The sequence below is a fragment of the Mycobacterium cajalii genome (assembly GCF_045809005.2).
In the GTDB taxonomy this organism is placed as follows: Bacteria; Actinomycetota; Actinomycetes; order Mycobacteriales; family Mycobacteriaceae; genus Mycobacterium.
Genome location: NZ_CM141436.1, coordinates 3,193,150 through 3,249,591 on the forward strand (window position 1 = coordinate 3,193,150; position 56,442 = coordinate 3,249,591).

Annotated in this window: 53 protein-coding genes and 4 pseudogenes (2 of these 57 cut by a window edge); 24 read left to right on the top strand and 33 right to left on the bottom strand. The window is 68.6% G+C overall.

Annotation, left to right across the window (positions count from 1 at the left end; genetic code table 11):
* Positions 1 to 173, top strand: a pseudogene (locus ACJ512_RS15200) (hypothetical protein) (it extends 139 nt beyond the left edge of the window).
* A gap of 37 nt (positions 174 to 210) precedes the next feature.
* Positions 211 to 432, top strand: coding sequence for an Rv1893 family protein (locus ACJ512_RS15205; RefSeq protein ID WP_407687136.1), 222 nt, complete (start codon positions 211 to 213; stop codon positions 430 to 432).
* 82 nt (positions 433 to 514) lie between these two features.
* On the opposite strand, the gene ACJ512_RS15210 is transcribed toward ACJ512_RS15205, so the two are convergent.
* Complete coding sequence (locus ACJ512_RS15210; protein ID WP_407687135.1) at positions 515 to 1,645, bottom strand: nitronate monooxygenase; 1,131 nt, start codon at positions 1,643 to 1,645, stop codon at positions 515 to 517.
* Between the two features lie 241 nt (positions 1,646 to 1,886).
* On the opposite strand from ACJ512_RS15210, the gene ACJ512_RS15215 reads away from it, so the two are divergent.
* From ACJ512_RS15215 to ACJ512_RS15225, 3 genes are all read left to right on the top strand, one after another.
* Positions 1,887 to 3,548, top strand: coding sequence for a PE family protein (locus ACJ512_RS15215; protein ID WP_407687134.1), 1,662 nt, complete (start codon positions 1,887 to 1,889; stop codon positions 3,546 to 3,548).
* 135 nt (positions 3,549 to 3,683) lie between these two features.
* Positions 3,684 to 5,639: a flavin-containing monooxygenase gene (locus tag ACJ512_RS15220; RefSeq protein ID WP_407687133.1), complete on the top strand. Its 1,956-nt coding sequence runs from the start codon at positions 3,684 to 3,686 to the stop codon at positions 5,637 to 5,639.
* Positions 5,627 to 6,652, top strand: a complete 1,026-nt coding sequence (locus ACJ512_RS15225; protein ID WP_407687132.1) for a zinc-binding dehydrogenase — start codon at positions 5,627 to 5,629, stop codon at positions 6,650 to 6,652. Before ACJ512_RS15220 ends, ACJ512_RS15225 begins: the two co-directional genes overlap by 13 nt.
* Before the next feature lie 6 nt (positions 6,653 to 6,658).
* Here ACJ512_RS15225 and ACJ512_RS15230 read toward each other — a convergent pair whose 3' ends face one another.
* Both ACJ512_RS15230 and dtd read right to left on the bottom strand, forming a co-directional pair.
* The gene (locus ACJ512_RS15230; protein ID WP_407687131.1) at positions 6,659 to 7,570 is read right to left on the bottom strand and encodes a class I SAM-dependent methyltransferase; all 912 of its coding nucleotides are present in this window, start codon (positions 7,568 to 7,570) and stop codon (positions 6,659 to 6,661) included.
* Between the two features lie 55 nt (positions 7,571 to 7,625).
* Entirely contained in the window at positions 7,626 to 8,057 is a 432-nt protein-coding gene (gene dtd / locus ACJ512_RS15235) for a D-aminoacyl-tRNA deacylase (RefSeq protein ID WP_407687130.1), read from the bottom strand.
* Positions 8,058 to 8,097: 40 nt separating this feature from the next.
* Between dtd and ACJ512_RS15240 the strand changes: the two genes are divergently transcribed.
* Positions 8,098 to 8,403, top strand: coding sequence for an MTH1187 family thiamine-binding protein (locus tag ACJ512_RS15240; RefSeq protein WP_407687129.1), 306 nt, complete (start codon positions 8,098 to 8,100; stop codon positions 8,401 to 8,403).
* On the opposite strand, the gene ACJ512_RS15245 is transcribed toward ACJ512_RS15240, so the two are convergent.
* Entirely contained in the window at positions 8,400 to 8,687 is a 288-nt protein-coding gene (locus tag ACJ512_RS15245; protein ID WP_407687128.1) for a macro domain-containing protein, read from the bottom strand. The genes ACJ512_RS15240 and ACJ512_RS15245 overlap by 4 nt on opposite strands.
* Before the next feature lie 813 nt (positions 8,688 to 9,500).
* Here ACJ512_RS15245 and ACJ512_RS15250 point away from each other — a divergent pair.
* On the top strand, positions 9,501 to 10,769 hold the full coding sequence (locus ACJ512_RS15250; protein WP_461479749.1) for a competence/damage-inducible protein A: 1,269 nt from the start codon (positions 9,501 to 9,503) through the stop codon (positions 10,767 to 10,769).
* On the opposite strand, the gene ACJ512_RS15255 is transcribed toward ACJ512_RS15250, so the two are convergent.
* Positions 10,770 to 11,963: an MFS transporter gene (locus tag ACJ512_RS15255; protein WP_407687156.1), complete on the bottom strand. Its 1,194-nt coding sequence runs from the start codon at positions 11,961 to 11,963 to the stop codon at positions 10,770 to 10,772.
* A 130-nt stretch (positions 11,964 to 12,093) separates the two neighbouring features.
* Here ACJ512_RS15255 and ACJ512_RS15260 point away from each other — a divergent pair, with 130 nt between their 5' ends.
* The gene (locus ACJ512_RS15260) at positions 12,094 to 13,158 is read left to right on the top strand and encodes an amidohydrolase family protein (protein WP_407687126.1); all 1,065 of its coding nucleotides are present in this window, start codon (positions 12,094 to 12,096) and stop codon (positions 13,156 to 13,158) included.
* Positions 13,159 to 13,186: 28 nt separating this feature from the next.
* On the top strand, positions 13,187 to 13,588 hold the full coding sequence (locus ACJ512_RS15265; protein WP_407687155.1) for a phage holin family protein: 402 nt from the start codon (positions 13,187 to 13,189) through the stop codon (positions 13,586 to 13,588).
* A gap of 137 nt (positions 13,589 to 13,725) precedes the next feature.
* Here the strand turns inward: ACJ512_RS15265 and ACJ512_RS15270 are convergent, their stop codons facing one another.
* From ACJ512_RS15270 to ACJ512_RS15315, 10 genes and pseudogenes are all read right to left on the bottom strand, one after another.
* Positions 13,726 to 14,388: an enoyl-CoA hydratase/isomerase family protein gene (locus tag ACJ512_RS15270; RefSeq protein WP_407687125.1), complete on the bottom strand. Its 663-nt coding sequence runs from the start codon at positions 14,386 to 14,388 to the stop codon at positions 13,726 to 13,728.
* Complete coding sequence (locus ACJ512_RS15275) at positions 14,385 to 15,368, bottom strand: FAD-dependent oxidoreductase (protein ID WP_407687124.1); 984 nt, start codon at positions 15,366 to 15,368, stop codon at positions 14,385 to 14,387. Before ACJ512_RS15275 ends, ACJ512_RS15270 begins: the two co-directional genes overlap by 4 nt.
* Positions 15,369 to 15,380: 12 nt before the next feature.
* Positions 15,381 to 15,830 (bottom strand): hypothetical protein, encoded by a 450-nt coding sequence (locus ACJ512_RS15280; protein ID WP_407687123.1) that lies wholly within the window; start codon positions 15,828 to 15,830, stop codon positions 15,381 to 15,383.
* Positions 15,831 to 15,876: 46 nt separating this feature from the next.
* Positions 15,877 to 16,329, bottom strand: coding sequence for a DUF4262 domain-containing protein (locus tag ACJ512_RS15285; RefSeq protein WP_407687122.1), 453 nt, complete (start codon positions 16,327 to 16,329; stop codon positions 15,877 to 15,879).
* Positions 16,330 to 16,468: 139 nt separating this feature from the next.
* Positions 16,469 to 18,694, bottom strand: a complete 2,226-nt coding sequence (gene katG / locus ACJ512_RS15290) for a catalase/peroxidase HPI (protein ID WP_407687121.1) — start codon at positions 18,692 to 18,694, stop codon at positions 16,469 to 16,471.
* Between the two features lie 101 nt (positions 18,695 to 18,795).
* Positions 18,796 to 19,221, bottom strand: a pseudogene (locus ACJ512_RS15295) (Fur family transcriptional regulator); the annotation flags it as partial.
* A 377-nt stretch (positions 19,222 to 19,598) separates the two neighbouring features.
* Positions 19,599 to 20,843 (bottom strand): IS701 family transposase, encoded by a 1,245-nt coding sequence (locus ACJ512_RS15300; protein WP_407689811.1) that lies wholly within the window; start codon positions 20,841 to 20,843, stop codon positions 19,599 to 19,601.
* Positions 20,844 to 21,142: 299 nt separating this feature from the next.
* The gene (locus ACJ512_RS15305; RefSeq protein ID WP_407689384.1) at positions 21,143 to 21,772 is read right to left on the bottom strand and encodes a nitroreductase family protein; all 630 of its coding nucleotides are present in this window, start codon (positions 21,770 to 21,772) and stop codon (positions 21,143 to 21,145) included.
* Positions 21,773 to 21,827: 55 nt separating this feature from the next.
* Positions 21,828 to 22,808, bottom strand: coding sequence for an NAD(P)H-dependent flavin oxidoreductase (locus tag ACJ512_RS15310; protein WP_407689385.1), 981 nt, complete (start codon positions 22,806 to 22,808; stop codon positions 21,828 to 21,830).
* A gap of 77 nt (positions 22,809 to 22,885) precedes the next feature.
* On the bottom strand, positions 22,886 to 23,485 hold the full coding sequence (locus ACJ512_RS15315) for a TetR/AcrR family transcriptional regulator (protein WP_407689390.1): 600 nt from the start codon (positions 23,483 to 23,485) through the stop codon (positions 22,886 to 22,888).
* A gap of 56 nt (positions 23,486 to 23,541) precedes the next feature.
* On the opposite strand from ACJ512_RS15315, the pseudogene ACJ512_RS15320 reads away from it, so the two are divergent.
* Positions 23,542 to 24,787 (top strand): annotated as a pseudogene (locus ACJ512_RS15320) (phytoene desaturase family protein); the annotation flags it as partial.
* A gap of 15 nt (positions 24,788 to 24,802) precedes the next feature.
* On the opposite strand, the gene ACJ512_RS15325 reads toward ACJ512_RS15320, so the two are convergent.
* Complete coding sequence (locus ACJ512_RS15325) at positions 24,803 to 25,411, bottom strand: YbhB/YbcL family Raf kinase inhibitor-like protein (RefSeq protein WP_407689386.1); 609 nt, start codon at positions 25,409 to 25,411, stop codon at positions 24,803 to 24,805.
* A 65-nt stretch (positions 25,412 to 25,476) separates the two neighbouring features.
* The gene (locus ACJ512_RS15330) at positions 25,477 to 25,923 is read right to left on the bottom strand and encodes an SRPBCC family protein (RefSeq protein ID WP_407689387.1); all 447 of its coding nucleotides are present in this window, start codon (positions 25,921 to 25,923) and stop codon (positions 25,477 to 25,479) included.
* Between the two features lie 61 nt (positions 25,924 to 25,984).
* Here ACJ512_RS15330 and ACJ512_RS15335 point away from each other — a divergent pair, with 61 nt between their 5' ends.
* From ACJ512_RS15335 to ACJ512_RS15350, 4 genes are all read left to right on the top strand, one after another.
* Positions 25,985 to 26,704, top strand: coding sequence for an MBL fold metallo-hydrolase (locus ACJ512_RS15335; RefSeq protein ID WP_407689388.1), 720 nt, complete (start codon positions 25,985 to 25,987; stop codon positions 26,702 to 26,704).
* Between the two features lie 220 nt (positions 26,705 to 26,924).
* Positions 26,925 to 29,213: an isocitrate lyase ICL2 gene (gene aceA, locus ACJ512_RS15340; protein ID WP_407689389.1), complete on the top strand. Its 2,289-nt coding sequence runs from the start codon at positions 26,925 to 26,927 to the stop codon at positions 29,211 to 29,213.
* Positions 29,214 to 29,343: 130 nt separating this feature from the next.
* Positions 29,344 to 29,685, top strand: a complete 342-nt coding sequence (locus ACJ512_RS15345) for a hypothetical protein (protein ID WP_461479750.1) — start codon at positions 29,344 to 29,346, stop codon at positions 29,683 to 29,685.
* 188 nt (positions 29,686 to 29,873) lie between these two features.
* A complete protein-coding gene (locus tag ACJ512_RS15350; RefSeq protein ID WP_407688798.1) occupies positions 29,874 to 31,037 on the top strand; it encodes an LLM class flavin-dependent oxidoreductase in 1,164 nt (387 codons plus the stop codon).
* Here the strand turns inward: ACJ512_RS15350 and ACJ512_RS15355 are convergent.
* Both ACJ512_RS15355 and ACJ512_RS15360 read right to left on the bottom strand, forming a co-directional pair.
* Complete coding sequence (locus tag ACJ512_RS15355; RefSeq protein ID WP_407688799.1) at positions 31,024 to 32,613, bottom strand: FAD-dependent monooxygenase; 1,590 nt, start codon at positions 32,611 to 32,613, stop codon at positions 31,024 to 31,026. The two genes, ACJ512_RS15350 and ACJ512_RS15355, sit on opposite strands and share 14 nt — an antisense overlap.
* 86 nt (positions 32,614 to 32,699) lie before the next feature.
* Positions 32,700 to 33,155 carry an SRPBCC family protein gene (locus ACJ512_RS15360; RefSeq protein WP_407688800.1) on the bottom strand — a complete coding sequence of 152 codons (456 nt, stop codon included), beginning with the start codon at positions 33,153 to 33,155 and terminating at the stop codon, positions 32,700 to 32,702.
* A 140-nt stretch (positions 33,156 to 33,295) separates the two neighbouring features.
* On the opposite strand from ACJ512_RS15360, the gene ACJ512_RS15365 reads away from it, so the two are divergent.
* Complete coding sequence (locus ACJ512_RS15365; protein WP_407688801.1) at positions 33,296 to 35,137, top strand: fatty acyl-AMP ligase; 1,842 nt, start codon at positions 33,296 to 33,298, stop codon at positions 35,135 to 35,137.
* Positions 35,138 to 35,250: 113 nt separating this feature from the next.
* Here ACJ512_RS15365 and ACJ512_RS15370 read toward each other — a convergent pair whose 3' ends face one another.
* Together ACJ512_RS15370 and ACJ512_RS15375 are read right to left on the bottom strand one after the other, a co-directional pair.
* A complete protein-coding gene (locus tag ACJ512_RS15370) occupies positions 35,251 to 38,118 on the bottom strand; it encodes an MMPL/RND family transporter (RefSeq protein WP_407688802.1) in 2,868 nt (955 codons plus the stop codon).
* On the bottom strand, positions 38,115 to 38,540 hold the full coding sequence (locus ACJ512_RS15375) for an MmpS family transport accessory protein (RefSeq protein WP_407688803.1): 426 nt from the start codon (positions 38,538 to 38,540) through the stop codon (positions 38,115 to 38,117). The genes ACJ512_RS15370 and ACJ512_RS15375 overlap by 4 nt, the downstream gene beginning before the upstream one ends.
* A gap of 299 nt (positions 38,541 to 38,839) precedes the next feature.
* On the opposite strand from ACJ512_RS15375, the gene ACJ512_RS15380 reads away from it, so the two are divergent.
* Complete coding sequence (locus ACJ512_RS15380) at positions 38,840 to 39,640, top strand: helix-turn-helix transcriptional regulator (RefSeq protein ID WP_407688804.1); 801 nt, start codon at positions 38,840 to 38,842, stop codon at positions 39,638 to 39,640.
* A 214-nt stretch (positions 39,641 to 39,854) separates the two neighbouring features.
* Here ACJ512_RS15380 and ACJ512_RS15385 read toward each other — a convergent pair whose 3' ends face one another.
* Positions 39,855 to 40,706 (bottom strand): bile acid:sodium symporter family protein, encoded by an 852-nt coding sequence (locus ACJ512_RS15385; RefSeq protein ID WP_407688813.1) that lies wholly within the window; start codon positions 40,704 to 40,706, stop codon positions 39,855 to 39,857.
* 114 nt (positions 40,707 to 40,820) lie between these two features.
* On the opposite strand from ACJ512_RS15385, the gene ACJ512_RS15390 reads away from it, so the two are divergent.
* Positions 40,821 to 41,486 carry a hypothetical protein gene (locus tag ACJ512_RS15390; RefSeq protein WP_407688805.1) on the top strand — a complete coding sequence of 222 codons (666 nt, stop codon included), beginning with the start codon at positions 40,821 to 40,823 and terminating at the stop codon, positions 41,484 to 41,486.
* A gap of 106 nt (positions 41,487 to 41,592) precedes the next feature.
* Positions 41,593 to 41,961 carry a SpoIIAA family protein gene (locus tag ACJ512_RS15395; protein ID WP_407688806.1) on the top strand — a complete coding sequence of 123 codons (369 nt, stop codon included), beginning with the start codon at positions 41,593 to 41,595 and terminating at the stop codon, positions 41,959 to 41,961.
* A 7-nt stretch (positions 41,962 to 41,968) separates the two neighbouring features.
* On the opposite strand, the gene ACJ512_RS15400 is transcribed toward ACJ512_RS15395, so the two are convergent.
* Complete coding sequence (locus ACJ512_RS15400) at positions 41,969 to 42,733, bottom strand: SDR family oxidoreductase (RefSeq protein WP_407688807.1); 765 nt, start codon at positions 42,731 to 42,733, stop codon at positions 41,969 to 41,971.
* A 58-nt stretch (positions 42,734 to 42,791) separates the two neighbouring features.
* On the opposite strand from ACJ512_RS15400, the gene ACJ512_RS15405 reads away from it, so the two are divergent.
* Together ACJ512_RS15405 and tpx are read left to right on the top strand one after the other, a co-directional pair.
* Positions 42,792 to 43,268, top strand: coding sequence for a nuclear transport factor 2 family protein (locus tag ACJ512_RS15405; protein ID WP_407688808.1), 477 nt, complete (start codon positions 42,792 to 42,794; stop codon positions 43,266 to 43,268).
* A 62-nt stretch (positions 43,269 to 43,330) separates the two neighbouring features.
* Positions 43,331 to 43,825, top strand: coding sequence for a thiol peroxidase (tpx, locus tag ACJ512_RS15410; protein ID WP_407688809.1), 495 nt, complete (start codon positions 43,331 to 43,333; stop codon positions 43,823 to 43,825).
* 24 nt (positions 43,826 to 43,849) lie between these two features.
* On the opposite strand, the gene ACJ512_RS15415 is transcribed toward tpx, so the two are convergent.
* On the bottom strand, positions 43,850 to 44,782 hold the full coding sequence (locus ACJ512_RS15415) for an NAD(P)H-dependent flavin oxidoreductase (RefSeq protein WP_407688814.1): 933 nt from the start codon (positions 44,780 to 44,782) through the stop codon (positions 43,850 to 43,852).
* Positions 44,783 to 44,787: 5 nt separating this feature from the next.
* Positions 44,788 to 45,177 (bottom strand): NYN domain-containing protein, encoded by a 390-nt coding sequence (locus ACJ512_RS15420; protein WP_407688810.1) that lies wholly within the window; start codon positions 45,175 to 45,177, stop codon positions 44,788 to 44,790.
* A 142-nt stretch (positions 45,178 to 45,319) separates the two neighbouring features.
* On the opposite strand from ACJ512_RS15420, the gene ACJ512_RS15425 reads away from it, so the two are divergent.
* Positions 45,320 to 46,501 (top strand): acyl-CoA dehydrogenase family protein, encoded by a 1,182-nt coding sequence (locus ACJ512_RS15425; RefSeq protein WP_407688811.1) that lies wholly within the window; start codon positions 45,320 to 45,322, stop codon positions 46,499 to 46,501.
* Positions 46,502 to 46,516: 15 nt separating this feature from the next.
* On the opposite strand, the gene ACJ512_RS15430 is transcribed toward ACJ512_RS15425, so the two are convergent.
* On the bottom strand, positions 46,517 to 47,134 hold the full coding sequence (locus ACJ512_RS15430; protein WP_407688812.1) for a PE family protein: 618 nt from the start codon (positions 47,132 to 47,134) through the stop codon (positions 46,517 to 46,519).
* Between the two features lie 265 nt (positions 47,135 to 47,399).
* On the bottom strand, positions 47,400 to 49,121 hold the full coding sequence (locus tag ACJ512_RS15435) for a transposase (protein ID WP_461479751.1): 1,722 nt from the start codon (positions 49,119 to 49,121) through the stop codon (positions 47,400 to 47,402).
* A gap of 357 nt (positions 49,122 to 49,478) precedes the next feature.
* Here ACJ512_RS15435 and kasB point away from each other — a divergent pair, with 357 nt between their 5' ends.
* Both kasB and ACJ512_RS15445 read left to right on the top strand, forming a co-directional pair.
* The gene (kasB, locus tag ACJ512_RS15440) at positions 49,479 to 50,726 is read left to right on the top strand and encodes a 3-oxoacyl-ACP synthase KasB (protein WP_407689128.1); all 1,248 of its coding nucleotides are present in this window, start codon (positions 49,479 to 49,481) and stop codon (positions 50,724 to 50,726) included.
* A gap of 172 nt (positions 50,727 to 50,898) precedes the next feature.
* A complete protein-coding gene (locus tag ACJ512_RS15445) occupies positions 50,899 to 51,816 on the top strand; it encodes a universal stress protein (protein WP_407689127.1) in 918 nt (305 codons plus the stop codon).
* An 84-nt stretch (positions 51,817 to 51,900) separates the two neighbouring features.
* On the opposite strand, the gene ACJ512_RS15450 is transcribed toward ACJ512_RS15445, so the two are convergent.
* From ACJ512_RS15450 to ACJ512_RS15470, 5 genes and pseudogenes are all read right to left on the bottom strand, one after another.
* The gene (locus ACJ512_RS15450) at positions 51,901 to 52,047 is read right to left on the bottom strand and encodes a hypothetical protein (RefSeq protein ID WP_369738642.1); all 147 of its coding nucleotides are present in this window, start codon (positions 52,045 to 52,047) and stop codon (positions 51,901 to 51,903) included.
* Positions 52,048 to 52,275: 228 nt separating this feature from the next.
* Complete coding sequence (locus ACJ512_RS15455; protein WP_407689129.1) at positions 52,276 to 52,548, bottom strand: hypothetical protein; 273 nt, start codon at positions 52,546 to 52,548, stop codon at positions 52,276 to 52,278.
* A 215-nt stretch (positions 52,549 to 52,763) separates the two neighbouring features.
* Positions 52,764 to 52,922: pseudogene (locus tag ACJ512_RS15460) on the bottom strand (class I SAM-dependent methyltransferase); the annotation flags it as partial.
* A gap of 183 nt (positions 52,923 to 53,105) precedes the next feature.
* The gene (locus tag ACJ512_RS15465) at positions 53,106 to 53,822 is read right to left on the bottom strand and encodes a hypothetical protein (RefSeq protein ID WP_407689126.1); all 717 of its coding nucleotides are present in this window, start codon (positions 53,820 to 53,822) and stop codon (positions 53,106 to 53,108) included.
* 41 nt (positions 53,823 to 53,863) lie between these two features.
* Positions 53,864 to 54,172 (bottom strand): hypothetical protein, encoded by a 309-nt coding sequence (locus ACJ512_RS15470; protein WP_407689125.1) that lies wholly within the window; start codon positions 54,170 to 54,172, stop codon positions 53,864 to 53,866.
* Between the two features lie 185 nt (positions 54,173 to 54,357).
* Here ACJ512_RS15470 and ACJ512_RS15475 point away from each other — a divergent pair, with 185 nt between their 5' ends.
* A complete protein-coding gene (locus ACJ512_RS15475; protein WP_407689124.1) occupies positions 54,358 to 55,260 on the top strand; it encodes an NAD-dependent epimerase/dehydratase family protein in 903 nt (300 codons plus the stop codon).
* A 37-nt stretch (positions 55,261 to 55,297) separates the two neighbouring features.
* Here ACJ512_RS15475 and ACJ512_RS15480 read toward each other — a convergent pair whose 3' ends face one another.
* Positions 55,298 to 56,442: the 3' portion of a hydroxyacid-oxoacid transhydrogenase gene (locus ACJ512_RS15480; RefSeq protein WP_407689123.1), read on the bottom strand. Its footprint extends 163 nt past the window's final position; 1,145 of the gene's 1,308 nt are visible here — the last part of the coding sequence; its start codon lies beyond the right edge, outside the window; the stop codon is at positions 55,298 to 55,300.

A 56,442-nucleotide genomic window follows, 5' to 3' on the forward strand; every position in this document is an offset into this window, starting at 1 on the left:
CCACGGTCACCGCCGCGCTGTGGGCCCTCATCGGACTGGCCGGACTGTTGCTGGGCCTGCTCGGGATCGCAATGGCCGCCGGGTTGGCGCGAATCCTGCGATCCGGCGCCGAGATCCCCGAAAAGCACTGGCGCAGTTTGGTGAACTACTTCAGACCTGCCGGCCGCGTCTAGAGTCTTAACAAAGTCCGGCAACCATGAGGAGACTCCGATGGGCTTCAACCCCAAAGACGCCGTCGACGCGGCCAGGGACATCGCGACCAACGCGGTCGAGAAAGCGTCCGACATCGTCGAACACGCCAGCGACATCCTCCGGGGCGACATCTCCGGCGGCGCCAGCGGCATCGTCCAGAACTCCATCGGCATCGGCACGTACGCGGTCGACCGGACCAGGGAAATGTTCACCGGCAGCGACGACGACGAGGACGACTAGCCCGTCATCGAACGCTTGCCGCGTCGACCAACGTGGTCGGTATGCACCACGATTCGCGCATACCCACCATGTTCGGCGCGTCTCAGACGGTGGCAGCCTCGTTGAGCTCGTCGAGCCGGTTGGTCGCCTCCAGGTACTCCTGGACCCAGCGCTCGATGACGGTCGCGGTCTTCTCGACCTTGGTGAACTGACCGACGACCTGGCCGACCGGGTTGAACGCGACGTCCACGCTCTCGTTCGGGTACCTGTTGGTGGCCCGCACCGCCATGCCGGAGACCATGTACTGCAGCGGCATGCCGAGCGGCTTGGGGTTGTCCGGCGCCTCCCACGCCTCGGTCCAGTCGTTGCGCAGCATGCGGGCCGGCTTGCCGGTGAACGACCGGCTGCGCACGGTGTCGCGGCTGCCCGCCTTGACGTATGCCGCCTGCTGGACGGGCGTGTTCGAGGATTCCTCGACCATCAGCCACTGCGAGCCGGTCCACGCGCCCTGCGCGCCGAGCGCCAGAGCCGCCGCGATCTGCTGGCCGCTGCCGATGCCGCCGGCCGCCAGCACCGGCACCGGCGCCACTTCCTTGACCACCTGCGGCCACAACACGATCGAGCCCACCTCACCGCAGTGCCCGCCGGCCTCGCCGCCCTGGGCGATCACGATGTCGACGCCCGCGTCGGCGTGCTTGCGGGCCTGCGAGGGCGAGCCGCACAACGCCGCCACCTTGAGTCCCGCGTCGTGGATGTGCTTGATCATGTCGGCCGGGGGAGTGCCGAGCGCGTTGGCGATCATCTTCACCTTCGAGTGCTTGAGCGCCACCTCGACCTGGGGCGTGGCCGTCGCCTCGGTCCAACCGAGCAACTGCAGGCTGTCGCCGTCGCTGTCCTCGATCGGCACGCCGTGGTCGGCAAGGATCTTCTTGCCGAAGTCCAGGTGCTCCTGCGGCACCATCTTGCGCAGCGTCTCGGCCAGTTCCTCGGCGGACTGGTGTGAGTCCATGCCCTCGTACTTGTTCGGGATCACGATGTCGACCCCGTAGGGGTGGTCGCCGATGTTCTCGTCGATCCAGTTGAGCTCGATCTCCAGCTGCTCGGGCGTGAAGCCCACGGCGCCCAGCACGCCGAAACCGCCGGCTTTGCTGACCGCGACCACGACATCGCGGCAGTGGGTGAACGCGAAGATCGGAAACTCGATACCGAGTTCGTCGCAGATGGCGGTGTGCATGCCTACTCCTCGGACGCCGGGCGAAAATTGGAACGTGTTCTACTTTAGTACGGCCGTCGCCGACGGGGCCAGCCAGGTCTGGCGCGTCGCAACTACGACCGATCATCGCCGGGACCTCGCCGCGGCGACGCCCGCGCCGCACTGCGAGGCATCGGGCGCGCGTTGTTGACTTGGTGTCAGCAACGCGCAGTTATGCGCCTACCATTTACCGGGGACGGTAGACCTACCGCCGGAGGTGTAGATGTCTTTCGTAGTCGCAGCGCCGGACGTGTTGGCGTCGGCGGTAGCGGACGTGGCACAGATCGGTTCGGTGCTGACCGCAGCCAACGCGGCCGCCGCGGCCCCCACCGCCGTGATGGCGGCTCCCGCCGCCGACCAGGTGTCGGCGGCAATCGCCTCTTTGTTCAACGGCCACGCTCAGGAATATCAGATGCTCGGCGCTCAGGCGGCCGAGGTCCACGCGCAGTTCGTGCAGGCGCTGAGCGGCGCCGGCAACGCCTATGCGGCCGCCGAGGCGGCCAATGCCACGCAGCTGCAGAACCTTGGGCAGGACATGCTGGGAGCGATCAACGCACCCACCCAGGCGCTGTTGCAGCGCCCGCTGATCGGCAACGGAGCCAACGGGGTGGCAGGCGAAACGTTGACGCAAGCCAATGGCGGTCCCGGCGGGCTGCTGTGGGGTAACGGAGGCAACGCCGCGACCGACTTCGGCGGTCAGGGCGGCACCGGCGGGTCCGCAGGGCTGTTCGGCAGCGGTGGCTCCGGCGGTACGGGGACCCTTTTGGCCGGCGGCGCCGGTGGCAACGGCGGCTGGCTGTGGGGCAACGGCGGCGCCGGCGGGTCCGCCACCACCGCCGGGGCGGTCGGCGGGGCCGGTGGCAACGCGCTGTTGCTCGGTGCGGGTGGACCCGGCGGAAACGGCGGCGCCGCGGGAATCTCCGGGATCGGCGGGAACGGCGGCGCCGGCGGGCACGGCGGCTTCCTGGCGGGCATCGGCGGCACCGGCGGGGCCGGCGGCGACACGACGACCGGAACAGGCGGGACCGGTGGTGCCGGCGGCAACGGAATCGGCCTGTTCACCGGCAATGGCGGTGCCGGAGGCACGGGCGGCAACGCGACCGGCGACCTGGGCCATGGCGGCGCCGGGGGCGTGGGCGGTGAGGCCGCGGCGCGCCTGCCCTTCGGGATCGACTTCGCCAGCGGCGGCGCGGGCGGCGCCGGCGGAACCGCCACCACGGGGACGGGTGGCACGGGCGGCGCCGGCGGCGCCAGTGCCGCCGCCGGTTTCATCGGATTCGACCTCGTCCAGGGCGGCGCCGGCGGCGCGGGCGGCGCCGCGACCGGCGCCGGCGGAACCGGCGGCGTCGGTGGCGCCGGTGGCATGACCGGCGCCCCGGTCGTCGTCGGGGCGGGCTTCGCCCAGGGTGGCAACGGCGGGGTTGGCGGCGCAGCCGTCCTCGGCACCGGCGGGCAGGGCGGCGACGGCGGCATCGGCGCCACGCTCGCCGGCATCGCCGGCGGCGGCAACGGCGGCCTGGGCGGCGAAGGTCTCACCGGCGGCAACGGCGGCAACGGCGGCCTGGGCGCCGCGTTCGTCAGCGCTGTCGGCGGCACGGGCGGACACGGCGGCGAGAGTCTCGGGACCGCCCCCGGCCAGGGCGGTAACGGCGGCGACGGCCTCGGGTTCTTCGGCGGGGGCGGGCACGGCGGTGACGCGGGCATCGGCGTTGGTTCGGCTGACGGCGGCAACGGCGGCAACGCCGGAGTGTTCCAGAACGGAACCTACACCCCGTCGTTCTTCGGTATCGGCGGCGACGGCGGCAACGGCGTCAACGGGGGCGCGGGCGGCACCGGTGGGCTCTCCGGCTACATCGGCGCCAACGGAAACAACGGGACGTCGTAGCCGGATTCTCGGCCGGCGCCGCCGCGGCGCCGGCGCTCTTGATCCACGGGTTGCCCGCGGGTAGCCTTGGTGCCAATTACGACACTGGTAGTAGCGTAATTTTGTCTTTCCCCGTTCACCGAGAGGATCGGCTCGATGCGCAGCCCCTATGCCGGCCGGCCCTTCACCACCTCGACGCCCGAGATCGCCGCTGCGCTCGAAGATGTCAGCATTCCGACGCTGCTGCTGTCCCTCGTCCACATCACCGGCGACCCCCGGTTCATTCGCGACTTCAAGCCAATGGGCATCTTCCTCAACGAGATCCAGGGCTTCATGTCGGAGGAGGACAAGGCCCGGGCCCGCGCTGCGGCCCTGCCAGCGCTCACCGAATACCGGGACCGCGGGTGTCCCGAGCCGCAACCGCTGAGTTCGGACCTGATCCGGGAGATGCTGGACTGGGCCGCCTGCGAGCATGTCACCGACGACTACCTGCCCCTGATCGCCGAGGAGATTGACCTCGACGGCGTCGACCCCCGCCGCCCGGCGGCCCTGCCGAGCGAACGCGCGGCAGGACTCCCCGTCCTCGTCGTCGGATGTGGCGAATCCGGCATCCTGGCCGGCATCCGGCTCAAACAGGCCGGCATCCCGTTCACGATCGTGGAGAAGAACGCCGGCCCCGGCGGAACATGGTGGGAGAACCGCTATCCCGGCGCCCGCGTCGACGTCGCCAACCACTTCTACTGCTACAGCTTCGAACCCAACAACGACTGGACGCATTTCTTCGCCGAGCAGGACGAGTTGCAGGACTATTTCGCCCGGGTGCTGGACAAGCACGAACTGGGCGAGCGGGTGCGCTGGCAGACCGAGATGGTTGCCGCCGAATGGGACGACCACGACGGCGTGTGGGTCGTGACGCTGCGCCCGGCCGACGGGCGGACCGAGACAATGCGCGCGCGGGCCCTCATCACCGCGGTCGGCCAGCTGAACCGGCCTTTGATCCCCGACTTCGACGGCGCCGAGACCTTTGCGGGCCCGGCGTTTCACTCCTCGGCCTGGGATCATTCCGTCGATCTGACCGGCAAGCGGGTGGCGCTGATCGGGGCCGGCGCCAGCGGTTTTCAGATCGCGCCCGCGATCGCGGGCGATGTCGAGCACCTGACGGTCTTCCAGCGGACAGCACAGTGGATGTTCCCCAACCCGATGTATCACGACGCGGTCGGCGACGGGATGCGCTGGGCGATGCGCCACCTCCCGTACTACGGACGGTGGTATCGGTTCCTGGTGCTGTGGCCCGGCGCCGACAAGGGGCTCGACGCGGCGCGCGGCGACGCCGACTACGCCGATCAGGGCGAGGCGGTCAGCGACATCAACGCCGCCGCCCGAATGATGTTCTCGCAGTGGATCACCGACCAGGTGGGCGGCGACGAGGAGTTGTTGGACAAGGTGTTGCCCGACTACCCGGCGTGCGGCAAGCGGACGCTGCAGGACAACGGCAGCTGGCTGCAAACGCTGCAACGGGACAACGTCGAACTGGTGCGCACCCCGATCCGGCAGATCACCCCGCGCTGCGTCGTCACCGAAGACGGCGTGACGCATGACGTCGACGTCATCGTCTATGCCACCGGGTTCCGGCACACCGACGTGCTGTGGCCGCTGAAGATCACCGGGCGCGACGGCACCGACCTGCACGAGATGTGGGGGAGCCGCCCGTACGCCTACCTGGGTATCACCGTTCCGAACTTCCCCAACCTGTTCATCGTCTACGGGCCCGGCACGCACCTCGCCCACGGCGGCAGCCTCATCTTCCAGTCCGAGCTGCAGATGCGTTACGTCAACCGGTGTCTCGAGCATCTGGTGGGGGCCGACCTGCATTCCCTGGAGCCGACGGCCGAGGCGGCCACGGCCTGGCATCAGCGGACGCAGACCGAGATCAGGCAGATGGTGTGGTCGCACCCCGCCGTCAAACACACCTACTTCAAAAACCCCGACGGCGAGATCCACACCGTCAGCCCATGGCGCCTCCCCGAGTACTGGGCGGCGGTCCGCGAGCCCGACTGGTCCCAATTCATCCTGCGGACAAAGGAAGCGAGTACGCCGACATGCGGACGGTAGTCATCGACGGACCCACCAGCATCCGGGTCGACACCCGCCCCGACCCTGCGCTTCCCGGCTCCGACGGGGCGATCGTCGAAGTCAGTGCGGCCGGCATCTGCGGTTCCGACCTGCACTTCTACGAGGCGGATTTTCCGCTGGCCGAACCGTTCCCGCTCGGCCACGAAGCGGTGGGCACAGTCGTCGAGGTCGGGCCGGAGGTGCGCACGGTCAAGGTCGGCGACCAGGTGATGGTGTCGTCGGTGGCCGGCTGCGGCAACTGTCCCGGCTGCGCTACCCGTGATCCGGTGATGTGCCACGCGGGGTTTCAGATCTTCGGCGGCGGCGTACTCGCCGGTGCGCAAGCCGACCTGCTCGCCGTGCCCGCCGCCGACTTCCAGCTGCTGAAGGTCCCCGAGGCGATCAGCACCGAGCAGGCGCTGCTGCTGACCGACAACCTCGCCACCGGCTGGGCGGCTGCGCAGCGGGCCGATATTCCGCTCGGCGGCGCCGTGGCGGTGATGGGCCTCGGCGCGGTCGGTCTGTGTGCACTGCGAAGCGCGCTATTCCAAGGTGCCGCAAAGGTTTTCGCCGTGGATCGAGTCGACGGCCGCCTGGACCGTGCTGCGTCCTGGGGAGCGACACCGCTCAAGGCGCCGGCGGTGGAGGCGATCCTGGCCGCCACGGGCGGGCGCGGAGCCGACGCGGTCATCGACGCCGTCGCCACCGACGCCTCGATGACCGACGCCCTCAATGCGGTCCGGCCGGGCGGCACCGTCTCGGTCGTCGGAGTACACGACCTGCAACCGTTCCCACTGAACGCGCTGGGGTGTCTGATCCGCAGCATCACGCTGCGAATGACGACGGCGCCGGTGCAGCGGACCTGGCCGGAATTGATTCCGCTGCTCGCCTCCGGCCGGCTGGACGTGGACGGCATTTTCACGACGACCATGCCGCTGGACGAGGCGGCCAAGGGTTATGCGACCGCGGCCGCCCGCAACGGCGACGACGTCAAGATCCTGCTGACACCCTAGGAATTCCTACCGCGTCGCCGTGATGTACTGCGACCGCATGAAGCTGTCGATCTTGACGTCGACCTCCGGCGGGACCATCCCGTACGCCGCTTCCAGCTGGAGGGTGTTGCGGATCGGCTCGACAGCCCAGCCGTGCGAGGACAGCCAGTCGGCCGGGTCGCTCATCGGCTCATAGGTCAGCGCCGAGAAATCGACGCTCCCCGACATGTTGACTCCAGGATGGGCCGCCTCCAAGCCTTCCAGCTGGTCGTGATCCAGCCGCGTGCCCAACGCACCCACGGCGACTCGGCTGCCCGGCGCGCTGAGCCCGCTGATCAGGGTGAAGAGCGTGTTCTGGGCCTCGTCGGTCAGGTAGGGCAGAATTCCCTCCACCGACCAGGCGCTGGGACGTTCCACGTCGAAGCCGGCCGCCTCCAGCGGCTTGGACCATTCACTGCGCAGGTCCGCGGGGACCTCGACCCGGCGCGCCTTCGGGGCGGCGCCGCGCTCAGCCAGCACCCGGGACTTGAATTCCAGCACCTTCGGCAGATCGATTTCGAAAACCGTTGTGCCCGCGAGCCAATCGAGCCGGTACGCCCGCGAATCCAGGCCGGCTGCGACGATCACCGCCTGCTGCACGCCCGCTTGTCCGGCCGCGAGGAAGAAGTCGTCGAAGAATCGGGTCTGGACACCGTAGAGGCGGGGAAAGGCCGTCTGGTCCTCGGAGGTCCCCGGGTTGGCGAGCACGTCGGCCAGATACGGGTCCCGCGACGCGGCGATGAATGCCTGCGCGTACTCGTCGCGAACCAACGGCTGCGGGCTCGTGGCGTGCACCGCCCGCCAACCGGCCACCAGCAACGCGGTGTAGCCCACGCTGCTGACGATGTCCCAGTGGTCGTCGTCGGAACGCAACGACCCGAACTCAGGTGTCGTGCTCAATTCGGTCCTCCCCGTCGCAGTCCCCGACGTCACCAAGGTACCCGCAGCGGCACGGTCAAACCTCGAGAAGCACCGTGACCGGCCCGTCGTTGACCAAATCGACCTGCATGTCCGCGCCGAAGACCCCCGTTTCCACGTGGGCACCCAACTGCCCCAACGCCTCCGCGAACGTCGCCACCAGCGGTTCGGCGACGGAGCCGGGGGCCGCGGCGTTCCACGACGGGCGGCGGCCTTTCGCGGTGTCGGCGTACAGGGTGAACTGACTGACCACCAGGATCGGCGCATCGACGTCAGCGGCCGACCGCTCGCCAGCGAGAATGCGCAGGTTCCAAAGCTTTTCCGCCAGGCGCCGCGCTTTGCCGGCGTCGTCGCCGTGGGTGACGCCGACGAAGGCGAGCAGTCCCTGGCCGGACGGGGAGATGGCGCTTACCACCCGCCCGTCGACCGACACCGCCGCCGAGGAGACCCGCTGCACCAGAATCCGCACGATCCTCGATGCTGCCAGGCCGGCTGGGTAGGCTCGTCGGGTGTCTGTGCTCGTGGCGTTTTCCGTGACCCCGCTGGGCGTGGGTGAGAGCGTCGGCGAAATCGTCGCCGAAGCGGTACGGGTGGTTCGCGATTCCGGCCTGCCGAACCAGACGGATTCGATGTTCACCGTGGTCGAAGGTGATACCTGGGAAGAGGTGATGGGCGTCGTGCAGCGGGCGGTCGAGGCCGTGGCCGCTCGCGCCCCCCGGGTCAGCACGGTGATCAAGGTGGACTGGCGTGCCGGGGCCGGCGACGCGATGGCGGCAAAAGTCGCCTCCGTCGAGCGACACCTGGCCGGCGGTTAGGCCTGCACGGCGGTGCTGAACGCCCGCTCGGCCGCCTCACCGTGAACGGCGAAGACCACTTTCTCGAGTGAGCGGGCGCGGTGTCGGCGCGCGGCCCCATCCGCGCCTCCTCGGTCGACTCGCGCTGCACCTCGGGTCCACCCGGGCCGAACGGTCGCCGCGGCGACGCCGCCACCGTGTGGTAGCCCGATGTGGGCCGCATTGGCGATCGCGTCGATGTCGAGCTTGGTCACCTCAGCCTGCAGCACCTGCACATCGATCATCGGCTCATCGCCGCGCGGCACCGGGTGGCTCCGAAAGCGCTGCCGGGCGCGCCGCAATTCACGAAGCGGCATTGTCTTCCGACCGAGGGCTTTGATCTCCGGCCGCCACGGACGACGCTCTCCCTATGAAGTCCACTCCGGCGAGCACGCCCCAGCGACTCGCGTTCGCCGGCGCGGCGATGGCATTGGCGCTGACGCAGGCGGGCTCGGTGGCGATGGTGGAGATCGGATGACGGCGCCATTCACACAGAAAGCCGTGATGGTTGCCCACATGAGAGTGGAAACGCGTGCCAGTGCGCCGTCGGCAATAAGCAGCTCCGCTTTCGCCGGCGGTGTGCCGATCCCATCGCAATACAGGGGCAATACAGGGTCGGGGACGCAAATGTCCCGCCACCGGACGCTGTTCGAGGCACCTGCCTCCACTCGATGGCGCTGGCAGTCCCGCCCGGCTCCAGCGAAAGCGGGGGTGGCCAGACCGGTCCGCCGCGTAGGCCGGCCAGACGCATTGCCGACGAACCTACGGAACGGCAGGTGCGTACGACATGACCAGCGAAACACCGAACAGCGGGGGCACCGTCGAGCCCGGTGAGCCGGGCGGAGCTGCGGGGGCCGGGGGAGCTGGAGGCGCGGGCGGTGCCGGAGGTGCCGGGTCAACCCGGGCAGCCGGGCCAACCCGGGCAGCCGGGCCAACCCGGGCAGCCTGGCCAACCCGGGCAGCCGGGCCGGCCGGGCTGAAACCAGCCGTAGCGGATCAACCGCTGCACAGCGCCGGTCTGTGGCGTGGGCCGAAGATCGGTCAGCGATCCGAAAAATCCCGCCACTAGGCTCATGACGGTGAGCGCACGCGCAGGCATCGTCGTCACCGGGACCGAGGTCCTCACCGGACGAGTCCAAGATGCAAACGGTCCCTGGATCGCCGAGCGACTTTTGGAGCTCGGCGTCGAATTGGCCCACATCACCATTTGCGGTGACCGCCCCGCCGATATCGAGGCCCAGCTGCGCTTCCTTGCGGGCGAGGGCATGGACCTGATCGTCACCAGCGGCGGGCTGGGGCCCACCGCCGACGACATGACCGTCGAGGTGGTCGCCCGGTTCTGCGGACGCGAGCTGCAGCTTGACGTCGAGGTCGAGAACAAGATCGCCGGGATCCTCAGAAAGCTCATGGCGCACTTCGATTCGGACGACTTCGACGCGGTGCGCACCGCAAACCGCAAGCAGGCCATGGTTCCGGAAGGCGCCGAAGTGCTCGACCCGGTGGGCACCGCGCCGGGTGTGGTCGTCCCGGGCAAGCCCACGGTTGTCGTGCTTCCGGGGCCGCCGCGTGAGCTGCAGCCGATGTGGCGCAGGGCGATCGAGACTGCTGCGGCGCAGCAGGCGATCGCCGGGCGCACCACGTACCGACAAGAGACCATCCGGATGTTCGGGCTGCCCGAATCGGGGCTGGCCGAGAGCCTGCGCGCGGCCGAACAAACTGTGCCCGGCTTCGCCGGACTCGAGATCACCACCTGCTTGCGGCGGGGGGAGATCGAGATGGTCACCCGCTACGAGCCGGAAGCCGAGGACGCCTACGCGAAACTGACCCGGATGCTGCGCGACAAGCACGGGGACCAGCTCTACTCCGAGGACGGGTCCACCGTCGACGATCAGGTTGCGCGACTGCTGACCGGTCGCAGGATCGCGACGGCCGAATCCTGCACCGCGGGATTGCTGGCGGCGCGGCTGACCGATCGGCCCGGCTCCTCCGACTACGTGATGGGCGGCGTGGTGAGCTACTCCAATGAGGCGAAGGCGAATCTGCTCGGCGTCGACCCCGCCCTGATCGAAGAACACGGGGCGGTGTCCGAACCGGTCGCCGAGGCGATGGCACGCGGTGCCCTGGAGCGCTTCGGCGCCGACACCGCCGTAGCGATCACCGGGATCGCCGGTCCGGGCGGGGCCACCGAGCAAAAGCCGGTCGGGACCGTGTGTTTCACCCTGATGCTCGGCGACGGCCGGGCGGACACCCGGAGGCTGCGGCTGCCCGGGAACCGATCCGACATCCGGGAGCGCTCGACGACGGTGGCCATGCACCTGTTGCGGCGCATGCTGAGCGGCCCGAGCTAGTCAGGCTTCCGTTGGCAGAAAAGCGCTTTCGGCGGTGCCGAACCGAATTCCGGTGGCGTCCTTGCCGATCAGCGTCAGCACCATGACCGCGAGGAATACCGGCACGATCGTCGCCGCCAAAGCGAACGGATAGCCGTGCGACTCGGCAAGCCGTTCCTGGATCGGCAAGTTGAACGCCGCCAGCAGGTTTCCGAGCTGATAGGTCACGCCGGGGTAGAGCCCGCGGATGGCGTCCGGCGACAGTTCGGTCAGGTGCGCCGGGATCACCCCCCAGGCACCCTGCACGCACACCTGCATCAGGAACGCACCCAGACACAGCATCGCCGCGGTGCGCGAGTAGGCGAACAGCGGCACGATCGGCAGGCCCAGCACCGCGCAGAACACCACGGTGTAGCGGCGGCTGAACCGCTGCGACAGCGTCCCGAACACCAGCCCGCCGATGATGGCGCCGAGGTTGTAGACCACCGCGATCCACTTGACGGTCACGCCGGACAGGCCCGCGCCGTGGTTGGCGGTGGCGCCCAGGAACGTGGGGTAGACGTCTTGGGTGCCGTGGCTCATCCAGTTGAACGCGGTCATCAACAACACCAGGTAGAAGAACCGGCGGATGATCGCCTTCCCACGCAACACGTCGCGGAGCTTGGTGCTGGTGAGCCGCAACCGGTCCTGCGCGGCCTCCCACACCTCCGACTCCTCCACCCGGTAGCGCACGATCAGGCTGATCAGGGCCGGGACGATGCTCAGGGCGAACAGCCAGCGCCACGACAGGCCCAGCAGGTTCATCACCACCAGGGAGGCCAGACTGGCCAGCAGGTAGCCGAACGCGTAGCCCTCCTGCAGCAGGCCCGAGAAAAAACCGCGCCGTTCGGTGGGCACCTTCTCCATGGCCAGCGCGGCGCCCAGGCCCCACTCGCCGCCCATCCCGATGCCGTAGAGCAGCCGGAGAATCACCAGCACGGCGAAGTTGAGCGCGAACGCGCACAAGAACCCGACCACCGAGTAGAACACCACGTCCACCATCAGCGGCAGCCGCCGGCCGACGCGGTCGGCCCAGAGCCCGAACAGCAGCGCGCCCACGGGACGCATGACCAGGGTGGCCGTCGTGACGAACGCGACCTCGGCTTTGCTGCGGTGGAACGTTGTCGCGATGTCGGCGTAGACGAACACGACGATGAAATAGTCGAAGGCGTCCATGGTCCAGCCCAGCCACGCCGCGACGAACGAGTTCCGCTGGTCGCGGGTGATCTTCTCGCGAGGACGTTGTGTTGTCACGTCAGCATCGTGCAGTACCGGGCGCGGTGGCGCGAGAGTATGTTGCGGATGCATGCGGATCATCGACGCCGACGGACATGTCGCCGAGAACTCCTCACTGGCGACCGAAGCGATGCAGCGCTGGCCGCAGTACGTCAAGCCCGCCGCCGACGGCAGCCGGTTGACGTTCGAGGGACGCAGCTACCCGGTCGACGAGGGCCCGGGCGCGGGTTGCCCGCCGCAGCACGGGATCAGCAAGGCCCCCGGGATTCACTGCCGCTCCACTGAAGGAGTCCTGCAAGACGCCGACCGCGATCACATCGACACCATGGTGCTGTACCCGAGCCTCGGATTGTGCGCGCCCAGCCTCGAGGACCCCGAGTTCGCCGCCGGATTCGCGCGGCTCTACAACCAATGGATCGCGGACTACTGTGCGCCGTCCGGCGGCCGGCTGAAAGGCGTCGCCGTCACCCCGATCGAGCATGGCCACGTGGCCATCGACGTCATGACCGAGGCCAAGGACCTCGGGCTGGTGGCCACGCTCGTCCCGCCGGCGCTCAAGACTCGTAACCTCGACCACCCCGACCTCGACCCGTTCTACGCCGCCGCGGTCGAGCTCGGGATGCCGCTCGGCATCCACGGCGCCCCCGGCATCCACCTGCCCAAGATCGGCGTGGACCGCTTCACCAACTACATCCAGGTGCACTGCATCAGCTTCCCGTTCGACCAGATGACGGCGATGACGGCGCTGGTGTCCGGCGGCGTCTTCGAGCGGCACCCCGATCTGCGGGTCGCCTTCCTCGAGGCGGGCGCCGGCTGGGTTCCGTTTTTCATCGACCGCCTGCACGAGCACTACGAGAAGCGCGGCGACTGGGTCGAGCGCGGCTGGCGCCGTGACCCGCACGAATACCTATGGGCGGGCAACATCTGGGTGACCTGCGAGCCGGAGGAGCCGATCCTGCCCGGCGTGATCGACGTGCTCGGCGCCGACTTCATCATGTTCGCCAGCGACTACCCACACTGGGACGGCGAATGGCCGGAGAGCACCAAGCATCTGCGCACCCGCGCCGACATCAGCGAAGATGCCCGCGAAAAGATCGGCGGCCTCAACGCGCAGCGCTTCTACAGGCTGAACTAACGCGCCCGGGGTGGCAGGATCGTTCGACATGGGTGCTTTCCTGCTCCGGGCCACATTGACCGGCTTTGCGTTGTGGTTGGTCACCAAGTTCGTCCATGGGATCGAATTCGTCGGCGGCCACAGCACATTGCAGACGGTCGGCATCATCTTCGTCGTCGCGGTGGTCTTCGGCCTGGTCAACGCGTTCGTCAAGCCGGTCGTCCAGATCCTGTCGATCCCCCTGTACATCCTGACGCTCGGCCTGATCCATATCGTGATCAACGCCTTGATGCTGTGGATCACCGCATGGATCACCGAACACACCACCCACTGGGGACTGCGCTTCGACCATTTCTGGTGGACGGCGATCTGGGCGGCGATCGTGCTGTCGATCGTGAGTTGGGTGCTGTCGCTGGTGATTCGCGACGTCAACCGTCGCACCCGCGCCTAGAGGCCCTCAGCGGCCCCGCCACCGCGGCGGTCGCTTCTCGGCGAAGGCGCGCGGCCCCACTGAACTTTGCCGGAGGCATTCTCAGTGGTGAAATCCGGTCGCTGTGCCGAGTTTCATTGTCGTATGCGGACTCGAGGTCAAGCGCCAAGCCCTCGACGGCCGACTGCTTGGTCGCCGAAACCGCGAGCGGTGCGTTGGCCGCGATGCGCCCGGCGTAGTCGTACGCGATATCCATCAGCTCTTCGGCGGGGACGAGCCGGTTGATCAGTCCCATCGCCAACGCGCGCTCCGCATCCACCATGTCGGCTTGTCAGCAGCGGCTCCATCGCCATGGGGTAGGGCAGTTGCCGCGGCAGCCGCACGGTGCTCCCGCCGCCGGCGAAAAGACCCCGCTTCGGTTCCATGACCGCAAAGCGCGCATCCGGCACGGCCACGCGGATGTCGGTGGAGGTCAGCATCTCGAAGCCGCCCGCGACGCAGGTGCCGTTCACGGCCGCGACGATCGGCTTGTACACGGGAAAGCGGTGCAAGACGGCATGGATTGCGTCGACCTTGTCCCACCCTTCCGGTTGGGCCAGCTCACCGGTCACCTCCGGGATGAACGTCTTGAGGTCGGCTCCGGTGCAGAAGTCCCGGCCGACGCCGGTGATCACCGCGACCCGGGCGCCGGTGTCGTCGCGGAACGCAGCCCAGGCGTGGGCCAGATCGCGGAAATGCGCCATGTCCAGCGAATTACGTGTCTCGGGCCGGTTGATCGTGATGGTGGCGATGTGGGCGTGCAGCGTGTAGTCGATGCTCACCGCGTCTCCCCGTGACCGTCGGTCACGAGGCGGAGCACGTCACGGGCACAACCCCACGAGAGGGTCACGCCGTTGCTGCTGTGCCCGTAGTTGTGGATGCACAGTGCTCGTCCGGGGGGCGAGCCCAGCGGCTCGGCCTCGAGACGGACCGACGGGCGGTCCGGGCGCAACCCGGTGATCGTCTCGATCACCTCGGCGTCGCGCAGCCGCGGCTCGATCCGGCGGCACCGCTGCAGGATCCGCTCGCTCACCTCGGGGTCGGCGGTGGTGTCCCAGCGGTCGGGGATGCTGATGCCGCCGCACACCACCCGCCGCGGGTGAGGGAAGTAGCAGGTCCATTCCGACCCGCCGCTGATCTCCAGGAACAGTTGGCGCAGACCGGGATTCGTCAGAACGACATGCTGGCCGAACAGGGGCCGCACCGTGTCGTCACCCGCCAGCGTCCGGGCGCCGAGGCCGGCGCAGTTCACGACGATCGGGGCGGTGTCGGCGACCTCGGCCAGCGACACGACCGCATGCGCCTCGATTTCACAGCCGGCCGCCGCCAGTCGCCGGGTCAGGTACTCCAGGTATTGCGGCATGTCGATCATCGGCACGGTGGCGCAAACCGCGGCATCGAAGCCGTCGGGAATCTCGGCAGGCTCGGCCGCCCGCAGGTCGGGGATCGGTTCGACCGCCGCCCAGATCGCTGCGTTGAAGTCCCCGGCCGCCATCGCCGGTGCCAGCTGGACTCCGGTGGCGGGGTCGTCGGCGAGTTCGCGGAACACCCGCAGCGAGTGTTCACACCAGGCCCGCGTCGCGGTGGCACACCCGGCCGGCCGCGGGGGTGTCCACACCGCACCGGCCACCGCCGACGTGGTCTGGTGTGGCATTGCGGTCGCCCACACCCGCACCGGCCACCCCGCCTCGGCCAGGCAGATCGCCGACGTCAGCCCGCTGACACCCGCGCCGACCACGACGATCTGTTGGGTGGTGGCCACGGCGGCAAGAACTCAGCGCGGCGCGTTCCCGCCCAGCAGCCCGTTGAGGATGCCGAGCTGGGCGCCCGCGATCTGTGGCGGCGTTTCGGCGGGCAGGTTGGCGTCCGGGGTCAGCTGCCAGGGCTGGCAGCCGTTGGTCTTGAACGACTTGTCCGTCGCATCGATGCGGACCACCTGCGGCTTTTTGGTCAAAGCGTTGTCGACGACGTTGCCGTCGGGGTTGCCCGTCCGCTTCCAGTAGCAGGTGCCGTCGCCGACGGGCCCGCCCGAACTGTAGATGCCCGGCGCGATGTCGGTGCCCACCGCGTACGTGCCGTCCTTGTCGATGGTCGTCTTCGGGGCGGGCGGCGGCGCCGGATCCGGGTCCGCGCCGGCAACGGCGGCACCGGCAACGCAGCCCGCAAATAGCAGCCCCGCGGCACCGAACCGTGCCGCGATCGGTGCTTTCGACTTCGAGCCCATAGCAGAGCAGTTTACCGGCGCGAACGCCGCGGGTGGTGGCCTCGGGTCAATTGCACACGGCCCGCACCCCCAGGACCGGCTGGGAGCCGCGGCCGTCGTCGAAGTCCGGCGCCCACGGCCAGCGGCCGCGCTCGTCGGCCCACACCACCTGAAGTGCGCTTACCGCGCCGAGGATCGCGACTGCGCACTTCAGATGGGCCTCGGGATGGTTCACCTCGACCATCTCGACGGCGGGCCCATCGGGCGGGGTGATCCGCATGCCGTGCGTCGGCGGATCGCCCGTCATGGCCATCCGGGCCACCGAGTTCAGCAACCGGAGCGCGCGCACTGGCTCGGCGCCGGTCAACAACAGTTCGGGCAACCCGCAGCGGCTCAACCCCACGGTGTAGGCGAAGGGCCTTCGGTCGGTGACGTACTGCACCGCCCAACCGTTCGCGAGCATCTTCGCCTGCACCTCGGCGAGGTAGTCCTCTACGGGCCTGCCCGGGTGGTCACACATCCAACACATGGCGGAGTCCTCTTTCGTCCTCGCTCGTCGTTGCTTGCGACCACCATGCCCGCGGGGTCCGACATTCCCGCCCCAAACGCACGGCACCCCGCGGGCCGGATGGCCCGCGGGGTGGCGGTGGGAGGTCGATCTAGCGCAAATCGAACCGGTCGGCGTTCATCACCTTGTTCCACGCGGCGACGAAGTCCCGCACGAACTTCGGCTGCGCGTCGTCGGCTCCGTACACCTCGGCAAGAGCCCGCAATTCCGAGTTGGCACCGAACGCCAGGTCCACGCGGCTCGCGGTCCACTTCGGCTGCCCGGAGACGCGGTCCTTGCCCACGTAGGTCCCGTCGTCGGCGCCCGACGGCTCCCATGCGGTGCCCATGTCGAGCAGGCTGACGAAGTAGTCGTTGGTCAGCGACTCGGGCGTGGCGGTCAGGACGCCCAGCGGCGACTGCTTGTAGTTGGCGCCCAGGACGCGCAGACCACCGACCAGCACCGTCATCTCGGGTGCGCTGAGCCGCAGCAGGTTGGCCCGGTCCAGCAACAGGTACTCGGCCGGCATCGAGCTCGCCTTCCCGAGGTAGTTGCGGAAGCCGTCGGCCTTCGGCTCGAGCACGGCGAAGGACTCGACGTCGGTCTGCTCCTGCGTCGCGTCGGTGCGGCCGGGGGCGAACGGCACCGTGATGTCGTGGCCGGCCGCCTTCGCCGCCTTCTCGATGGCGGCGCACCCGCCCAGCACGACGAGATCGGCGAACGACACCTTCTTGTTTCCGCCCGCCGCGGAGTTGAAGGACTCCTGGATTCCCTCCAGAGCGCGCACCACCTGCGCCAGCTCGTCGGGCTCGTTGATCTCCCAGCCGGCTTGTGGCTGCAGGCGGATGCGGCCGCCGTTGGCGCCGCCCCGCTTGTCGCTGCCGCGGAACGACGACGCCGCGGCCCACGCGGTCTTAACCAGTTGGGAGACAGTCAAACCCGACGCAAGGATCTTGCTCTTGAGCGCGGCGATGTCGTCCGCGCCGATGAGCTCGTGGGAGACGGCCGGCACCGGGTCCTGCCACAGCATGACCTCCTTGGGGACCAGCGGCCCGACGTAGCGGGAGACGGGCCCCATGTCGCGGTGGATCAGCTTGTACCACGCCTTGGCGAACTCGTCGGCAAGCTCCCCGGGGTGGTCCAGCCAGCGCCGGGTGATCCGCTCGTAGATCGGGTCGACCCGCATGGAGACGTCGGTGATCAGCATGGTCGGGGCGCGTCCCGGCCCGCCGAAGGGGTCGGGGATCGTGCCCGCCCCGGCGCCGTCCTTGGCGGTGTACTGCCAGGCACCGGCGGGGCTCTTGGTCAGCTCCCACTCGTAGCCGTACAGGATCTCCAGAAAGCTGTTGTCCCACTTCGTCGGGGTGTTGGTCCACACGACCTCTAGGCCGCTGCCCATCGCGTCACTGCCCAGGCCACTGCCGAACGAACTCTTCCATCCGATGCCCATCTGCTCGAGCGGGGCTGCCTCGGGTTCGGGACCGACGAGCTCGGCCCGGCCGGCGCCGTGGGTCTTGCCGAAGGTATGTCCGCCGACGATCAGCGCGGCGGTTTCGACGTCGTTCATCGCCATGCGGCGGAAAGTCTCGCGGATGTCCACCGCGGCGGCCATCGGATCCGGATTCCCGTTGGGGCCCTCCGGGTTCACATAGATCAGGCCCATCTGCACCGCGGCCAACGGGTTTTCGAGGTCCCGGTTACCGGTGTAGCGCTCGTCCCCGAGCCAGGTGCTCTCCTTGCCCCAGTACACCTCGTCCGGCTCCCACTGGTCGACGCGGCCGAACGCGAAGCCGAAAGTCTCGAAGCCCATGGACTCCAGCGCGCAGTTGCCCGCGTAGACGATCAGGTCGGCCCAGGACAGGCTCTTGCCGTACTTCTTCTTGACCGGCCAGAGCAGTCGGCGGGCCCGGTCCAGCAGGACATTGTCCGGCCAGCTGTTCAGCGGCGCGAAGCGCTGCATGCCCGCTCCGGCGCCGCCGCGGCCGTCCTCGATGCGGTAGGTGCCCGCGGCATGCCACGCCATCCGGATGAACAGCGGCCCGTAGTTGCCGTAGTCGGCGGGCCACCACTCCTGCGAGTTCGTCATCACCGCTTCGACGTCCCGCCGCAGGGCGTCGACGTCGAGCTTCGACACCTCAGCGGCGTAGTCGTACGCTTCGCCCATCGGGTCGGCGACAGGCGGATTCTGGTGCAGGATCTTCAGGTTGAGCCGGTGTGGCCACCAGTCCTGGTTGCCGCCACCCTCCACGGGATGGTTGAGGTGACCATTCCCGACAGGGCAACCTCCCTGCTGTAGTTCGGTGTTGGCTTCTGCAATGGGGGGGTGTTCCTCTGGCATGGCATCACTTCCTCAGATGAAATTGCCGGGTTCTGATCGGGGGCTTGGTCACGACACATCTGTGCGGACGTCTGTGCGGCAGCGGCAGGCGTGGCGACCTCGGCGACGGGCTGCCCCGAGCAGGTCTGGCAGAAACCCCAGTAGATGACTTCGCTCTCGTCGAACAAGAACCCGCACTCGTCGGAGGGGATCAGGCAGGGCCTCTCCCCGACGGAACAGTCGACGTCGGCAATGGCGCAGCATCCGCGGCAGACGAAGTGGTGGTGGTGGTCGACCCGGGTCTCGTAACGCGCGACCGATCCCGACGGCTGGAACCGTCGCAACAGACCCACCTCGGTCAGGGCGTGCAGGACGTCGTACACCGTCTGTCGCGAGACGTCCGGCAGGGCGGCACGGACGATGCCGAAGATCGATTCCGTGTCGGCGTGCGGGTTCGTCTGGACGGCCCGGAGGATGCCGACCCGTGGGCGGGTCACCCGCAGGTCGACCCTGCGCAGCTGCTCCGCATAGACCGCCATCCCAGGCATACCGTTAACATGACGCTCTATTTTGGAACCATTCAAGAGGTCAGCTCCCCTTTCTTCGCGCGGTTTACGCCTCGACGCGTTCGAACTCCCCGTTCGCGCGAGGTAACTGAAAAGCTAATTACTACACCTCGATCACCGTAGAGCCCTTAGACCCCTGTCGAGTGAATCTACCGAACTCCCCGACCGCACACAGCAAACCGTCCGTCATAATTTGGCGGGACTTTCGGGCCCTGAGGAACGATCGGCTTCCATAGCGCGCTATTTGCAACAACCGCCCCGCAATTCGTCGATTTCAAGCCGTCCGGTACGCGTCGGAGGTCGCGGGGTTCCTTGGGCGACTCGCCGCCCGCAGCTAGTACTGCAGCCGTAGTTCGTGATCATTGGTTTTCTTGTCGCTGGTAGTGGGATAGCTGGGCTCGGTATTGATGTCGTCGTCGCCAGCGTGACCATGCCAGCAGGCTGGCGATGGTGCGGCGGGTGGTCAACAGGACCATGTCGAAAAGGCGGCGAAATTCGTTGACGGTCAACGTGATCAGTCCGACTGGGGTGGGGTGGGTGTCGCGTTCGACAGCGGTGGCCACGGCCAAGAAGGCGTGGGCGAGCATGGCCAGAGTGGTCCAGCGCTGCCAGGAGCGCCAGCGACGGACCTGGTGCTGGTCGAGGCCAGTCAGGCCCTTGGCGGCTTGGAAGGATTCCTCGATGCGCCAGCGTTGACCGGCGACGGTGACCAGGGTGTGCAGGGTAACGGGGCGTGGGGCGTAGCAGCGCAGGTAGGCCAACTCGCCTGTGGTGTCGTTACGTCGGATCAGCAACTGGTGGCAGCCGGTGTCGGTGTCGTCTTCGGCAAGCAGTGTGATCCAGGCCCAGGAGTAGTAGCGCTGCCCGTGGCTGCCTGCGCCGGCGGAGTGTTTCTGCCACGCCCACGGCGGCAGCTGCGCGGGGAGTTGGTCGACGCGGATCGGCCCAGCTGAGGTGGGTACTCGCCGGTTGGCGGCCACGGCCAGCACATAACCCAGCCCGTGGCCGCGGATGGCGGCACGCAGCTTGGGGTCGGCGCCGTAGACCTCGTCGCCGGCCACCCAGGCCGCGGGGACCTTCGCCTCCACGGCCCGTGAGATCAGCTGCTTGGCCAGGGTGGGTTTGGTCGCAAACCCCCTGCTATTGCCGGGGATTCCCGCCTCGTCGCAGCGATCCGGATTCTCGGTCCAGCAGCGCGGCAGATACAGTGCGCGGTCGATCAGGGCATGCCCGCGTGGGGCGGCATACGTCAGGTACACCGCGACTTGGGAGTTCTCGATGCGCCCGGCGGTGCCGCTGTATTGGCGTTGCACACCGACGGTTGCGGTGCCCTTCTTGACGTCGCCGGTCTCGTCGATGATCAGCACCGCGTCGGGATCACCGAAAGCGTCGATGACGTAATCACGCAGATCATCACGGACCGTATCGGCGTCCCACTTGGCGCGGGCCAGCAGGTGCTGCAACCCGTCCGGGGTGGCATCACCGCGATGTTCGGCGATCGTCCAGCAATTTTTGCGGTCCAGCCCCGAGACCATCCCGGCCATCAGTGCTGCGGCATGCCGCAGGGGTTCGTGGCGGGTAAACCGCGGCGCGATCCGATCGATCACCTCCGAAAACTGCGCCCACCACCGGTCAGGGTCTACGCTGGCAGCCGCGGCGGCCGCGGCATATTCAGTAGTTGTCACAAACTCCGAACAATGCCCCGGCCACCGCTTCTACCAGCGTAGACACGCCGAAACACTCCAACCCCGAACTACGGCTGCAGTACTAGCACCGGCGTGGTGTCGACCACCCCGCCGAAGTGCCCGCCCCGCATGACCACCGGTCACCCCGTTCGCCGCTTCCCGCGGCAGCGTTCGCGCTTTGCTGGCGGGCGCCGCGAGTGCGGCTTTCCCGACGTGCTTCAGGTCGCGCCCCAGCTGTCCCAGAAGGTGACGGTTTCCGCGGGGGGTCGCGCTGCCGGGTGGAATTCGGTGCCGATCGTGTAAGCCACCGGGAACAGCGCGGCCTGAGTGACCGTGTCGGGGATGCCGAGCAACTCGGCGACGCGCTTCTCCTGGGCCAGATGCATCGTCGTCCACACCGATCCCAGCCCGCGGGATCGCAGGGCGAGCATGAAGCTCCAGCCGGCGGGAATGATCGACGCCCACGCCGAGGCCGCGATCAGCAGGCTGCTTCCGTCGAAACGACGCTCGAGGCAGGGGATGACGTGCACCGGGACCCGGGCCAGGACCTCAGTCAGGCCCAGCGCGCTCTCGTAGACGCGCCGCGTCTGCGGATCGGGTGCGGTCTCGGCGGCCTGCGCCAGGTATTGGGCACCGACGCCGCGGTAGGTGTCCGCGATCGCGGCCCGCTTGTCGGCGTCGGTGACCACCAGCCAGCGCCAGTCCTGCGCGTTGCTTGCCGTGGGCGCCTGGATCGCCAGCCGGATGCATTCGAGGACCACTTCGCGCCCGACCGGCCGGTCCAGGTCGAGGCGCTTGCGCACCGCGCGGGTGGTGGTCAGCAACTCGTCGACCGAGGCGATGTCCATGCCGTCCTTCCCACCCGTTACCGAGCCGAGCAAACCAGATGCCCGCCCCGGCTGTCTACACCGCCGGTGGCGCCGTCGCGCGGTTCAGGATTCGGGTGGCGTCGCAGACCATCTCACCGACGATGCCGCCGGCCGGGCGCACGTCGCGGATGCGTCCTATCGCCTCGCCGACGAGCACGGTGACGACGTCGAAATCCTCTGCGTCGAGCGCCTTCTGGAAGGCGTTCACCATCTCCGGCAGGAGCTCCCGCAGGCCCGCCTCGTCGCCATGCCACGCCTCGATGAACGCGTTGCTCACCAGCCGCGCATCGTAGCCGTCGGGCCAATCCTTCTGGCGCACAAAGTCATAGACCCGGGTGCGGAGGGTGTCGTCGCCACTGGCCGCGATGCCCCGAAGGTGGGCCCGCCGCGACACCAACGCCTCGGGGGATGCCCAGAACCTGGTGCCGACGAGCGCGCCGTCAGCCCCGAGCGCCAGCGCCGCCGCCAGCCCGCGGCCGTCGGCGACCCCGCCGGCGGCCACCACCAGCGTTTCGGGGGAGCGTTCGGCTGCGAGGTCGACGACGTCGGGCACCAACGTGAAGGTCGAGCGCGCGCTCATCCCGTGCCCGCCCGCCTCGCCGCCCTGAGCCACCACGACGTCCGCGCCGGCATCCAGGGCCCGGCGCGCCTGCTCGAGGTTCTGCACCTGGGCGGTGAGCGGAACACCGGCCGCGCGGATGCGATCGGCGAACGGGTCCAGGTCGCCGAACGACAACATGACCGTCACCGGTTGCCGGCCAAGAGCAACGTCGAGCACCCCGGGATCGCAGGCCAGGCTCCAGGTGATGAACCCGCATCCGACCCGTGCGCCGTCGGCCTCGCCGATCTGCGTGCGCAGCCAGTCGGCGTCACCGTATCCGCCGCCGATCAGACCGAGACCGCCCGCCCGGGTCACTTCCGCCGCGAGCCGGCCCCCCGAGACCATGGCCATCGGCGCCAACATGATGGGGTGGTCGATGCCGAAGAACTCGGTGAGCCGCGTCGTCAGTGGCATGCAACCGACGGTAGGCCTTCCCGGTGCGCCGACCGCGCGCACCCGACGCCGAGCGTTCGGAACAGTCCGCCCGCCGATCAGGCGAGCGGTGCCAGGCCGGAGCGAACCAGGTCCAGGCTCGTGGCCACGAGGTCGCCGAGATCCCCGGTGCAACCATGACGGCCCCAGTTCTCCACCGCCACGACCAGGGCCGCCGCCAGCGCGGAGCCGGCGACCTCGGCGGCCAGGTCGACGTCGGCGACGTCGGGGTTGCGAGTCTTGACGAAGTCGGTCAGCACCCGGGCGAACGACGACTGCACCACCCGCAGGTGGCCGGCGATCCGCTCGGCGCTGATCAGCTCCGCGCGTGCCGCCGCCGCCTGACGGACCACCTCGAGGTCGTGCGGGAAAGCCGCCACGCTGGCCCGCACCGCGTCGAACAGCGATTCGGAGGCCGGACGGCGCGCGAGGGCCTCGGCCAGCCATTCCAGCTGCGTCTCGTGATCATGGAACAGCACCGCTTCCTTGGTCGGGAAGTGCCGGAAGAAGGTGCGTTCGGTGACACCGGCTTCGCGGGCCAGCTCGGTCACGGTGACGTTGGCAAAACCCTTGCGCGCGAAGCTGTTCAACGCGGCGCTACGCAGGGCCTCATGCGTCGAGCGCCGGCGTAGCTGGTGGCGGTTGGTCGGCGCGATCATCTCCCGGCCGATGGTACGCAGTCGCCGCAACGCCGGAACGGACATCTCCAAATTGTGTCAGTTACCTCGGTGACAAGCACGGCCTCGAGGCCGTCACCGGGATGGCCGAACTCATCGCGTGAAGCCAGGCGCCCGCGCGGGCCCTGGGGCGCTTCGACGTGCGCCGCGCGCCCAGGACCCTCGACGAGATGTACGCCTGCGCGACCAACGGCGCAGAGCGCCGCGCGATTCACGAAATGCTATTCGGGTCGACGATGGACGTGATCGACCGCTTCCTGCCCGACAAGCGCAAGCACGCGGTGCTGCGCGGGTTGCCGGCGTTTCTGGCCGTCAATTCGACCTATCGCGGCCCGTACACGCCGGGCAGCGCCACCTGCCTGGCGTTCGCCCTCGCGGTGCCGGACGACAGCACCGCGATGATGACCAAACTCGAGGGCGGGATCGGCGCGCTCACCGAGCACCTGCGCGAGTTGTTCGTCGCCCACGGCGGCGAGCTGCGATTCCGGGCCAAGGTCGAGCAGATTCTGGTCGAGGATGGCGCGGTGACCGGTGTGCGGCTGCGGGACGGGTCGACGCTCACCGCACCGGTCGTGGTGTCCAACCACTCGCCCAACGTCACCCTCGCCGAACTCGTCGCACCGGAACTCGTGCCCGCGGAGCTGATTTCGCGCGTCTCGCAGCGCGATCACCGCGCCTCGTTCGTGCAGCTGCACTTCGCCCTCGACGGGCTGCCCGAATTCGCCCCGCCCTGCGACTTTTTGAACGAGCCGGGTATGCAGCAGTCGGTCGGCATCTTCGGCTCCCCGGAAGAACAGCAGCTGCAGTGGGAGGTGCGCCGGCGCGGCCTCGTCCCGGACAACCCGTCGATGGGATGCAGATCCCCTCCGCGCACGACCCGAGCATGGCGCCACCCGGGAAGCGCGCCGCCAGCGCGTACGCCTACGCCTTCCCGGTCGAAGCCGACCGCCAGCAGCACGGTCATCTAAAAAGATGATGTCTCAACGCGTTATCGACAAGATCACCCGGTTCGCCCCCGCCTTCGAGGACATCCTGATCCGCCACATCACGTTCGCGCCCTACCACATGCAGACCATGTTCGCCGCCCCCGACGGCGACTTCTGCCATGGCTTGCCGCACCCGGACCTGATGGGCCCGAACCGCCCGGGCCCCAGGGGCTTCCTCGACTTCCCGATTCCCATCGGCGGCCTCTACCTCGGCGGCGCGGGCTGCCATGGCGGGCCGGGAATCACCTTCACCCCCGGCTGCAACGCCGCTTATCAGGTGCTCGACGACGCGTCGTGAGTCGTCGATGCGCCCTCAGGCCCCGAACGTGCCGGTGAGCTGGGCCTGCGCGACGGCGGCGCCCGCGATCGTCTGGGCCGCCTGAAGCCCGGCCAAACCCCCGGGCAGTTCGTAGGTTGCGGGCAGCTGGTAGAGGGTGAACCGGTAGTGGTGCACCCCGCTGCCCGGCGGCGGGCACGGCCCCGTATATCCCGGACGGCCGCCCGAGTTCGGCAGGCTGGTCCCGCCGCCGGGGTTCTGGCCCTCCGCGGTGCCGCCCGGTCCGGGCGGGATGCCGGTGACGATCCAGTGCACATAGGTGCCGCCGACGGCGTCGGGATCATCGACCACCAGGGCCGCCCCCAGCGGCGCCGACCACGTCAACGGCGGCGCGGTGTTGGCCCCCTTGCAGGTGTAGCGGACCGGGATGGGCGCCCCGTCGGCGAAGGCGGGACTGCCGATCGTCACCGGCCCGTCGGCGGGAGCCTCGGGAACGCTCCGGGCGACCGTCGTCAGCTTCGGCGTCGCCGGCGCCGTCATCTTGCTGCCGCCGTGGCCGCCGCAGCCGGCCTGCGTCAGCGCCAGCGCGAGCCCCACGCCGGCCAGTGCGATGCGCCGGGCGCCACCCGCCGATGTCGACTTCATAAGGAGAGTGTCGCCGACGGCGGGCGCGGAATAAAGGTCTTTTGCCGGCCACGGACGCGGGCCGGCTACGCGCCGCCCTTCTTCACCTCGAGCACCCGTTTACGCAAGCCCTGGGTGGCCGTCTCCATCAGGCTCTTGGTTCCTCTTTTGACCAGGAATCCCGGGACCGGCGCCAGCAGGTCGACGGTGAGCTCGAAACGGACCCGGGTGGAGTCGCCTTCGGGAATCAGCGTGTAGCGACCGTTTTGCGCGCGTTGCTGTTTGGCGCTGACCAGCGTCCAGCTCACCCCGTCGTCGCGCACCTCGTAGGCCAGTTCCTGCTCGTCGCTGACGCCCACCAGTTTGACCACCTGCCGCGACCTGCTGGGGTGGCCCGCGTCGTCGCGCTCCAGGACCTCGACCTTGCGATGCACCGAGGACCACTCGGTCAGCGATTCCAGATCGAACAGCACGTCCATGATCTGGTCGGGTGTCGCCTCGATGACGACTTCGCGGGAGTCGGTGACAGCCATGCGACGAAGATAGCCGCCAGGGGGACGCTCGAAACTCGGTTTGCGACTACCGTCTGCACTCGTGAATTTCGGCTGGGAGCAGTTGACCGCCGGCGTGCATCGCTGCCGGCTACCGTTCTGCGACGTCACGGTAGGGCTGGTGCTGGGCGGTCGCGGGGCCCTGCTCGTCGACGCCGGCTCCACGCTCACCGTGGCGGCGGCCATCGACGCCGACGTGCGACGGCTCACCGGCCGAGCGGTCAGCCATATCGCGTTGACCCACAAGCATTTCGACCATGTCCTGGGCTCCTCGTTCTTCGGCGCGGCCGACGTCTACTGCGCACCCGAAGTCGTCGCGGATCTGACGGTCGGCGCCGGGCACCTCCGCGAGGACGCGTTGCGCCACGGCGCCGACGCGGTCGAGGTCGACCGCGCGGTCGCGGCCCTGCGACCACCGCGCCGCGGCACCCGAGAGGCCATCGTGGACCTCGGCGGCCGGACCGTGGCGATCACCCACCCCGGCCGCGGCCACACCACCTCCGACCTGGTCGTGGTGGCACCGCCCGCGCACGGCGCCGACCCGGTCGTGCTGTTCACCGGCGATCTCGTCGAGGAATCCGCCGACCCCGCGATCGACGCCGATTCCGACGTGGCGGCCTGGCCGGCCACGCTGGACCGGGTCCTCGAGATCGGCGGACCGGACGCCCTCTACGTTCCCGGCCATGGCCGGGTCGTGGACGCGGAGTTCGTCCGCCGGCAGCGGGACTGGCTGCGTCGGCGTGCGACCGCCGGAGGGGCCTGAGCGCCCCGATCCGGCCGTATGCGGCCAAACATGTTGTTTCCCAACATTTATCGATGCGGCCAGCCCCGGCGTCGTTGGTTGCGGGCCCGTCACCGGCCTCGCGCAGCCGTCGCGCGGGTGCGCCGCGGCGAGTCGCGAAGGGGTATTTCGACCCCTGATCGAACCGCGGTCGTCAGGGATAGACTCTGGTCCAACGGAACCTGAAGAGGAGCGTAACCCCATGGCCATCATCGACACGGACACCGAGGTCCGGGCACCGTTCGGCGACGACGTCGTCGCCACCCAGCGATACATCGACGGCCCGCGCTTCACCGGCATCACGCGCCTCTACACGGCTCGTCAGGTTGCCGAGCAACGCGGCACCATCCCCGTCGACTACCCCGTGGCACGGGAAGCGGCGGGGGCCTTCTACGAGCGGTTGCGGGAGCTGTTCGCGGCGAAAAAGAGCATCACGACCTTCGGCCCCTACTCGCCCGGCCAGGCCGTGGCCATGAAGCGGATGGGTATCGAAGGCATCTACCTCGGCGGCTGGGCGACCTCCGCCAAGGGCTCCACCACCGAGGACCCCGGACCCGACCTCGCCAGCTACCCGCTGAGCCAGGTGCCCGACGACGCCGCGGTCCTGGTGCGCGCCCTGCTCACCGCCGACCGCAACCAGCAGTATCAGCGCCTGCACATGAGCGAGCGCCAGCGCGCCGCGGCGCCCGAATACGACTACCGGCCGTTCATCATCGCCGACGCCGACACCGGCCACGGCGGTGACCCGCACGTGCGCAACCTGATCCGCCGCTTCGTCGAGATCGGTGTGCCGGGCTATCACATCGAAGACCAGCGCCCCGGCACCAAGAAGTGCGGGCATCAGGGCGGCAAGGTTCTGGTGCCGTCGGACGAACAGATCAAGCGCCTCAACGCCGCCCGGTTCCAGCTCGACATCATGCGGGTGCCCGGCATCATCGTCGCCCGCACCGACGCCGAGGCGGCCACCCTGATCGACAGCCGCGCCGACGAGCGCGACCAGCCCTTCCTACTGGGCGCCACCAACCTGAACATCCCCTCCTACAAGGCCTGCTTCCTGGCGCTGGTGCGGCGTTTCTACGAGCTGGGCGTCAAGGACCTCAACGGGCACCTGCTCTACGCGATGTCCGACGCGGAGTACGCCACCGCCACCGCCTGGCTGGAGCGCCAGGGCATCCAGGGTTTGGTTTCCGACGCCGTCAACGCCTGGCGGGAGAACAGCGAGACCTCGATCGACGATCTCTTCGACCAGGTGGAGTCCCGGTTCGTGGCCGCCTGGGAGGACGACGCCGGGCTGATGACCTACGGCGAGGCCGTCTCCGAGGTGCTGCAGTTCGGGGAGATCGAGGGCGAGCCGGTCGCCATGAGCCCCGACGAGTGGCGGCGCTTCGCTCAGCGCGCATCGCTGTACTCCGCGCGGGAGAAGGCCAGGGAGCTCGGCGCCGACCCCGGATGGGACTGCGAGCTGGCCAAGACGCCCGAGGGCTACTACCAGATCCGGGGCGGCATCCCGTACGCGATCGCCAAGTCCCTGGCGGCGGCGCCGTTCGCCGACATCCTCTGGATGGAGACCAAGACCGCCGACCTGGCCGACGCCCGCGAGTTCGCCGAGGCCATCCACGCGCAGTTCCCCGAGAAGATGCTCGCCTACAACCTGTCGCCGTCGTTCAACTGGGACACCACCGGCATGGCCGACGAGGAGATGCGGCGCTTCCCCGAGGAACTCGGCAAGATGGGCTTCGTCTTCAACTTCATCACCTACGGCGGCCACCAGATCGACGGTGTCGCCGCCGAGGAGTTCGCGACCGCGCTGCGGCAGGACGGCATGCTGGCGCTGGCGCGACTGCAACGCAAGATGCGGTTGGTGGAGTCGCCCTATCGCACGCCGCAGACGCTGGTCGGCGGGCCGCGCAGCGACGCGGCGCTGGCCGCCTCCTCCGGGCGCACCGCGACCACCAAGGCCATGGGCAAGGGCTCCACCCAGCATCAGCACCTGGTGCAGACCGAGGTGCCCAAGAAGCTGCTCGAGGAGTGGCTGACGCTGTGGAGCGAGCACTACCACCTCGGCGAGAAGCTGCGCGTGCAGCTGCGACCGCGCCGCGCCGGCTCGGACGTGCTGGTGCTCGGCATCTACGGCAACGAGGACGAGCAGCTGGCCAACGTCGTCTTCGACCCCATCAAGGACCGCCACGGCCGCAGCATCCTCACGGTGCGCGACCAGAACACCTTCGCCGAGAAGCTGCGCCAGAAGCGCCTGATGACCCTGATCCACCTGTGGCTGGTGCACCGCTTCAAGGCCGACGCGGTGTACTACGTCACGCCCACCGAGGACAACCTGTACCAGACCTCGAAGATGAAGTCGCACGGCATCTTCAGCGAGGTCAACCAGGAGGTGGGCGAGATCATCGTCGCCGAGGTGAACAAGCCCCGCATCGAGGAACTGCTCAAGCCCGACCGCGTCGCGCTGCGCAAGCTGATCACCAAGGAGGGGTAGCCCCCGGCCGCCGGCCCGTTGCGTTCTCCCGGCCGGCCGCGGGGCAAAACGATGTGGTTTGCGCCTTCGCGCCCCGGGGTACGGATGCATGGACAACGTGGGTGTGGCGCGAGCGGAAGTGGTGGCCCTGATGAGAACTGCAGCGAGGAACGCGGTCGCGGTGTTCGGCGGCGGCGCCATGCTCGTGGTGGCGGTCGGCTGTGGCGGCGGCGGGCACAAGGGGCCGAGCAGCAGCACCACCCCCACGACGACCACCCCCTCCTCGAGCGTGGCGCCCGCGCCGTCCCCGGCGCCCGGCGGCCCCACCGGGGGCGGCGGCCCCAACGGCGGCGGCGGCAGTATTCCCGGCGGCCCCACCGGCGGGGGCGGCCCGGCCGGCGGCGGGGGCAGCATCCCCGGTGTCGGCGGCGGGGGTGGCGGCCCCGGCGGCGGGGGCGGTTGCGTCGGCAACATCTGCGGCGGCTACCCGTGATCGCACGGGTGTCCTGAAACCCGACGGCTCTGCGAAGCCGACAAAGTCTTGCTCCCTAGCCGATGGGGCCACGCTCGCGAGCTGGCCCCATCGGCTGAGCAATTTCTGCCATCGGGGACCGCGGGGACCTAGGGCGGGCGCCGGATCCGAGTTATGGTTCTGCGCAACTCGACCGCAAGAGGAGCCCGATGGCCAAGCTCAGGTTCGGATACTTCATCGCCCCGTTCCACCGCGCAGGAACCAATCCGACGCTTGCCCTGCAGCGAGACCTGCAGTTCATCGAACATCTCGACGCCCTCGGCTTCGACGAGGTCTGGCTGGGCGAGCACCACTCGGCGGGCAGCGAGATCATCAGCTCGCCGGAGATCTTCATCGCCGCCGCCGCCGAACGCGCCAAGCGGATCCGGTTCGGCACCGGGGTGATCTCGCTCGCCTACCACAACCCGCTCTGGGTCGCCGACCGGCTGATGCTGCTCGATCACCTCACCCACGGTCGCGTGATCGGCGGGGTGGGTCCGGGTTCCCTGCCCACCGACTCCGCGATGATCGGCCTGACCCCCACCGACACCCGCGAGCTGCTCGAGACCAATCTCGACATCGTCGTGCGCCTGCTGGCGGGCGAAACCGTGTCCGCGAAGACCGCCACGCACCAACTGTTCGACGCGCGGCTGCAGCTCGCCCCGTACTGCGACGGCGGGATCCCGCTGTCGGTCGCGGCGGTCGCCTCGCCGACGGGGGCACGGTTGGCCGGCAAGCACGGCATCGGCCTGCTGTCGATCGGGGCGACGCTGATCGTCGAGGGCTTCGACGCGCTCGCCTACCACTGGGGCATCGTCGAGGAGCGCGCGGCGGCCTTCGGCACGCAGGTCGAGCGCAAGAACTGGAGCCTGGTCGGGCTGTTCCATCTCGCCGAAACCGACAAGCAGGCCCGCGAAGAGGTGAAGTTCGGCATCGAGCCGTGGTTCCGCTACTTCCAGAAGATCGCCGCGTTCCCGCAGATGACCATGCCGGGAGAGCAGCTCGACGAGATGATCGACGTCATCAACGACAACGGGGCGGGCGTGATCGGCACCCCGGAGCGGGCCCGGGCCCAGGTGCAACGGCTCTGGGACCAGTCCGGCGGGTTCGGCTGCATGCTGCAGATGGGCCACGAGTGGGCCAACCCGGCGGCGACCAAGCGGTCCGCCGAGCTGTTCGCCGCCGAGGTGATGCCGCACTTCCAGGGGCAGGCGCAACCGACCCTGGATGCCGCCGCGCGCGCCGGCCAGGTGCGCGACGACCTCGCCCAAACCCAGCTGCAGGCCGTCGAGCACATGACGAAGAAGTATCAGGACGAGATCACGTCGTCGTAGCGGCGCGGATGCCGAACCAGGTGTCCAGCGCGGCGCGCAGCTCGCGCAGTTCGTCGCCGCCGGGCGCGGCGGCCGAGGACGCCCACTCCACGTAACCGTCGGGGCGCACCAGCACGGCCGTCGCGGCGATGTCGCCCACCGGCCGGCCTGCGGCGACGGTGAGCTGACCGGCGAGGTCGGCCGTCGCGTCGGCTACCACCGCGCCCGCGGTCAGATCGATCAGCAACGGCCGTCCGTCGCGGGCCAGCTCGGCCACGCGGCTGGCCCCCGCGGCACCCAGGACGGCGAAGTCGGGCACCCAGTGCCCCACCAGCGGATGCGCGTCCGGGCCTGCGGCGTAACGGTTTTCGGCTCCCGACACCAGGTCGCCGAGCCGGCGGACGACCTCGGGGTCGGCGAGGAGTTCCGCGAAGAGCCGGCGCAGGGCCGTGACCTCCGGTCCCGGACGCACCAGGGCCAGCTGGGCGCGACTGTGCATGATGACCCGTTCGGCGGCCGGGCGGCGCTCGGCCTCATAGCTGGCGAGCAGGGTGGGCGCGACCCGCCGGTGCAACACGGCCGCCAGCTTCCAGCCCAGGTTCACCGCGTCCTGCAAACCCAGGTTGAGTCCGGGCCCGCCCATGGGGGAGTGCACGTGAGCGGCGTCGCCCACCAGGATCACCCGGCCCCGTTGGTAGTGCGAGGCGATCCGCGAGTTGATGCCGGAGAAGCGGCGCAGATCCAGCGGTTCGTCGGACGAAGGCGACGCCGGCCGCAACGGAAGGTCGGCGCCGATGACACGCTTGGCCGCGGCCTCCAGCTCGGCCAGGCTCATCGCCGGGTCGTCGTCGCCGGTGTCGTCGTGGGGATCCTCGCGAGCAGAGCCGTCCAGCTCGAACACGATCACCGCCGCCCGGCCCCCGAGCGCGCCGAAGGCGAACACGCCATGCTCGGCCCGATGGAACTGCAGGGGCGGGACGCGCCCGAACCCGGGTATGTCCAGCACACCGCTGACCGGATCGACCCACTCCTCGGGCGGCAGCACATCGAAGCCCATCCGGGCGGTGACGTCGTAGGCCGACATGCCGGGGAAGTCGATGCCGGCCAGCTTGCGGGTGGGGCTGGTGCCGCCGTCGGCTCCGACAAGGTAATCGGTCCGCAGCTCGTAGGCGCCGTCGGGGCCGTCGACGTGCACCGTCACACCCTCGCCGTCCTGGTCGAAGCCGGTCAGCGCGTGTCCCCAGCGGATGTCGACGCCATGTCCGTGGGCCCGCTCGGCAAGCACCTGCACGAGCCTGGGCTGCTGCACGGGGAGCAGGAAGACCTGCGAATCCGGCACCTGCGTCAGATCCAGCGGGAAGGCGGCGAACATCGGGCGAGGGTTGCGCCGGGGCGGTTCGTCGGTGCCGGCGAGGACGCCGTAGAGGCCACGGTGGTCCAGGATCCGAACCCCTTGGCCGATAATGCCGTTGGCTCGTCGCTGCGGGCTGGGGCCGGGCATCGGGTCCAGCACGACGGGACAGATCCCGGCCAACCCGAGTTCGCCGGCCAGCATCAGCCCGTTGGGGCCGGCGCCCGCGATGACGACGTCAATCACTTAGCCCAGCTTAATGAATTTGGCCCCGGCCCGCCACGTCGCCGCTTACGGCCCGTCAAATCCGTTGTGCGACAACGTGGTAACGGTCACTCCCGCCGTTCGGCCGCCTTGACCAGCCGATCGGCGAAAAACCGCACCGCGCCGCCCAGGGCCGCGCGCATCAGCGGGCCCGTCCCGCGGACCCCCTCGACGAACGAGCCGGTCCAGCGGATGTCGGTGCCGCCGGACGGGTTCGGTGTGAGCAGCACCTCGCCGTGGTAGTCCTTGGCGGGGCTGGGCGGCCCGACCAGCTTGTAGGCGTGCCGGCGGTCCGGGTCGTACTCGACGGTCTCCTCCTGGACCAGCAGCGGCCACAGCCCCACCTTGCGAATGGCGCCCACGCCACCCGGCGCCGGGTCACCCTGTCGCGCCCAACTCGACTGAAACACGATCGGTTTGGCCCAGGTGGACCAGTTCGCGCCGTCGGTCACGAGCCCGAACAGCGTCGCGGCCGGCGCGGTGCTGGTCCGGTTGATCTCGAAGGTGAACCTACGACCCGACATGCGTTTCTCCCTGGCTCTGCCCGGCAAACACGAGCGACCTCGAATGGCGCTGCCGGTACCTTACCGCGCACCGCCCCGGCCTCCGGCGATCACGCCACGGAGCCGGCCGGCGCGACGTCGCCGTTGCCTACACTGCGCATATGAATTCGGGTTCCCCGCAGAGCGACAGGAGTGTCCCCGGACTCCTCGACATCGAGGACTGCCTGGACGCCGACGGCGAGATCGTGCTGCCTCCGGGCGTCACGCTGATCTCCCTGATCGAGCGCAACGTCGCCAACGTCGGCGACACCGTGGCCTACCGCTACCTGGACTACAGCCACGGTGCCGACGGCCGCGCCGACGAGGTGACCTGGACGCAGTTCGGTGTCCGGCTCCATGCCATCGGGGCCCGGGTGCAGCGCGCCGCGAGCCGCGGCGAGCGGGTCGCGATCCTCGCACCGCAGGGCATCGACTACGTCGCCGGCTTCTACGCGGCGATCAAGGCCGGCGCCATCGCCGTGCCGCTGTTCGCGCCCGAACTGCCGGGCCACGCCGAGCGCCTCGACACGGCGCTGCGCGACTCGCAGCCGTCGGTGGTCCTCACCACGACCGAGGCCGCGGGCGCCGTCGAGGACTTCCTGACCGGCCTGCCGCGCCCGCAACGCCCGCAGGTCCTGTTCATCGACCGGATCCCCGACTCGGAGGGGGAGTCGTTCGCCCCGACCGAACTCGGCATGGACGACGTCTCGCACCTGCAGTACACCTCCGGTGCGACGCGACCGCCGGTCGGCGTGGAGATCACCCACCGGGCGGTCGGCACCAACCTGACCCAGATGATCCTGTCCATCGACCTGCTGGACCGAAACACCCACGGCGTCAGCTGGTTACCGCTCTACCACGACATGGGCCTGTCGATGATCGGCTTCCCCGCGGTGTACGGCGGGCACTCCACGCTGATGTCGCCGACCGCGTTCGTCCGCCGGCCGCAGCGCTGGATCCAGGCCCTGTCCGCCGGGTCACGCGAGGGCCGGGTGGTCACCGCCGCGCCCAACTTCGCCTACGAGTGGACCGCGCAGCGCGGCCTGCCCGCGCCGGGCGACGACATCGACCTTTCCAACGTGGTGATGATCATCGGTTCGGAACCGGTCAGCATCGACGCGATCCGCACCTTCAACAAGGCGTTCGCGCCCTACGGCCTGCCGCGGACGGCGTTCAAACCCTCGTACGGCATCGCCGAGGCGACCCTGATGATCGCGACCATTGCGCCCAGCGCCGAGGCCACGGCGGTGTACCTCGACCGCGAACAGCTCGGCGACGGCCACGCGGTACGCGTCGCGCCGGACGCCCCCGACGCGGTGGTCCAGGTGTCCTGCGGTCAGGTGGCCCGCAGCCTGTGGGCGGTGGTCGTCGACCCGGACACCGGAGGCGAGCTGCCCGACGGCGAGATCGGCGAGGTCTGGTTGCAGGGCAACAACGTCGGCCGTGGCTACTGGGACCGCCCCGAGGACACCCGGCGCGCCTTCGGCGCGCGGCTGCGCTCGCGGCTGCCCGAACGCAGTCACGCCGAGGGCTCCAACACCGACGGCAGCTGGCTGCGGACCGGCGACCTGGGGGTGTACCTCGACGGCGAGCTCTATGTCACCGGCCGGATCGCGGACCTGGTGACCGTCGAAGGCCGCAACCACTATCCACACGACATCGAGGCCACCGTCGCCGACGCCTCGCCGATGGTGCGCCGGGGCTATGTCGCGGCGTTCGCGGTGCCGGCGGACGGCGCGGGCCGGCGACTGGTGATCGTCGCCGAGCGCGCAGCGGGCACCAGCCGCGCCGACCCCCAGCCGGCGATCGCGGCGATCCGGGCCGCGGTGTTGCACCGCCATCGGGTGTCAGTCTCCGACGTGCAGTTCCTGCCGGCCGGCGCCATCCCGCGCACGACCAGCGGCAAGCTGGCCCGCCGGGCCTGCCGCGCGCAATACCTGAGCGGCGCGCTGCGCAGCCACTGACGAGTGTCGGCGGATCTGATCGGCGGCGAGGGGGAGGCCGGCTCCGGAACGGTCACCGACCCGAGGGGCGCTCGATGGGACAGTGGGACAACACATGGTGAGAGCTCGGTGAACTATCCCCGCAGAAGAAGGGCGCGAACCAGCGGACGGGGTCCGATCGATCGGAGCAGTTCGCTGGCTGGACGCGGGCGCACCCGCAACGGCCACCAGAACCAGCGCCCGAGCAGGGTGGCGATGGACGGGATCATCAGCGAGCGCACGATCAGCGTGTCGACGAGTAGGCCCAGGCCGATGGTGGTGCCGCCCTGCTTGAGCGTGTACAGCTCGTTGACGACCAAAGAGCCCATGGTGAAGGCGAAGACCAGGCCGGCGGCGGTCACAACTCCGCCGGTGCCGCCCACCGAACGGATGATGCCCGTCTTCACGCCTGCGCCGATTTCTTCCTTGAACCGCGAGACCAGCAACAAGTTGTAGTCGGATCCCACGGCCAGCAGGATGGTGACGGAGAACGGCAGCACAATCCAATGCAATTCCAAGCCGACGAGATGCTGCCAAATCAGCACGGAAAGCCCGAAGCCCGTCGCCAGCGACAGCACCACCGTGCCGACAATCACCATCGAGGCGACCAGCGCGCGTGTGATGACCAGCATGACGATGAATATCAGGATCAGCGCGGCCATGGCCTCGGTCATAACGTCGTATTTAGTGGACTCCTGAATATCTTTGTAGGCCGCGGCTGTGCCGCCAAGGTACAATTTTGCGCTGGCCAACGGCGTTTCTTTCACCGCCTCGCGCGCGGCTTTGAGTTCTGCGTCGACATGTGAAATTGCCTCGGGGCTCGCGGGGTCGACGTCATGCGTGATGATCATCCGGGTGGACTTGCCGTCGGGAGAGACCAGTAACCTTAGGCCTGTCTTGAAATCTGGACTGTCGAATACCTCGGGTGGGATATAGAAAAAGCCGTCGATTTTAGCCTGGTCGAAAAATTTGCCCATGAGTGTGCTGGTGTCGGTCATGCGATCCATCTGAGTGACCAGGCCCGAGAAGCTGCTGTACAGCGTTAGGAACGTGGTCTGCATCGACTTCGCGACAGCGATCAGCGGCGGGATCAACGCGACCAGTTTTTGGGACGCATCAGCGCTGTTCTGGAGATCTTTGGCAAGAGAATGGAAGTTCTCGGCGAGTTTGTCGAAGCCGTCCAAAGCGTCGAAGATGGAGCGTAACGACCAACACATGGGGATATCGAAGCAATGTTTTTCCCAGTAGAAATAGCTGCGGATCGGCCGCCAGAAATCGTCAAAATCTGCCACACGGTCGCGTATTTTGTCCGTAATAGCGGCAGTATCGGCTGTGACCCGAGCACTGTCGCTTATCGAATTCGTCAGCTCTTGTTGCACCGTGTACATGTGCTCCAGAGTCGCGATCTGGGTGCCGAGGTCGTCGCGGCTCAGTTTGAGAATATCGTCGAGGCGGTCTTTCAGATATCGCAGGTTTTCTCTGATGGGAACCGGCTCCATGCCAATCGCGAACGGTATGGTGCCGTGCTCGATGTTGTATCCCAGCGGCCTGGTGATGCTTTGCACCCGCGCGATGCCCGGCACCCGGAAGATATGTTGGGCGATCCTGTCCAGATCGAGCATGTCCGCCGGATTGCGCAGGTCGTGATCGGCTTCGACCAGCAATAGGTCGGGATTCAGCCTGGCGTGGGTGAAATGCTGAGTGGCAGCGCGGTCGCCGACATTGGACACCAGGCCCGCCGGCACGTAGTAGCGGTCGTCATAGTTGGTGCGGTACCCCGGCAGCGTCAAGCCGCCCACAATCGAGACGACCACAGCGCTGGCCAGGATCGGTGCAGGCCAGCGGACGGTCGCCGTCGCCAGGCGCCGCCAGCCGTGGACATTCATTTTTCGCTTGGCTTCGAGCAGGCCGAAACGCCCGCCGATGACGATGAGAGCGGGAACCAACGTCAGCGAGGCCGCGATCACGACGACCAACGCCACCGCGCACGGAATTGCCAAGGTATTGAGATAGGGCAGCCGCACCAACCGCAGACAGAGCATCGCGCCGGCAATGGTCAGCCCCGAACCCAAAACGACGTGGACCACCCCACGATATGTCGTATAGAAGGCCGTCTCGCGGTCCTCGCCGCTCTGCCGGGCCTCGTGATAGCGGCCGAGAAAAAAGATCGCATAATCCGTGCCCGCGGCGATTGCCAGCGACATGAGCAGGCTGACCGCGAAGGTGGTGAAGCCGATCAGATGAAAGCTGCCAATGTATGCCACGACTCCGCGTGCCGCGGCCAATTCGATGAAGATCACGGCCAACACGATCAGCACGGTGACAATCGAGCGATAAACGATGAGCAACATGATCGCGGCCACCGCGATCGTTATCGCCGTCCGCTTTGCCAGACCCCTGTCGCCGGCTTCCGTGGTGTCGGTGGTCAACGGCGCCTGACCGGTGACATACGCCTTGACTCCCGCCGGCGGATGTGAGCGCGCCACGATGTCCTCCACCGAGTGCACCGACTCGTCCGCCCTCGTCGAGCCTTGGTCGCCGGCGAGGTTGACCTGCACATAAGCGGCCTTGCTGTCGGCGCTCTGTTCGCCCCCCGCCGTGACCAGTTCGCCCCAGTAGTTCTGCACTTTCTCGACATGCTTGGTGTCGCGCTCGAGCCGGCGCACCAGATCGTCGTAAAAGCGGCGCGCGGCATCACCGAGCGGCTCGTCACCCACCAGCACCACCATCGCGACGCTGTCCGAGTCGAATTCGTGAAACACCTTGCCCATTTGCTTCATCGCGATCAGCGACGGAGCATCCCGGGGCAGCAGGCCGACCGAGTTTTCCCGTTCAACCGCATCGAGTCGGGGCACGAAGACGGTGACGACGATCGTCAAAACCAGCCAGCCCAAGACAATCGGCACCGCCAACCGCCGCAATGCCTGCGCGAAAACCGGCCGCTCGGCAGTGCCGCCGTTCATGCGGCCTTGTCCAGGCAGAAGACCTGCGCGTTGACGCCGGTCGCGGACTGTTGGTCTCGAACGATGCCGTTCACGACGATCCGGCAACCGATTGTGTTGCTGTCACCCTGGGCCACCACGTTGGTGAACACCCCGGGCAGGGTTGTGGTCACCGTGTACGACCACGGCAGCGTGGTGAAATTCGCCTGCTGAGGTTGTGCATCCGCGTCCAGATAATTCACAACTCCGGCAGTGCCCGGGGGGCCGGTGACCTCATAGGTAACGTTCTTGACATTGATCGGCACGATCTTTTCGACTGGGCCGGCTTCCGACACGCGGTTCGAGCCGAAGATCCCTTGTAGCCGGTAGGCCACAAATCCCCCGATGGCCACGACCACGACGATCACCAGCGGAATCCATGTGCGCTTGAGGATGCCCAACAATGTCGCACCGCCCTTTCACTCGCGTTCCGTCCAGTCGGCAAGCAATACAAAATCCAGTTCACAAGGCAACGCAATCGGGACGCGGGCCGATTCCCTGGACAAAAGCTCCACACAGTTGACGGAACGCGGATCGACTGTCGAAATCCCAATCTGCGCGTGGCGCGAAAAGCCCGCAAAGCGTGCGAGCGGTCGGTTGCTGCCACGACTGCAGATTGTCGCTGGGGACCGCGGGTCGCAGACAGAGCGAACTTAACCTAGGAATTTGACAACCAGGATAACGCGCTGGTTACCATCGTCTCGTGGCGACGACACTGGGAGAATTTCTTCGTGCGCGTCGCGAGGCGACAACACCCCGGCCCGGTTGCGATGGCGAATCTCGCAGGCGGCGGCGCACGCCCGGGTTGCGCCGCGAGGAGGTGGCCGCGCGCGCCGGGATCAGTCCCGACTACTACGCGCGGTTGGAGCAAGGACGAGAAACCCGTCCGTCAGTTCAGGTATTGGAAGCCTTGGTGATTGCGCTCAGCCTGTCTCCCGACGAGGCGGGCTATCTGTACGACCTCGCGATCCCACAACACCGACGTCGGCAAGAGCTCGGTTCGCAACAAGGCCCCGTCGAATATCTCCTTCTCCTCATGCAGGCGTGGACGCTCGGCCCGGCCTACATCGTCAACCGTCGATGCGATGTGCTGGCCGAAAACCCCCAAGCGTCGCTGCTCTTCAGTCCATTCAAGATCACTGGAAATATCCTTCGCCTACTTTTCCTGGATCCCGAGGCGAAAAACTTCTGGGTGAATTGGGAATCGTATGCCAAAACCGCCGTCGCCACGGTGCACCGTATCGTAGGCGTAGATGTTGATCATCCGGATGTGGCCGAAATCATCCTCGAACTTTCGAAAGAGAGTAGCGATTTCGTCCGGTTATGGAAAAGCCACGACGTCGGTGTGGGTGACGGTAAAGTGAAACAGTTCAGGCACCGCGATTTCGGTGACATTGAGTTTGACTATGAGCTACTCTCTGCCGCGAGTGCGCCAGGACAATTTCTTGTAATTCATTGGAGCAGGAAAAGCACCGCTTCCTTGCCGACTCAGCAACCGACGTGAAAACTAACGCGGGAGGGTGGTCCTGGCGAATCCCGATGCGCGACCGCCGAAGTGGGTGGGCCCTGACGTCGCGACGCCGGCCGGGGCGTTCCTCGTCGGCACCGGCAGGCGAGCACCGCGAACACGACGTAGGTGAGCACGTTGCAGGCCCTGCACGGCTTCGGCATTTTGCGAGCGGAGGCGCCGGGGGCGTGCCGCCGTCCTCGGCCGGTGGTCAGGAAGCCAACGTCACCGAGCGCCGGCGCAGCCAGCGGGTGTAGAGCGCGCCGATCGCGGCGGTGACCAGGCCGTAGAGGGCGACGGCCCCGTACTCCTCGGCGTTGGGGAAGTTCGCCGCGGCAACCGTCAGCGCGGCGGCGGGGTGGCGGCAGCTGGTCGCGAAGGCCAGCACCGCCGAGTACCGGGGATCGGGGCCACCCAGCACATGCCCGATGACGACCATGATCGTCACGAACAGCACCATGGCCACCAGCGTCCAATTGCCCATGAGCGTCCACATGGCCGGTGCCGCGCCGATCAGCAGCACGATCATGGCCACCGGGAGCGCCCATCGCTGGACGCGTTCGATGGGGCCGGCTATGCGTTCGGCGAGTTCCGGCCGGCGCGACCGGATCGTCATGCCGGCCACCAGCGGCGCCAGCACCGAGGTGACCATCAGCTCCGCGATGTTCCAGGCGCTCACCACGTACTGGCGGCCGAACACATGCCCCAGCAGGGGCGTCGCCACGGCGGTCCACGGAACGGCGAGAACGGCCAGCACGACGACCAGGCCGAGCCCGTACTGCACCTGTCCGCCGGCCTTTTCACCGCGCCGCGGCAGCAGCGGCGGCAGGGGTGAGATCGCCAGCGCCACGAGCGCGATCGCCACCTGCGGGCGCAGGGCCAACACGCTGACCAGGACGGCGGCTATCACCGGCGCGACGACGAGCACGGCCAGCAGGGAACGGGCCAGCAGATCGGGGAGGCGCAGCACGAAGGTCACGTCGGAGAACCGCGCCGTCAACCCATACCCGAGGATCACCACGAAGAGGCTGATCTGGAAGGCAAGCTTTGCCGCGTCGGCCATCGTCACCCATCCAGATTGACACGACGCCCGCGGCATCCGGCAAGTGGCCGCTACTCGTCGACGCGCGGATGGCGCCCGGGACGCTCCGGGGCGCAGGAGTGGCATCCTGGCCGGGTGGGCCTCATTTTCCGGCTGGCGGAGCTGCTGATCGTGATCCTGCCGCTGGCGGGCGTGGTCGTCGCCGCGGTGAAGGGGTTCGCGGCCAACAGGCAGCGCACCGCGGCCCGGGATCCGGCGGGAGCCGACGCGGACGCGGCCCGCCCCGCCTCCGGCACCGACCAGGCCACGCAGTGGCGGATGCTGCGGCGGGTCATCGACGAGCACACCCGCACCGACACCCGTTGGCTCGACTACGAACTCGACGTCGCGAAGCTGCTGGACTTCCCGGTCATGACCGACATGCGCGACCCGCTCACCGTCGAGTTCCACAAGGCCAAACTCCGTGCCGACCTGTTGCGTCCGGTCAAGGCCGAGGACCTGCTCGACGACCCGGAGGCCGCCGCGCTTTACCGGGCCGCCGTCGAGGACTACGTGACCGCGTTCGAGATCGCCGAGGCCGAGGCGAAGCGGCGACGCCGCAATGACTTTTCGCGAGCCGACCAGCAGCGCATCGCGCGCGCCCAGAGCCTGCTGCGGGTCGCCTCGGACCGGGCCGCGTCGCCGCAGGAGCGGCAGAACGCCTACGAACGGGCCGGCAGGGAACTCGACGGCCTCATCGTGCTGCCGGCCTCGACGCAGGCCGGCATCGAGCGGGGGATCGCCGGCCAGCTGGAGGGGTGAAGGGCACTTCGCACCGTCGACCGATGCCTTTGGGCCCTTATCCGCGCAGGCCGGTTCCCGACATCATGGCGGCAGCGATCCACCAATGATCCCTCAGGAGCACACGATGATCGAATACGACTTGGACACCGAGCATTCCATCCTGGAGGTGCGACCGAAGTCGGCCCTCGACAAGGCGGATTTCGTCGAACTCGCCAAGGCCGTCGACCCGCAGATCGAGGCCCACGGCGACCTCGCCGGCCTCATCATCAGCGCATCGTCGTTCCCCGGATGGGACAGTTTCGGCTCGATGGTGACCCACTTCCGCTTCGTGCGCGAGCACCACAAGCACGTCAAGAAGATCGCGGTGGTCACCGACTCGCCCCTCGGCGACGTGGCCGAGCACCTGACCTCTCACTTCGTGTCGGCCGAGATCCGGCACTTCCCGGGCGGGCAGGTGGAGCAGGCGCGGCAGTGGATCGCCAACGGCTCCTGACCGGCACTCACGGGCAGGTGTAGCCGCCGTCGATCACTACGTCGGAGCCGGTCATGTAGCTGGATGCCTCGCTGGCCAGGTACAGGTAGAGGCCGGTGAGCTCGTCGGGGCGGCCCATGCGGCCGAGCGGTATCTTCGGTTCCCACTGCCGGTGGTACTCGGCCAGCGGCTCGACGAGTTCGGTGCGAATGTAGCCGGGACTGACGCTGTTCACCCGGATGTTGTGTGGAGCCAACTCGACGGCCATGGCCTTGGTCAGGTGGATGACGGCGGCCTTGGAGGCGCAGTAGTGGCCTACCGGCTGCGGAACGTTGATGATGTGGCCCGACATCGAGGCGGTGGTGATGATGACCCCGCCCCGGCCTTGGCGGACCATCGCGCGCGCCGCCGCCTGGGCCGTGAGGAACACGCCGGTCACGTTGGTGTCCTGGATGCGCTGGAACTCCTCCGGTGCCATGTCCAGCAGCGCCTGCACCGAGACGATGCCGGCATTGCAGACCGCGATGTCGACGCCGCCCAACTCCGCGGTGACCCGGTCCAGCATCGCGGACACCTGATCCCGCTGGGTCACGTCGCACCGGACGGGCACGACCTCGCCGGCACCGGCGAGGTCGGCGGCCACCCTCTCCAACGGTTCGGAATGCCTTGCCGCGACGGCCACCCGGGCGCCGGCCTGCAGATAGGCCAGCGCCACGTGTTTGCCGATACCGCTGGACGCGCCCGTCACCAGAGCCGCCTTGCCCCGCAGGTCGAACAATTCCAACACGTTCATGCGATCTCCCCGTTCCAACGAGTGCCCGGTCACCGAAACACGTTCTAGTCTGTCCGCCATGGGCAAATTCAGCAGGGCCGAAGTCGAGCAGGCCGTCCGGCACTACACCACCGTCGTCGAGGGGTGCAGTTCGTCGGGCGACTGGCGTCCCTTTGCCGACCTTTTCGCCGAGGACGTCGTCTACACCGAACACCACTATGGGGTGTTCCGCGGACGGGAGGCGGTCCGGGACTGGATCGTCGCGGTGATGGCCCCGTTCCCGCACATGCGCTTTCCCAACGACTGGGTCGCCTACGACGAGGACAACGACGCCGTCGTCGTCATGATCAAGAATCTGCTCGACCACCCCACCGACCCGAACGGGGAGCCCTTCTGGTTCCCGAACTGGACCCGGCTCGTCTACGCCGGCGACGGCCTGTTCTCCAGTGAGGAGGACATCTACAACCCCAACCGTGACGCGCCGGGGGTGATCGCCGCGTGGATGCAGGCCGGCGGCCAGTTGGCCTCGACCGAGATCCTGCAGCCGGGGGCCTGACCGGATGTGGCTATCCAAGCCCTGACCCCGGGGCGTCCCGCCGGGCTTGGCAGACTGTGCGCATGGCACAGATAACCTTGCGCGGAAACGCGATCAACACCGTCGGCGAGCTGCCCGCCGTCGGGTCCCCGGCCCCGACCTTCAACCTGACCGGTGGCGACCTGGGTCCGGTCACCAGCGAGCAGTTCCGCGGTAAGCCCGTGGTGCTGAACATCTTTCCATCCGTGGACACCCCGGTGTGCGCGACCAGCGTGCGCAAGTTCAACGAGCGCGCCGCCGCGGGCGGGTCCACCGTGGTGTGCGTGTCGAAGGACCTGCCGTTCGCGTTCTCGCGGTTCTGCGGCGCGGAGGGCATCGAGAACGTCAAGACGGCATCGGCGTTCCGGGACACTTTCGGCGAGGATTACGGCGTCACCATCACCGACGGGCCGATGGCTGGGCTGCTGGCCCGGGCCGTCGTCGTGGTCGGCTCCGACGGCAACGTCGCCTACACGGAGTTGGTGCCCGAGATCGGCCAGGAGCCCGACTACGACGCCGCGCTCGCGGCGGCGGGCTGACCGCCAGGCGCATCGCGGACCGGCTCAGCCTTCGGCCGGCCCGAGCCGCTCCGCCGCGGCCGCCAGCACCGCGCGGCACCCCGCCCACGTCCGTTCGATGATCTCGGCGGCCGGTGCGATGTCGTCGATGCGCCCGGCGACCTGACCGGTGTTGGCGACGCTGGCGTCCATGTCACCGTCGAAGTAGAGCCGCTGGACACGTTGCAGTGCCGCCGCGCGTTCGGCAGGAGATGTTGCGGCGTCGAGGCTGTCGGCGGCCGCCGTGCGGATGACGCGCATCATGCGCTTGCCGTCGAGGGGCAGCAGCACGGTGGCCGTCTCGTCGGCGTCCAGCACCGCCCGCTTGAGGTTGCCGTGTACCGGCGAGTCGGACGAGGCGAGCAGCCGGGTGCCCATCTGCACGGCCTCGGCGCCGAGCACGAACGCGGCCGCCATCGATCGCGCGTCGCAGATGCCCCCGGCAGCCACGATCGGCACGTCGACGTGGGCTGCCACCAACGGCAGCAGCACCATGGTCGACGCGCCGAACCGGTTCTTGAACCCGCCGCCCTCGACGCCTTCGACCACCAGCCCGTCCACCCCGGCGTCGACGGCCTTCTTCGCCGCGGCCAGGGTGCCCACCACGTGGAACACGGTGATGCCCGCATCGTGGAGCCGACCGGTGAACAGCAACGGGTCACCGGCCGAGGTGGTGACGAAGCGAATGCCGTTGGCGACGAACAGGTCGACGACGGCCGGGTCGCGATTCATCAGCAGCGCGATGTTGGCGCCCACCGCACCGTCGGTCAGGGCACGCACCCGGTGCAGATCGGCACGGCCCTGCTCGGAGGTGGTCTCGATGACACCCAGCGCGCCGGCGTTCGACACCGCCGCGGCCAGCCGGGCGCCGGCGATGTAGGTCATCGGGGCCTGCAGGATCGGGATGTCGATCCGCGCGAGCTCGCAGACCCGGTTGATGGTGCTCACGAGCCGCGCCGCTCCCGCCCGTCGATGAGGTCGCGGAAGCGTTCCGCGGGGTAGGCGCAGGCGCCCAGCCGGGTGACCCGGCCGGCCAGCGCCTTGTCCGAGGTGACCACCCGGATGCCATCCGGTCGCGCGTCGGCCCCCACCAGCCGCACGATCTCGTCGTCGGCCGAGTTCGCCGCCGCCCGCGGCGCATGCGCGACCCGGACCACCGACGCGGCGATCGCCGTGGCCGGCGGCCGCTCGAACACCACGGTCACGTCCTCGTTCCGGCTCGACGCCCACCGGTCGAGGCTGTCCACCAGCGCCACCATGGCGCGGCCGCGGTCCTTCCACCACCCGTCCGGGCGGCTCCCGATCACGTTCATTCCATCGACAATCCACCGCACGCACTCACCGTAGGGCCGACCCCGATATTCGGCGACGCATTTGCGGGGCGATCCTGCGACGGGTTGGTACGGTTCACCCGTATCAGCATCCCCTCGATGCTGGCGCACGACGACTGGCGTGATCGACGATGGGATTGGGCCGATGACCTCGATAGCCGACACCGACCGGGTTGTTTCGCTGGCGCGCGGCATGCGGGATCTGGTGGCGGGTGAGGCCGCCGAGTCCGAGCGGATGCGCACCCTGACCCCGGCGATCGTCGACCAGATGTGGGCCAGCGGGCTGATGTCCGCGTTCAACCCGGCCGCGGCCGGCGGCATCGAACCGTCATTCGCCGAGATGATCGAGACGTGGATCGAAATGGCTTGGCAGGACGGCTCTTTCGGGTGGATCGGGATCGCCAATCTGCCATCGTCGTTCGCCGCGGCGGCCTACCTGCCCGACGAGGGTTTCGCCGAGGTCTTCACGGCCAACGACAACCGCGTCACCCTGGGCGGCCAGTTCTTCCCGAACGGCCAGGGGGACGCGGTGGACGGCGGTTACGTGGTGAGCGGGTCGTGGAGCTTCGGGTCGGGGACCGGGCACTCGCAGTACGTCGCCGCGGGGTTCTTGCCGATGGACAACGGCGAAATACGCTGGGCCGCAGAGGGTTTTCCCGAGATGCTGGTCGCCGTGGTGCCACGCGAGCAGATCAGCTTCAACGACGGCTGGTACGTGCAGGGCCTCAAGGGCACCGGGTCCTATGACTACAGTGCCCAGGACGTGTTCGTGCCCGCGAGCCGCACCTTCGAACTGTTCACCCGCCGGCCATACCGCGGCACCTCGCCGGCCACGCGCATGGGGCTGATGCCCGTCACCGCCGCGGGCCACGCGTCCTGGGCACTCGGCGTCGCCAAGAGCATGCTCGACGACGTCCAGGAACTGGCGGCGACGAAATTCCGGATGAGCGACATGGCGTCGCTGGCCAGCCGCCCGACCTTCCAGAAAGGCCTCGCGCACCATCGTGCGGCCTGGCGTGCCGCGCGCCTGCTGGTGCTCGACGCGTTCACCACCGTCGAAGCCGCGGTGGCGGCGGGCGAAGAGCTGACACCGGCTTTGCGCGCCGACATGCGGGTGGCCGCCGTCTACGCCACCGACACTGCCCGAAGCTGTGCCGAGTGGGCGCACCTGGTGGCCGGGACCAGCGCGATCCGCGAGGGCACCCGCCTCGAGCGCGCCTTCCGCGACGTCTACACCGGGACGCAGCACGCCTTCATCAGCGAGAAGGTCGCCATCGACGCCGCGCAGATATGGCTCGGCATCATCGACGACCAGCCCGGGCTCTGACGGCCGGACCCCGGCTCAGACCAGCGCCTCGCCCGCCTGCTCTCCGGGGACATCGCCCTCGCCCTCGTCCGGCTCACCGGTGACCGAGGACGCCAGCGCCGGTCCGGCGGCACCGCCCGCCGACGCGCCCTGGGCGAACGAGCTCATCGTGCTCAGCGGTCCGGTGACAACACCCAGGACCGTCGACGGGTTGACCGCCGCGACTCCGTTGAGCAGGTTGGCCGGCAGCGGCGTACGGGCGGCCGATCCGGCCGCGCCGGGCAGCGTCGCCGAGCGCATCAAGCCCGCGCCGACCGCCGCGCCCGGCCCGCCCGCCAAGGCCGGGCCGGCGATCTGAGCGGCACCGGCGGCCAGCGTGACCGCGGCCGCGTCGTCGACCTCCGAATACACGCGGGCGATGTCCATCAACGCCGCCCCCGCCCGCGCGAGCTCCTCCTGGGCCGCGCTGGTCAACGCCAGCATCGCCTCACCCTCGGCCGCGAACCTCGCCGCCGCCTGCAGGGAGACTTCTTCGGCCCCGGCGGGCGCCAATCCGGTCACGGCCGGCAACGCGGTGGCGCCGGACCCCAGCCCGCGGGCGGCGACCTCGATCAGTTTCGCCCCGATGGCGGCGGCGGCCGGATCGATGGACATCTCCATGTGCGTACTGCTCCCGTGAGTTTGTCCGCGGCCGCATGCCGTTCAGGCCCGGATTCGTCGGCGACACAACTGATCCTAGGTGGCTGGTGTCGAACGGCCATTGTGGGGGCGCTGGTTGACCGGTCGGGCTATTGGGCGATGCTCGTGTGGTCGTGAGCGGTTCCTAGCTCAGGTGAATTCGGTTGTCGGGATTGGCGATTCCGTTGCTTGGCTGGTCTACAGGCGGTCCTGGTGGGCCGGTTGGCATCGCCGACCGGCCTCAGGTCGTGGCGGCGGCCCAGTTTGCGCCTTCCCGGTGTAATCCGAGCACACCCAGGCGTGCGAGGTTGATCGCGGCGGCCAGCAGGGAGAAATCGGCGGCGACCTTGGTGGTGCCGCGCACGCGCGCACGGCGGCCGCCGTGGCGGCGGCGCATCAGGTGGCCGATCTTGCGTTCCACTTTCGGCCGGGTGGCCTTGTAGTCGGCGACCCAGCCCGGATCTGCTTGGGTGGTGCGAGCACGGGTGAGTTCGGCCTCGTAGCGGCTGATCGCGATGGTGCGCCCGGCGGTTGAGCTGGTGCACTGCTCGGCCAGTGGGCAGCAGGCGCAAGCCGGGCCGAACACCGCGTTGCCGCCGCCGCCCTTGGCCGGGCGGATCGGCACGGTCACCGCGCCCGGGCAGGTGACCGTGCCGACGTCGAGGTCGATGACGAAGCGGTCCTTGGCGTAGCGGCCACCCGGCGCGGTCGGTGGCTGCACCTTGGTGAAGATTTCCGCGCCCGCGGTTTCCAACACGGCCAGCAGTTTGCCCGCACCGTAGGCGGCGTCGCCGTAAACCGCCGGGCATCGCTGGTCTTGGGCTCCGCACACGCTGGGGGCGCTCCCGTCGCCATCACCATCACCGACCGCGCCGGCCGCGGTCGTCGTGCCAGCACTTGCACCGAGGCTCGAGTCGTCCTGAGGATCAACGCAATCTCCGTCGGCGGTGTTGGTGTCGCTGGTCACCGGAGTGGGTAGGTCGCCGGCCAGCAGGTCGGTGGCGGGTTGGGCGTCGCCGGCGTTGCCGGCGGTGACTTCGGTGGCGGTGATGATCTCGGCGTCGGGGTCGATCGCGATGTGACCCTTGTATCCGTCGAAACCCCGCGCGGAGGTCTTGTGGCCGTGGCGTGCCTGCGGGTCCACCGTGGAGATCACCCGATCGGCGGCCACACGGCGCGCGATGCGGAATATCCCGTCGGCGGCGTCTTGGTCGAGGTCCTGGCCGACCACGGTGGCCAACAGTTTGGCCGCCTTGTCCACCTCGGGCTTCAGCGCCTGCTCATCCAGGCAGGCCAGCAGCGCAGACGCGTCGCGGGCCAGCGCGTCCACCAGCGCCTCGCGCGCCGCCACGTCGTCGTAGTCACACACCGGTTTGCCGGCGCTGACGTAGTCGTCGTCGCGGGACAGCCGCGCCCGCAGCGCGGGTTGCAGCTCCGCGCCGGCGACCGCCAGCAGTCCCCGGATCGCCGAGCGGATCAATGTGACCGTGTCCATGGTGGCCACCGCGTCATACAGCGGGGTCGAGTCCAGCACCCGCTTACGGCCCACCAGCCCGGCCGCCTTGGCCGCTTGCAGGGTGACCTCAAAGATCCGGTCCGGGCGATCCGAGCGGGCCAGCCTCGCGCGCATGTCCACCAACACGGTGTGCACAAACCCCGGATAATCGAAGTCCAGCCCGCCCGCGGCATACTTCCACCGCGCGTCGAACGCGAACCGATCCACCGCCTCCCGATCCGAAAGCCCCTCGATGCGCTGCAACACCATCACCACCGCCACAATCATCGGCGGCACGCTGCGCCGGCCGACATCGGTGAACAAGTCGGCGAACATTTCATCGCCGAACAAGTTGAAGCACTCCCGGTGCAGCACGCTGTAAATCGAGTCCGGCGCCACCCGGCCCTCGCAGAAATCCACCGTCGACCGCCACAAATCCGCCTGTTTCGGCGTCAAACCCAAACTCACCCAACCATTCTCGCCGACCGCACCCGATTACCCGGTCAACGCCACGCGAAAAACACCAGCCACCTAGTGGCCCTGCCGGGGTGCTCCCGACGCTTTTCGCGGCCGGAAACCCCGCGACAGTTCGCGAATCACCGCGGCGAACCGTCAGCCAGAAAACGAAGAGTTCACGGCTGTGCGCAGACGAAGGCATCGCCGAAAAGGGGTCTGCGTCCTGGCCATTTGGCGTCGGCACACGCCCCGGTACGGTTCGTCGCCGCTACCGGCGGGCGCCGGGCGCGTGCTTCGATGGCTGAGGCTGTGCATGCGTCGCAGCGTTTCTTCACCCTCCGAAGCACCCAGAAAGGCCCGGCGACACCGATGACACCGTTGGCTACGGGAAACGGCTTTCCCGACGTGGTGGTCACGGGCGTCGCCATGACAACCGCGCTGGGGACCGATGCCGAAACGACATGGAAGTGCCTGCTCGACAGCCAAAGCGGCATCCGCACGCTCGATGACGCGTTCGTCAAGGAGTTCGAACTGCCGGTGCGCATCGGCGGGCATCTCCTCGAGGATTTCGAGCTGACTCGCGCCGAGATGCGCCGCATGAGCTATCTGCAACGCATGTCCACCGTGGTCAGCCGCCGGGTGTGGGACAGCGCGGGCAACCCCGAGGTCGACTCCAACCGGCTGATGATCTCGGTCGGCACCGGCCTCGGCTCGGGCGAGGAGTTGGTCTTCAGCTACGACGACCTGCGTGCCCGTGGGGCGGGGGCGGTGTCGCCGCTGGTCGTGCACAAGTACATGCCCAACGCCGCGGCCGCGGCGATCGGGTTGGAGCACCACGCCAAGGCCGGCGTGTTCACGACGGTGTCGGCGTGTGCGTCGGGTTCGGAGGCCATCCTGCGGGCGTGGCAGCAGATCGTGCTCGGCGAGGCCGACATCGCGATCTGCGGCGGCATGGAGACCAAGATCGAGGCCGTGCCGATCGCCGCGTTCGCCAAGATGCGCATCGTGATGTCGACCAACAACGACGACCCCGCCGGGGCGTGCCGTCCGTTCGACCGCGACCGCGACGGCTTCGTGTTCGGGGAGGCCGGCGCGCTGATGGTCATCGAGACCGAGGAACACGCCAAGGCGCGCGGCGCCAACATCCTGGCCCGCATCATGGGCGCGAGCATCACCTCCGACGGGTTCCACATGGTCGCCCCCGACCCCAACGGGGAACGCGCCGGGCACGCGATGGGCCGGGCCGTCCAGATCGCCGGCCTCACCCCGGGCGACATCGACCATGTCAACGCCCACGCCACCGGCACCCAGGTCGGCGACCTGGCCGAGAGCAAGGCCATCAACAGCGCGCTGCGCGGCAACAAGCCCGCGGTGTATGCGCCCAAGTCCGCGCTGGGCCACTCGGTCGGCGCCGTGGGCGCCGTCGAGGCGATCCTGACCGTGCTCGCCTTGCGCGACCAGGTCGTGCCCCCGACGCTGAACCTGGAGAACCTCGACCCCGAGATCGACCTGGACGTGGTGGCCGGCAAGCCCCGGCCCGGCAAATACGACTACGCCATCAGCAACTCGTTCGGGTTCGGCGGACACAACGTCGCGCTCGCCTTCGGCCGGTACTGATCCCGGCGACCGATCACTCCACCTTCACGCCGACCGCGCCCGAGGCACGCGCGAGGCACGAGGCAGTAGTGCCCTCGAGGTAGGGACCAAGGCCTCCTGACGCTGCGCGTCCGGCCGCCTAGGGTCGGGCATCATCGCCCATTCGGGTGTGCGCTCGCGAAGGGAGAATCGGGTGTCACCTCGACAGACGTCCGCGGAGATTCTGGTCGGTGTCGACGGCTCGCCGTCGTCGTTGGCGGCCGTCGATTGGGCGGCGCGGGACGCCGCATTGCACGAGGCGCCTTTGCGGCTGGTGCACGTGGCCCCGGCGATCACCGAATTCTTCGGTCCCGTGCCGCCGGTGCCGCCACCGGGCGAGTACTCGTCCTGGCAGGAACAGCACGCGCACCAGATCCTCGAGGAGGCGCACAAGATTGCCGCCGAGGCGGCCCAGCCTCATGGCGGCTACCAGATCACCAGCGACGTGCTGTACGACGCCCCGATACTGCCCACCCTGATCGATCTCACCAAGGCGGCCCAGACGGTGGTGGTGGGCTGCCGTGGCCAGACGGCGGTGGCCCGCGCCGTGCTCGGGTCTGTCAGCTCCGGCCTGGTCTACCACGCCAAGTGCCCGGTTGCGGTCATCCACGACGAGGACTCGCTGGCGGCCGTGAGCTCGCACGCACCCGTCGTCGTCGGTGTCGACGGCTCGCCGGCCTCGGAGCTGGCGACCGAGATCGCCTTCGACGAGGCGTCCCGCCGTGGCGTGGCGCTGGTGGCTCTGCACGCGTGGAGCGACATGGGCCCGTTGGACTTCGGGCGTCCCGGCCAGGCCCCCGTGGAGTGGGCGAACTTCGAGGTTCGCGAGGGGGAGGTGCTCGCCGAGCGGTTGGCGGAATGGCAGCAACGCTATCCGGACGTGGCGGTCAGCAAGATCGTCGTCAGTGATCGACCGGCACCCCGACTGCTCCAACAGGCCGAGACCGCCCAGCTCGTGGTCGTCGGCAGCCACGGTCGCGGCGGATTCAGCGGCATGCTGCTGGGTTCGGTCAGCCGCGCGGTCGTCAATGCCGCGCGGATACCGGTGATCGTCGCCAGGAGTTCCGAATAGCCCTGCCGGACCGTGCGGTTCACCGGACCAACGCGCCGCTCAGCGGGTGACGGGGTTGGTCTGCCGACCGACGTACGCCGGCCGCTACCCGGCTTGCACCAGCTGTTTCATCGGCTTGTCGCAGCAGACCTCCGAGTGCTCGTTCTCCGAGGTGCACGGGCAGGGCTTCTCGTAGACGAGCACTGCTCCGCACTCCTCGCACTCATACCGGGCTCCGGCGCTACGGGACATGAGGACCTCCTCCTCGGTTGGGGCGGCTCTGGAATCAGGTGCCGCCCGTGTTCGACGCAACTGGGTCTGCGGGGCGGGACTGGTCAGCGGGTTCCCCGCATCACGGGCCATGGGCCGCCCACGCGGGGCGGGCCGGCTCGTTCGGTCATGAATGGAATGATCGCGTGCGGACAACGGCGAGGGTAGGGACCATCGGCCCTAAACACCACCCGCCCGGATCCCTGGGGGTCAGCCGACGCGCGTGGCGTGGACGACGTTGCACGGCCGGTGAATGCGGGCGTTGTCGAGGAGCGGCAGGATCGCGGCCAGGTGTTCGGCCATGCGGCGCATCTGGTCGGCCTGCCCGGGCGGCATCTGGCGTAGGACCGCCTCGGGGAGTTTGCCGAAGCTGCCGGTGAAGCCCGACGTGTTGCCGAGAAACGTGGCCGATCCGAGAAAGTCGATGCGCCAACCGGCGCCTGCCAAGGTGCTGCGGACGTCGGCCTCGGGCACGGCCTCCATCGGTGCGATGACACCGTTGACGCTGTCATCGGAGAAGCAGTAGAGAAACCAGCGCGCACCCGGTGCCGTCGCGCGGTGCAGTGCGGCCGCCTACGCCGGCCTGCCGTCGCGGTCCAGGCAGTGGTACGGAGCGCTGTCGACGACGGTGTCGAAGTCCCGTCGTAGCCAGTCAGTTCGGTCGCGTCGGCGACTTCGAAGCGCAGCCGCACGCCGACGTCGGCGGCGCGGGCGCGGGCTTGCGCGATCGCGGTCGGCGAACTGTCCACGCCGGTCACCGAGTAGCCTTTGCGCGCAAGGAAGATCGCGTTGTCGCCGGTGCCGCAGCCCGCACCGAGAACGCTGCCCGTGATAGCGCCGAGCGCTTCGAGTTCCATCAGCCGCGGCTGGGCCGCTGCGATGTCCCACGGGATGCCGTCGGGAGCGGGCGCCCCCGGAAACGCGGCTTCGCCGCGATAGAGCCTTTCATACGATTCCGTGTTGTGCCGGAAGGCTTCTGATGCGGGCGGGCTCACCGTGTGCACGCTACGCCTGTGCGGCGCGGCCACCCCGGGAATTGGCTACCGCGAAGGATTCCTGTCGACCGCGAACCATTCGACTTTGGCCTGCCACGACCGCGCGGAACCGTATGCGAAACCGATCGCGCCCAGGCATGCGCACAGCCAGGCCGGCAGGGTGATGTCAACGCCGACCTCGGCGGTGGCCACCTGGATCACGGTCGCGGTAACACCGAAGGCGGCCGAGGCCAGATAGAGGTTGGCGGTGGACGTGGAGCGGGGATCCTTCCGCAGGATCAGCAACACCCGGCCGGCGTAGAGAAACAGATAAACCAGCATCGTCCCGAGCACCAGCCAGTAGGCACCGAACCAGAAGGTTCTGACGTGGGCCACGAACAGGTCCGGCTGATATTTCTCGTCAGCGAGGACAAACGTCGCCACCAGCAGCGGAACCCCGATCCGCACCGGCTTCTCGACCTGCCGGCGGAAAAGTCCGCGAACCTGCTCGTCGCCGTTGAGCCGGACCAAGCCGTGGTGGATTATCGCCGTGACCGCGACGACCAGGCAGATATGGGCGAACAAGTCTTCCACGTTCCACCGCCGGAAAATGTGGTGCAGCGGCGGCCCCAGATGGGCCGACGCGCACGGCGACATGAGCAACACCGCGCAGCCTTGCAGGGCGATGTTGAGGCTCGCGCCGGCCTCCCAACGGGAACGCCAGGTGTGACGGCGGATCCACAGGCTGCACACCACGGCAGCCAGTGTCGTGAGGATGAGCACGCACTTCACTGCTCGCGACCGACCGTTTTGCCCAACCGCCGTCAGATCGACGGCTTGCGCGGGTCCGGGCTCAGATCCCGCAGTCGGGACGGGTGGGGCGCCGACTCGACGTATTCGGTGACCGCTTCCGGCGGGATCAACCCGTAGCGGACCTGCAGGTCGACCGGGTTCAAACCGAAGTAGGTGGCGACCCTGATCAGATTGTCGGCCGTGATGAGCCTGCCCTCACGAGCCGCCTTGTAGTACGCGGATTTGCGGTAACCGAATGCTTCGTAGACCTCGGTGGCGGCAAGCGATCTGCCTACAAGATAGGGCAAAACCACCGCCGGATCTTTGTCGCGGTCATCCATGAACCCAAACAGTACGCACTCGGTTGCCAAAGCGCGCAACAGCATCGCGGCCAAAATTGTGCGTGTCCGGCTTGGAAAAATCGCCGGCGCAACCATCTCCGTCGGTGCGCGCCCGTGACCGCTGCCGCGAAGATAGTTGGCTACACTCTGCGGGTCTCGTCACGTGGTGGCCTACGATCGGCCCAATGCGCGGCTCAAAAATCCTGATCACAGGTCCGACAGGTCAAATCGCCACCCCAATCACCCGGGCCCTCGCGGCCGAGAACGAGGTGTGGGGGATTGCCCGCTTCACCGATCCGGCCGCCCGGGAGCGTCTGGAAAAGGCCGGGATCCGGTGCGTGCCAGTGAACCTGGCGGCCGGTGAGTTCAGCGAACTCCCAGAAGATTTCGAGTATGTTCTCAACTTGGCCGTGGCCAAAAGCGGACATTGGGACAAAGACCTCGGAGCCAACGCCGAGTCGGTCGGACTGCTCATGGCGCATTGTCGCGGCGCCAAGGCCTTCCTGCATTGCTCCTCGGCCGCCGTCTACGACCCCCCCGACGACGAGACCCGCAGCGAGAACGCCGCCCTGGGCGACAACCACAAGCCTTTGTTCCCCACCTATTCGATCTCCAAGATCGCCGGTGAGGTCGTCGCGCGCACCATGGCACGCGTTCTCGGCGTGCCCACCACCATCGCCCGGCTCAACGTCCCCTACGGCGACAACGGCGGTTGGCCGTTCTACCACATGGAGATGATGCTGGCCGGCATCCCGATCCCGGTGCCGCCCGGCGGACCGGCCCGCTACAACCCGATCCACGAGGACGACATCATCGCGACCATCCCCAAACTGCTGGAAGCGGCGTCGGTCCCGGCGACCACCGTCAACTGGTGCGGCGACCAAACCGTCAGCATTCAGGAGTGGTGCGGCTACCTCGGCTCACTCGTGGGCGCCGAACCGGTCTTCGACGAGAGCGAGCAGGCGCTGCGCGGCAACCCCACGGACGCCACCCGGATGCGCGAACTCGTGGGCGCGACGACGGTCGACTGGCGCGACGGGCTGCACCGCATGGCGGCCAAGTTTCATCCCGAGCTGGTCTGCTCGTAACCGGTTGCGGCACATCGCAACACGGGGAGACGTTCGGCTACCAGTAGCGCAGGGCCTGCCGGAACAGGTCCGTCAAGACCGGCTTGGTCATCTCCAGCGGCGCGTTCTGCAGTAGGCGCTGCTGCGGGTAGGCGCCCTCGGCGAGCGCCGCCACGTCGGCGTCGGTGTAGCCCACCCCGCCGAGGCCGTTCGGCATGCCCACCGCACGCATGAGGCGGACGAGCTCCGCCGCGAGGACTTCGCCGGCGTCCGCCGCCGCGGCCCCGCGCGTGTCGGCGCCGAGCAGGCGGGCGGCCTCCAGATGGCGCTCCGGGCTGACCGTCGCGATGCGCCGGAAGACCGCGGGCGCGTTGAGGATGACGGCCATGCCGTGGGGCACCAGCGGCTCGTCGGCGGGGTAGCCGTGCGGGCGGAAGTCGCGCACCAACCCGGCCACCGCGTAGGCCATGCCGTGCGGCGCGTGCACGCCCGCGTTGCCGAAGGCGATGCCGGCAAGCGTTGCGGCCCACATCATCTGCTCCCGGGCGTCGTCGTCGGAGGCGTCCCGCACCGCGCGCTCCATGAACAGACCCAGCACGCGCAACGCCTCGCGGCAGCCCAGGTCGCTCCACGGGTTGGCGCCCTGGCTCATCGGCCGCAGGCTCGGGCGTTCGGGGGCCTGCCGATGGACGTAGGGACGTGCGGTGTAGGACTCCAGCGCGTGCGACAGCACGTCGAGGCCGGCCGCGGCGACGACCTCCGGCGGCAGGCTCGCGGTGCAGTCGGGATCGACCAGCGCCTCGGTGGGGCGCAGGGCGTGCGAGGCGATGCCCGTCTTGGCCGACAGCGCGAGCAGGTCGAAGATCGCGATCCCGGTGACTTCGCTGCCGGTGCCCGCCGTCGTGGGGCAGGCGATGTGGGGCCGCAGCGGGCCGGGAACGGGTTTGCCCTCGCCGACCGGCGCGTTGACGTAGGCCAGGAGGTCGGCGGGGTGGGTGGCGTAGAGGTTGGCCGCCTTGCAGGTGTCGATGACCGACCCGCCGCCCAGCGACACGTAGCCGTCCGGGTTCGACTCTCGGGCGAAACGCGCAGCCTCGGCGAACGATTCGTCCGAGGGTTCGACGTGGACGTCGGTATAGGTGAGCACGTCCAGACCGGCCGCGACGAGCGAGTCGTGCGCCGTGTCGAAGACGGGCAGTTCGG

Bases quoted from the DNA above. Each gene is read 5' to 3' on its own strand.
- ACJ512_RS15205 (WP_407687136.1), top strand. From the start codon at position 211: ATGGGCTTCAACCCCAAAGACGCCGTCGACGCGGCCAGGGACATCGCG.
- ACJ512_RS15210 (WP_407687135.1), bottom strand. From the start codon at position 1,645: ATGCACACCGCCATCTGCGACGAACTCGGTATCGAGTTTCCGATCTTC.
- ACJ512_RS15215 (WP_407687134.1), top strand. From the start codon at position 1,887: ATGTCTTTCGTAGTCGCAGCGCCGGACGTGTTGGCGTCGGCGGTAGCG.
- ACJ512_RS15220 (WP_407687133.1), top strand. From the start codon at position 3,684: ATGCGCAGCCCCTATGCCGGCCGGCCCTTCACCACCTCGACGCCCGAG.
- ACJ512_RS15225 (WP_407687132.1), top strand. From the start codon at position 5,627: ATGCGGACGGTAGTCATCGACGGACCCACCAGCATCCGGGTCGACACC.
- ACJ512_RS15255 (WP_407687156.1), bottom strand. From the start codon at position 11,963: ATGGACGCCTTCGACTATTTCATCGTCGTGTTCGTCTACGCCGACATC.
- ACJ512_RS15260 (WP_407687126.1), top strand. From the start codon at position 12,094: ATGCGGATCATCGACGCCGACGGACATGTCGCCGAGAACTCCTCACTG.
- ACJ512_RS15265 (WP_407687155.1), top strand. From the start codon at position 13,187: ATGGGTGCTTTCCTGCTCCGGGCCACATTGACCGGCTTTGCGTTGTGG.
- ACJ512_RS15280 (WP_407687123.1), bottom strand. From the start codon at position 15,830: ATGGGCTCGAAGTCGAAAGCACCGATCGCGGCACGGTTCGGTGCCGCG.
- ACJ512_RS15285 (WP_407687122.1), bottom strand. From the start codon at position 16,329: ATGTGTGACCACCCGGGCAGGCCCGTAGAGGACTACCTCGCCGAGGTG.
- katG (WP_407687121.1), bottom strand. From the start codon at position 18,694: ATGCCAGAGGAACACCCCCCCATTGCAGAAGCCAACACCGAACTACAG.
- ACJ512_RS15305 (WP_407689384.1), bottom strand. From the start codon at position 21,772: ATGGACATCGCCTCGGTCGACGAGTTGCTGACCACCACCCGCGCGGTG.
- ACJ512_RS15310 (WP_407689385.1), bottom strand. From the start codon at position 22,808: ATGCCACTGACGACGCGGCTCACCGAGTTCTTCGGCATCGACCACCCC.
- ACJ512_RS15315 (WP_407689390.1), bottom strand. From the start codon at position 23,485: ATGATCGCGCCGACCAACCGCCACCAGCTACGCCGGCGCTCGACGCAT.
- ACJ512_RS15325 (WP_407689386.1), bottom strand. From the start codon at position 25,411: ATGAAGTCGACATCGGCGGGTGGCGCCCGGCGCATCGCACTGGCCGGC.
- ACJ512_RS15330 (WP_407689387.1), bottom strand. From the start codon at position 25,923: ATGGCTGTCACCGACTCCCGCGAAGTCGTCATCGAGGCGACACCCGAC.
- aceA (WP_407689389.1), top strand. From the start codon at position 26,925: ATGGCCATCATCGACACGGACACCGAGGTCCGGGCACCGTTCGGCGAC.
- ACJ512_RS15345 (WP_461479750.1), top strand. From the start codon at position 29,344: ATGAGAACTGCAGCGAGGAACGCGGTCGCGGTGTTCGGCGGCGGCGCC.
- ACJ512_RS15350 (WP_407688798.1), top strand. From the start codon at position 29,874: ATGGCCAAGCTCAGGTTCGGATACTTCATCGCCCCGTTCCACCGCGCA.
- ACJ512_RS15360 (WP_407688800.1), bottom strand. From the start codon at position 33,155: ATGTCGGGTCGTAGGTTCACCTTCGAGATCAACCGGACCAGCACCGCG.
- ACJ512_RS15365 (WP_407688801.1), top strand. From the start codon at position 33,296: ATGAATTCGGGTTCCCCGCAGAGCGACAGGAGTGTCCCCGGACTCCTC.
- ACJ512_RS15370 (WP_407688802.1), bottom strand. From the start codon at position 38,118: ATGAACGGCGGCACTGCCGAGCGGCCGGTTTTCGCGCAGGCATTGCGG.
- ACJ512_RS15385 (WP_407688813.1), bottom strand. From the start codon at position 40,706: ATGGCCGACGCGGCAAAGCTTGCCTTCCAGATCAGCCTCTTCGTGGTG.
- ACJ512_RS15395 (WP_407688806.1), top strand. From the start codon at position 41,593: ATGATCGAATACGACTTGGACACCGAGCATTCCATCCTGGAGGTGCGA.
- ACJ512_RS15400 (WP_407688807.1), bottom strand. From the start codon at position 42,733: ATGAACGTGTTGGAATTGTTCGACCTGCGGGGCAAGGCGGCTCTGGTG.
- ACJ512_RS15405 (WP_407688808.1), top strand. From the start codon at position 42,792: ATGGGCAAATTCAGCAGGGCCGAAGTCGAGCAGGCCGTCCGGCACTAC.
- tpx (WP_407688809.1), top strand. From the start codon at position 43,331: ATGGCACAGATAACCTTGCGCGGAAACGCGATCAACACCGTCGGCGAG.
- ACJ512_RS15425 (WP_407688811.1), top strand. From the start codon at position 45,320: ATGACCTCGATAGCCGACACCGACCGGGTTGTTTCGCTGGCGCGCGGC.
- ACJ512_RS15430 (WP_407688812.1), bottom strand. From the start codon at position 47,134: ATGTCCATCGATCCGGCCGCCGCCGCCATCGGGGCGAAACTGATCGAG.
- kasB (WP_407689128.1), top strand. From the start codon at position 49,479: ATGACACCGTTGGCTACGGGAAACGGCTTTCCCGACGTGGTGGTCACG.
- ACJ512_RS15450 (WP_369738642.1), bottom strand. From the start codon at position 52,047: ATGTCCCGTAGCGCCGGAGCCCGGTATGAGTGCGAGGAGTGCGGAGCA.
- ACJ512_RS15455 (WP_407689129.1), bottom strand. From the start codon at position 52,548: ATGGAGGCCGTGCCCGAGGCCGACGTCCGCAGCACCTTGGCAGGCGCC.
- ACJ512_RS15470 (WP_407689125.1), bottom strand. From the start codon at position 54,172: ATGGATGACCGCGACAAAGATCCGGCGGTGGTTTTGCCCTATCTTGTA.
- ACJ512_RS15475 (WP_407689124.1), top strand. From the start codon at position 54,358: ATGCGCGGCTCAAAAATCCTGATCACAGGTCCGACAGGTCAAATCGCC.